General features: G+C 63.7%; 59 protein-coding genes and 1 riboswitch (1 of these 60 only partly in view). Of the genes, 31 read left to right on the forward strand and 28 right to left on the reverse strand.

Annotated features, from left to right (window positions below):
* The first annotated feature begins 52 nt into the window (after positions 1-52).
* Positions 53-1432: a glutamate--cysteine ligase gene (locus LSG43_RS04935; protein WP_231801734.1), complete on the forward strand. Its 1380-nt coding sequence runs from the start codon at positions 53-55 to the stop codon at positions 1430-1432.
* Between the two features lie 3 nt (positions 1433-1435).
* Here LSG43_RS04935 and LSG43_RS04940 read toward each other — a convergent pair whose 3' ends face one another.
* Positions 1436-2197: an ABC transporter permease gene (locus LSG43_RS04940; protein WP_231801735.1), complete on the reverse strand. Its 762-nt coding sequence runs from the start codon at positions 2195-2197 to the stop codon at positions 1436-1438.
* A gap of 12 nt (positions 2198-2209) precedes the next feature.
* Positions 2210-3190 carry an ATP-binding cassette domain-containing protein gene (locus LSG43_RS04945; protein ID WP_231801736.1) on the reverse strand — a complete coding sequence of 327 codons (981 nt, stop codon included), beginning with the start codon at positions 3188-3190 and terminating at the stop codon, positions 2210-2212.
* Between the two features lie 49 nt (positions 3191-3239).
* On the opposite strand from LSG43_RS04945, the gene LSG43_RS04950 reads away from it, so the two are divergent.
* On the forward strand, positions 3240-3857 hold the full coding sequence (locus tag LSG43_RS04950) for a MarR family winged helix-turn-helix transcriptional regulator (protein WP_231801737.1): 618 nt from the start codon (positions 3240-3242) through the stop codon (positions 3855-3857).
* 3 nt (positions 3858-3860) lie between these two features.
* Here the strand turns inward: LSG43_RS04950 and LSG43_RS04955 are convergent, their stop codons facing one another.
* Positions 3861-4754, reverse strand: coding sequence for a LysR family transcriptional regulator (locus LSG43_RS04955; RefSeq protein WP_231801738.1), 894 nt, complete (start codon positions 4752-4754; stop codon positions 3861-3863).
* Between the two features lie 207 nt (positions 4755-4961).
* Between LSG43_RS04955 and LSG43_RS04960 the strand changes: the two genes are divergently transcribed.
* Positions 4962-5168 (forward strand): hypothetical protein, encoded by a 207-nt coding sequence (locus LSG43_RS04960; RefSeq protein WP_231801740.1) that lies wholly within the window; start codon positions 4962-4964, stop codon positions 5166-5168.
* Positions 5169-5353: 185 nt separating this feature from the next.
* On the opposite strand, the gene LSG43_RS04965 is transcribed toward LSG43_RS04960, so the two are convergent.
* Positions 5354-5860 (reverse strand): invasion associated locus B family protein, encoded by a 507-nt coding sequence (locus tag LSG43_RS04965; protein ID WP_231802799.1) that lies wholly within the window; start codon positions 5858-5860, stop codon positions 5354-5356.
* A gap of 334 nt (positions 5861-6194) precedes the next feature.
* Here LSG43_RS04965 and coxB point away from each other — a divergent pair, with 334 nt between their 5' ends.
* From coxB to LSG43_RS05025, 12 genes are all read left to right on the forward strand, one after another.
* Positions 6195-7094 (forward strand): cytochrome c oxidase subunit II, encoded by a 900-nt coding sequence (coxB, locus tag LSG43_RS04970; RefSeq protein ID WP_439651999.1) that lies wholly within the window; start codon positions 6195-6197, stop codon positions 7092-7094.
* A 23-nt stretch (positions 7095-7117) separates the two neighbouring features.
* Positions 7118-8773 carry a cytochrome c oxidase subunit I gene (gene ctaD, locus LSG43_RS04975; RefSeq protein WP_231801742.1) on the forward strand — a complete coding sequence of 552 codons (1656 nt, stop codon included), beginning with the start codon at positions 7118-7120 and terminating at the stop codon, positions 8771-8773.
* An 81-nt stretch (positions 8774-8854) separates the two neighbouring features.
* Complete coding sequence (locus tag LSG43_RS04980) at positions 8855-9784, forward strand: heme o synthase (RefSeq protein WP_255714003.1); 930 nt, start codon at positions 8855-8857, stop codon at positions 9782-9784.
* 20 nt (positions 9785-9804) lie between these two features.
* On the forward strand, positions 9805-9945 hold the full coding sequence (locus LSG43_RS04985; RefSeq protein ID WP_231801743.1) for a cytochrome c oxidase system small membrane protein: 141 nt from the start codon (positions 9805-9807) through the stop codon (positions 9943-9945).
* A gap of 10 nt (positions 9946-9955) precedes the next feature.
* Entirely contained in the window at positions 9956-10495 is a 540-nt protein-coding gene (locus LSG43_RS04990; RefSeq protein WP_231801744.1) for a cytochrome c oxidase assembly protein, read from the forward strand.
* A gap of 17 nt (positions 10496-10512) precedes the next feature.
* A complete protein-coding gene (locus LSG43_RS04995) occupies positions 10513-11343 on the forward strand; it encodes a cytochrome c oxidase subunit 3 (protein WP_231801745.1) in 831 nt (276 codons plus the stop codon).
* A 45-nt stretch (positions 11344-11388) separates the two neighbouring features.
* Positions 11389-11766 (forward strand): DUF983 domain-containing protein, encoded by a 378-nt coding sequence (locus LSG43_RS05000; protein ID WP_231801746.1) that lies wholly within the window; start codon positions 11389-11391, stop codon positions 11764-11766.
* Positions 11766-12557 carry an SURF1 family protein gene (locus LSG43_RS05005; protein ID WP_231801747.1) on the forward strand — a complete coding sequence of 264 codons (792 nt, stop codon included), beginning with the start codon at positions 11766-11768 and terminating at the stop codon, positions 12555-12557. Before LSG43_RS05000 ends, LSG43_RS05005 begins: the two co-directional genes overlap by 1 nt.
* A gap of 32 nt (positions 12558-12589) precedes the next feature.
* Positions 12590-13990: a threonine synthase gene (gene thrC, locus LSG43_RS05010; RefSeq protein ID WP_231801748.1), complete on the forward strand. Its 1401-nt coding sequence runs from the start codon at positions 12590-12592 to the stop codon at positions 13988-13990.
* Between the two features lie 4 nt (positions 13991-13994).
* Positions 13995-15254: a M16 family metallopeptidase gene (locus LSG43_RS05015; RefSeq protein WP_231801749.1), complete on the forward strand. Its 1260-nt coding sequence runs from the start codon at positions 13995-13997 to the stop codon at positions 15252-15254.
* Positions 15255-15285: 31 nt separating this feature from the next.
* Positions 15286-15864, forward strand: a complete 579-nt coding sequence (locus tag LSG43_RS05020; protein WP_231801750.1) for a GNAT family N-acetyltransferase — start codon at positions 15286-15288, stop codon at positions 15862-15864.
* Positions 15865-15939: 75 nt separating this feature from the next.
* Positions 15940-18828 (forward strand): EAL domain-containing protein, encoded by a 2889-nt coding sequence (locus LSG43_RS05025; RefSeq protein ID WP_231801751.1) that lies wholly within the window; start codon positions 15940-15942, stop codon positions 18826-18828.
* A 9-nt stretch (positions 18829-18837) separates the two neighbouring features.
* On the opposite strand, the gene LSG43_RS05030 is transcribed toward LSG43_RS05025, so the two are convergent.
* Complete coding sequence (locus LSG43_RS05030; protein WP_231801752.1) at positions 18838-19425, reverse strand: YqgE/AlgH family protein; 588 nt, start codon at positions 19423-19425, stop codon at positions 18838-18840.
* Positions 19426-19561: 136 nt separating this feature from the next.
* Between LSG43_RS05030 and LSG43_RS05035 the strand changes: the two genes are divergently transcribed.
* The 7 genes from LSG43_RS05035 (at position 19562) to gcvPB (ending at position 26306) form a co-directional block, all read left to right on the forward strand.
* Complete coding sequence (locus tag LSG43_RS05035) at positions 19562-20365, forward strand: protein-disulfide reductase DsbD domain-containing protein (RefSeq protein WP_231801754.1); 804 nt, start codon at positions 19562-19564, stop codon at positions 20363-20365.
* 104 nt (positions 20366-20469) lie between these two features.
* The gene (locus tag LSG43_RS05040; protein ID WP_231801755.1) at positions 20470-20964 is read left to right on the forward strand and encodes a peroxiredoxin; all 495 of its coding nucleotides are present in this window, start codon (positions 20470-20472) and stop codon (positions 20962-20964) included.
* Positions 20965-20982: 18 nt separating this feature from the next.
* Complete coding sequence (locus tag LSG43_RS05045) at positions 20983-21522, forward strand: hypothetical protein (protein WP_231801756.1); 540 nt, start codon at positions 20983-20985, stop codon at positions 21520-21522.
* Positions 21523-21599: 77 nt separating this feature from the next.
* Positions 21600-21695, forward strand: a riboswitch (glycine riboswitch).
* A gap of 171 nt (positions 21696-21866) precedes the next feature.
* The gene (gene gcvT, locus LSG43_RS05050) at positions 21867-23012 is read left to right on the forward strand and encodes a glycine cleavage system aminomethyltransferase GcvT (RefSeq protein WP_231801757.1); all 1146 of its coding nucleotides are present in this window, start codon (positions 21867-21869) and stop codon (positions 23010-23012) included.
* A gap of 20 nt (positions 23013-23032) precedes the next feature.
* The gene (gcvH, locus tag LSG43_RS05055; protein WP_231801758.1) at positions 23033-23398 is read left to right on the forward strand and encodes a glycine cleavage system protein GcvH; all 366 of its coding nucleotides are present in this window, start codon (positions 23033-23035) and stop codon (positions 23396-23398) included.
* Positions 23399-23415: 17 nt separating this feature from the next.
* A complete protein-coding gene (gene gcvPA, locus LSG43_RS05060) occupies positions 23416-24759 on the forward strand; it encodes an aminomethyl-transferring glycine dehydrogenase subunit GcvPA (protein WP_231801759.1) in 1344 nt (447 codons plus the stop codon).
* Positions 24756-26306, forward strand: a complete 1551-nt coding sequence (gene gcvPB, locus LSG43_RS05065; protein WP_231801760.1) for an aminomethyl-transferring glycine dehydrogenase subunit GcvPB — start codon at positions 24756-24758, stop codon at positions 26304-26306. Before gcvPA ends, gcvPB begins: the two co-directional genes overlap by 4 nt.
* Before the next feature lie 16 nt (positions 26307-26322).
* Here gcvPB and LSG43_RS05070 read toward each other — a convergent pair whose 3' ends face one another.
* On the reverse strand, positions 26323-27105 hold the full coding sequence (locus LSG43_RS05070; protein WP_231801761.1) for a class I SAM-dependent methyltransferase: 783 nt from the start codon (positions 27103-27105) through the stop codon (positions 26323-26325).
* Positions 27106-27442: 337 nt separating this feature from the next.
* Between LSG43_RS05070 and LSG43_RS05075 the strand changes: the two genes are divergently transcribed.
* Positions 27443-28492 carry a DUF2332 domain-containing protein gene (locus LSG43_RS05075; protein WP_231801762.1) on the forward strand — a complete coding sequence of 350 codons (1050 nt, stop codon included), beginning with the start codon at positions 27443-27445 and terminating at the stop codon, positions 28490-28492.
* A gap of 73 nt (positions 28493-28565) precedes the next feature.
* Here the strand turns inward: LSG43_RS05075 and LSG43_RS05080 are convergent, their stop codons facing one another.
* The 13 genes from LSG43_RS05080 to LSG43_RS05140 all read right to left on the reverse strand — a co-directional run bounded on the left by LSG43_RS05080 (position 28566) and on the right by LSG43_RS05140 (position 38565).
* Positions 28566-29048, reverse strand: a complete 483-nt coding sequence (locus LSG43_RS05080) for a F0F1 ATP synthase subunit B family protein (RefSeq protein ID WP_231801763.1) — start codon at positions 29046-29048, stop codon at positions 28566-28568.
* 4 nt (positions 29049-29052) lie between these two features.
* Positions 29053-29697 carry a F0F1 ATP synthase subunit B gene (locus tag LSG43_RS05085; RefSeq protein WP_231801765.1) on the reverse strand — a complete coding sequence of 215 codons (645 nt, stop codon included), beginning with the start codon at positions 29695-29697 and terminating at the stop codon, positions 29053-29055.
* A gap of 107 nt (positions 29698-29804) precedes the next feature.
* Complete coding sequence (locus LSG43_RS05090; protein ID WP_231801767.1) at positions 29805-30032, reverse strand: F0F1 ATP synthase subunit C; 228 nt, start codon at positions 30030-30032, stop codon at positions 29805-29807.
* A gap of 49 nt (positions 30033-30081) precedes the next feature.
* Positions 30082-30855 (reverse strand): F0F1 ATP synthase subunit A, encoded by a 774-nt coding sequence (locus tag LSG43_RS05095; RefSeq protein WP_231801769.1) that lies wholly within the window; start codon positions 30853-30855, stop codon positions 30082-30084.
* Between the two features lie 31 nt (positions 30856-30886).
* A complete protein-coding gene (locus LSG43_RS16585) occupies positions 30887-31261 on the reverse strand; it encodes an AtpZ/AtpI family protein (RefSeq protein ID WP_231801771.1) in 375 nt (124 codons plus the stop codon).
* 289 nt (positions 31262-31550) lie between these two features.
* Positions 31551-32693 carry a site-specific DNA-methyltransferase gene (locus LSG43_RS05105; protein ID WP_304622643.1) on the reverse strand — a complete coding sequence of 381 codons (1143 nt, stop codon included), beginning with the start codon at positions 32691-32693 and terminating at the stop codon, positions 31551-31553.
* A 131-nt stretch (positions 32694-32824) separates the two neighbouring features.
* Entirely contained in the window at positions 32825-33718 is an 894-nt protein-coding gene (locus LSG43_RS05110) for an alpha/beta fold hydrolase (protein WP_231801773.1), read from the reverse strand.
* Positions 33719-33921: 203 nt separating this feature from the next.
* Positions 33922-34560 carry a ribonuclease HII gene (gene rnhB / locus LSG43_RS05115; protein WP_231801775.1) on the reverse strand — a complete coding sequence of 213 codons (639 nt, stop codon included), beginning with the start codon at positions 34558-34560 and terminating at the stop codon, positions 33922-33924.
* Between the two features lie 44 nt (positions 34561-34604).
* On the reverse strand, positions 34605-34988 hold the full coding sequence (locus tag LSG43_RS05120) for a nuclear transport factor 2 family protein (protein ID WP_231801777.1): 384 nt from the start codon (positions 34986-34988) through the stop codon (positions 34605-34607).
* Between the two features lie 78 nt (positions 34989-35066).
* Positions 35067-35423, reverse strand: coding sequence for a hypothetical protein (locus LSG43_RS05125; RefSeq protein ID WP_231801779.1), 357 nt, complete (start codon positions 35421-35423; stop codon positions 35067-35069).
* A 38-nt stretch (positions 35424-35461) separates the two neighbouring features.
* Positions 35462-36613, reverse strand: a complete 1152-nt coding sequence (locus LSG43_RS05130) for a PA0069 family radical SAM protein (protein WP_231801780.1) — start codon at positions 36611-36613, stop codon at positions 35462-35464.
* Positions 36614-36727: 114 nt separating this feature from the next.
* Positions 36728-37261 (reverse strand): molybdenum cofactor biosynthesis protein B, encoded by a 534-nt coding sequence (moaB, locus tag LSG43_RS05135; protein WP_231801781.1) that lies wholly within the window; start codon positions 37259-37261, stop codon positions 36728-36730.
* A gap of 5 nt (positions 37262-37266) precedes the next feature.
* Complete coding sequence (locus LSG43_RS05140; protein ID WP_231801782.1) at positions 37267-38565, reverse strand: MFS transporter; 1299 nt, start codon at positions 38563-38565, stop codon at positions 37267-37269.
* A gap of 268 nt (positions 38566-38833) precedes the next feature.
* Here LSG43_RS05140 and LSG43_RS05145 point away from each other — a divergent pair, with 268 nt between their 5' ends.
* On the forward strand, positions 38834-39814 hold the full coding sequence (locus tag LSG43_RS05145) for a DMT family transporter (RefSeq protein ID WP_369412442.1): 981 nt from the start codon (positions 38834-38836) through the stop codon (positions 39812-39814).
* Here the strand turns inward: LSG43_RS05145 and LSG43_RS05150 are convergent.
* Positions 39811-40635, reverse strand: coding sequence for a uracil-DNA glycosylase (locus LSG43_RS05150; protein ID WP_231801783.1), 825 nt, complete (start codon positions 40633-40635; stop codon positions 39811-39813). The two genes, LSG43_RS05145 and LSG43_RS05150, sit on opposite strands and share 4 nt — an antisense overlap.
* An 84-nt stretch (positions 40636-40719) precedes the next feature.
* Between LSG43_RS05150 and LSG43_RS05155 the strand changes: the two genes are divergently transcribed.
* The 3 genes from LSG43_RS05155 to LSG43_RS05165 all read left to right on the forward strand — a co-directional run bounded on the left by LSG43_RS05155 (position 40720) and on the right by LSG43_RS05165 (position 45099).
* Complete coding sequence (locus LSG43_RS05155; protein WP_231801784.1) at positions 40720-42372, forward strand: electron transfer flavoprotein-ubiquinone oxidoreductase; 1653 nt, start codon at positions 40720-40722, stop codon at positions 42370-42372.
* Positions 42373-42506: 134 nt separating this feature from the next.
* Positions 42507-44243: a tetratricopeptide repeat protein gene (locus LSG43_RS16590; protein ID WP_231801785.1), complete on the forward strand. Its 1737-nt coding sequence runs from the start codon at positions 42507-42509 to the stop codon at positions 44241-44243.
* Complete coding sequence (locus tag LSG43_RS05165) at positions 44230-45099, forward strand: 4-(cytidine 5'-diphospho)-2-C-methyl-D-erythritol kinase (protein WP_231801786.1); 870 nt, start codon at positions 44230-44232, stop codon at positions 45097-45099. Before LSG43_RS16590 ends, LSG43_RS05165 begins: the two co-directional genes overlap by 14 nt.
* Positions 45100-45127: 28 nt before the next feature.
* On the opposite strand, the gene LSG43_RS05170 is transcribed toward LSG43_RS05165, so the two are convergent.
* The 6 genes from LSG43_RS05170 to LSG43_RS05200 all read right to left on the reverse strand — a co-directional run bounded on the left by LSG43_RS05170 (position 45128) and on the right by LSG43_RS05200 (position 50699).
* Positions 45128-47038, reverse strand: a complete 1911-nt coding sequence (locus LSG43_RS05170; protein WP_231801787.1) for a DUF2207 domain-containing protein — start codon at positions 47036-47038, stop codon at positions 45128-45130.
* A 53-nt stretch (positions 47039-47091) separates the two neighbouring features.
* The gene (locus LSG43_RS05175; RefSeq protein ID WP_231801788.1) at positions 47092-47652 is read right to left on the reverse strand and encodes a LemA family protein; all 561 of its coding nucleotides are present in this window, start codon (positions 47650-47652) and stop codon (positions 47092-47094) included.
* An 84-nt stretch (positions 47653-47736) separates the two neighbouring features.
* Positions 47737-48660, reverse strand: coding sequence for a glycine--tRNA ligase subunit alpha (locus tag LSG43_RS05180; RefSeq protein ID WP_231801790.1), 924 nt, complete (start codon positions 48658-48660; stop codon positions 47737-47739).
* A gap of 191 nt (positions 48661-48851) precedes the next feature.
* Positions 48852-49076, reverse strand: coding sequence for a hypothetical protein (locus LSG43_RS05190; RefSeq protein WP_231801794.1), 225 nt, complete (start codon positions 49074-49076; stop codon positions 48852-48854).
* A gap of 2 nt (positions 49077-49078) precedes the next feature.
* Positions 49079-49918, reverse strand: a complete 840-nt coding sequence (locus tag LSG43_RS05195) for a S49 family peptidase (RefSeq protein WP_439652012.1) — start codon at positions 49916-49918, stop codon at positions 49079-49081.
* 61 nt (positions 49919-49979) lie between these two features.
* A complete protein-coding gene (locus LSG43_RS05200) occupies positions 49980-50699 on the reverse strand; it encodes a tRNA1(Val) (adenine(37)-N6)-methyltransferase (protein WP_231801796.1) in 720 nt (239 codons plus the stop codon).
* A 178-nt stretch (positions 50700-50877) separates the two neighbouring features.
* On the opposite strand from LSG43_RS05200, the gene LSG43_RS05205 reads away from it, so the two are divergent.
* Complete coding sequence (locus LSG43_RS05205; RefSeq protein WP_231801797.1) at positions 50878-51897, forward strand: polyprenyl synthetase family protein; 1020 nt, start codon at positions 50878-50880, stop codon at positions 51895-51897.
* 106 nt (positions 51898-52003) lie between these two features.
* Here LSG43_RS05205 and LSG43_RS05210 read toward each other — a convergent pair whose 3' ends face one another.
* The gene (locus LSG43_RS05210) at positions 52004-52489 is read right to left on the reverse strand and encodes a GFA family protein (RefSeq protein ID WP_231801798.1); all 486 of its coding nucleotides are present in this window, start codon (positions 52487-52489) and stop codon (positions 52004-52006) included.
* A 48-nt stretch (positions 52490-52537) separates the two neighbouring features.
* Positions 52538-53191 (reverse strand): TetR/AcrR family transcriptional regulator, encoded by a 654-nt coding sequence (locus LSG43_RS05215; RefSeq protein ID WP_231801799.1) that lies wholly within the window; start codon positions 53189-53191, stop codon positions 52538-52540.
* A gap of 114 nt (positions 53192-53305) precedes the next feature.
* On the opposite strand from LSG43_RS05215, the gene LSG43_RS05220 reads away from it, so the two are divergent.
* The 3 genes from LSG43_RS05220 to glyS form a co-directional block, all read left to right on the forward strand.
* Entirely contained in the window at positions 53306-54241 is a 936-nt protein-coding gene (locus tag LSG43_RS05220; protein ID WP_231801800.1) for an alpha/beta fold hydrolase, read from the forward strand.
* A gap of 12 nt (positions 54242-54253) precedes the next feature.
* Positions 54254-54619, forward strand: a complete 366-nt coding sequence (locus LSG43_RS05225; protein WP_231801801.1) for a VOC family protein — start codon at positions 54254-54256, stop codon at positions 54617-54619.
* Between the two features lie 100 nt (positions 54620-54719).
* Positions 54720-55941, forward strand: partial view of a glycine--tRNA ligase subunit beta gene (gene glyS / locus LSG43_RS05230; protein ID WP_231801802.1) — the 5' portion only. The gene runs 815 nt beyond the window's last position; only the first 1222 of its 2037 coding nucleotides appear in the window; it begins with the start codon at positions 54720-54722; the stop codon falls past the right edge of the window.

The raw sequence follows: 55941 nt of genomic DNA on the forward strand, positions 1-55941 counted from the left end.
CCGGCACGTAACCAGTCAGCAAAGACCGCCGGCCCGACCACCGAGGTAGTTCATGGCCAATACGCCGTCCCCGCATATCGAATCGCGGCATCAGCTCGTCGAAACCCTTTCGCGCGGCTGTAAACCCAAGTCCGACTGGCGTATCGGCACCGAACACGAGAAGTTCACCTACTATTCGGACACGTTTAAACCCGTTCCCTATTTCGGCGAACGCGGCATCGGCGCGCTGCTCGACAAGGCGCAGCGCGAAACCGCATGGACGCCCTACTATGACGGGGAGAACGTCATCGGCCTCAATAACCCCCTCGGCGGCGGCGCGATCTCGCTTGAACCCGGCGGGCAGTTCGAATTGTCGGGCGCGCCGCTCGAAACGATCCACGAGACGTGTGTGGAGGCCAACGACCACCTGCGCATGTTGCGCAAGTTCACGGGCCCCATGGGCATCGAATTCCTCGGCATGGGGGTCACCCCCACCTGGACCCTTGCCGAAATCCCGCAAATGCCGAAATCGCGCTACGGGATCATGGCGCCTTATATGGAAAAGGTCGGCACGCTGGGCACGTCGATGATGTTTCGTTCGGCCACCGTGCAGGTCAATCTCGACTTTGCCGATGAGGCCGACATGGTCAGAAAGCTGCGCGTCGGGCTGGCGCTGCAGCCGGTCGCGACGGCGCTGTTCGCCAATTCGCCTTTCCTCGAGGGCAAGCCCAACGGCTTCCTCTCGTTCCGCTCGCATATCTGGCGCAACGCCGATGCCGCGCGCACCGGCATGCTGCCCTTCGTCTTCGAGGAGGGCATGAGCTTCGAGCGCTATGTCGAGTACGCACTCGACGTGCCTATGTATTTCGTCATCCGCGACGGCAAGTACGTTAATTGCGCCGGTGAGAGCTTCCGTGCCTTCCTCGATGGCAAGCTGCCGCAACTGCCCGGAGAAATTCCGACTCTCAAGGACTGGGAAGACCATCTCTCGACGCTCTTCCCCGAAGTGCGCATGAAGCAGTTCCTCGAGATGCGCGGCGCCGACGGCGGGCCTTGGCAGGGGATCTGCGCGCTGCCGGCCTTCTGGGTCGGGCTCCTGTACGACGGCGTGGCCCTCGACGCCGCATGGGACCTTGTCAAGGACTGGACTGCCGAGGAGCGGGAAACCCTGCGTGCCGAAGTGCCGCGCACGGCCCTCAAGACCCCGTTTCGCTCCGGAACCGTTTACGACATCGCCAAAGAGGCCGTGGCGATTGCGCGCGCAGGCCTCAAGGCGCGCGGCAATCGCAATTGGGAAGGCGCGGACGAAACCATCTTCCTCAAACCGCTCGACCGCACGCTCGAAACCGGCAAGACGCCCGCTGAGCGACTGCTCGACTGCTACCATGGCGACTGGCATGGCGACGTGACGCGTATCTATACCGATCACGCGATGGCGCGCGGCGCGGCATAAGCGCTACTTCGTCTGTGCCTTGAACACCCGGACGCCGAGCCATGCGCCCAGGAGCAGGAACCCCAGGGCGACCACAACGCCGATGGCCGTTTCGGGCGAGGCAATCTCACCCCGGAAAACCGCGCGCAGCCCTTCGACCACGTGCTTGATCGGGTTGGCGTCCGACACGATCCGCAGCCAGAAAGGCGCCAGGCTCATGGGCAGCAGAATGCCCGAAAGCAAAAGGATCGGCAGCGCGAACATGTTGACCAGCGGCGCGAACGCGTTTTCGCTCTTCAGGCTCAGCGCGGCCGCGTAGGAGAGGGCGGAAAAGGCTGCGCCCAGAAGCCCCACGACGAACAATCCGACCACAACGACGCTCCATGGTACGCGCAGGCCCATGACATAGGCCGCGCCCAAAAGGATGAGGCCCTGGACGATAACGAGCAGCGTGTCGTGCAGAACCCGCCCGCCGATCAGCGCCCAGCGGCTCGCGGGCGTGACCAGCATCCGGTCGATAACGCCCGAGCGCCACTCGGCGATAATGCCGAATCCGACGAACGCCGTGCCGAAAATCCCCAGTTGAACAAGCAGCCCCGGCACGAAAACCTGCCAGGCGTCGCCCGCAGGAAACCCGGGCGTCTTCGCCACCTCAAGCAGCAGCGGACCGAACAGGGTCAGATAGAGGATCGGCTGCATGATCGAGATGAACATCCAGGTGGGGTTCGTCAGCGAGAGCCGCAGTGCCCGCAGGAAAACGACATAGGTGTCGGATAGAAATCGCATGGCTTTGTTCCCTCAGGCGGCTTCGTCGCGCAGCGAGCGGCCGGTCAGGGTGAGAAACACATCGTCGAGCGTCGGGCGCTTGACCGCGACGCCCGCGATCTCGATGGCGTTGCGGTCCAGGAGCCGCAGGATCGCGGGCAGGGCCGCTCCGCCGTCCGGCACATGCAGGTGAACAACCGCGTCCTCGATGATCGGCGCGTCCGCGCCCGGCAGTTCCCCGAGCAATCCGGCGGCCACCTCGGCTTTTTCCGCGTCCGCCAGCGTCAGCGTCACCGCATCGCCCGAGACGCGTTTCTTGAGCTCTTCCTGAGTCCCGGTCGCGACGATTTCGCCGTGGTCGATAATGAGGATGCGGTCCGCGAGCTGGTCGGCCTCGTCCATATAATGCGTTGTGATGAACACTGTCGTCCCCAGATCGTCCCGCAGCTTACGGATATGATCCCAGAGATTGGCACGGCTCTGCGGATCGAGCCCCGTCGAGGGTTCATCGAGAAAGACGAGCTCGGGCTCATGAATAAGCCCCATCACGATGTCGAGCCGCCGCCGCTGTCCGCCCGAAAGCGCGTTGCACTTGCGATCCCATATGCCCTCGAGGTCGAGCGCGGCCAACAGCGCCTTTCCCCGTTCGATGGCCGTCCTTTTGGGGATGCCGTAAAGGCGCGCATGATCGACGACCTCATTGCCGGCAAGCGCGTCGCCCAGGGTGCCGCCGCTTTGGGAGACATAGCCGATCCGCCGGCGCACACCCTCCGGATCGGTCAGAAGATCGCAACCGGCGACCTGAGCCTCCCCGCCCGTGGGTTCGAGCAGCGTGCAGAGCATCTTGAGCGTCGTCGTCTTGCCCGCGCCGTTGGGCCCGAGAAAGCCGACGATCTCCCCGCGCCGGACGTCGATGTCGATCCCGCGTACGGCCTCGATGAGCGCCTTGCGGGACTTGTAGACGCGCTTGAGGCCGCGCGCGCGAACAATAAGGTCTGGCGATGGGGTGGGCATGGCTGGAAATCTCTGGACGGCGTTAGTTATCTTGAGATATAAATATCTTATGGAACAAGATAATTCAAATGGCAAGCCCGCCGACAGGGCCGCGGCGCTCAAGTCCGCCATCCGGCACGATCAGGTCGCGACCTCGCTGTTTGACGAGACTTTCGCCGCGTTTCTCGGCATCGATCCCAATGGCGGACGGTGTCTTGAGATCATGAGCCTCGCTGGCCGCGTCACCGCCGGGCAACTCGCCGAGGAGGCGCGGCTGACCACGGGTGCCGTGACCGGCGTCGTCGACCGCCTCGAGCGCGCCGGCTACGCGCGCCGCGTCCGCGACCAGGCGGACCGCCGCAAGGTGTGGATCGAACCCACGGAGCTTGCGGGACGGATAGCGGCGCGCCTGTTCAGCCAGTTTGCGGATATAGGCGTCCTCATCACCGAATATTTCACCGAGGAGGAGATCGGTGCGATCACGCGCTTCATCGAAATGAACACCGCCATCAACAAGGAACGCACGCGCCTGTTGATGCAACATATGGTGCCCCCCGAGGGCACAAGCGAGGATCGGATCGTGGAAGCCCGCGCGTTCGAGCGCGACACGCAGATCATGACGCGTAAGGCGCAGGCCGCCTGCAAGGCTGGAAAACCCATCAGCGACGAGACGTTTGAGGAGCAGTAGGGGCTACTCCGCCGCCTCGGTCTCCTTGCGCTCCGAGCCCGGCAAATTGCCCATCGATTCCGCGATGTGCGTCACGAGCGCATCGTAAATCCCGCCATAGGCATGCGAGGCGCGCAGAAGCGCGATTTGCGCATCCTGAAGCCGCGGGAGGTTTTGCTCCTCGCCCACCACCCGCATGCCCGGCTGCAGCGCGCTTTCCGGCAGGAAGCCGACCGCAAGGTCGGAAAGCACCGCGCTGGTGATCGCCATGGCGTTGGACGAGGTATAGGCGATGCGGAAGTCGCGGTTGATCCGCGAGAGCGCATCGACCGCGTCGGCACGCCAGATGCAGAAATTAGGGCCGCATGCGAGCGGCAGGGGATCGGTCGCGAGCGCGCGTCCGCCATGGCTGGCCACCCAGAACATCTTTTCGGTGCGGAAAAGCTCGCCGAACTCGTGCATCGTACCCTGCGTGAAGACGATGATGTCGAACCGCCCCTCGCGCATGCCCTTGAGCAATACCTCCGAGGGCTGGCAACTCACGTCCACGGTGATCTTGGGATGCGTGCGCTGGAAGCTTGAAAGCAGGATGGGCAGGAGTTTGACCGCATAATCGTCAGGCACGCCGAACCGGATGTTGCCTGAAAGGTCGCCTTCCGAGAACATGTCGATGATCTCGGCATTGATCTTGAGCATGCGCCGCGCGCGGGCGTAAAGCCCTTCGCCCTCGGTGGTGAGGGCAACCCGCCGCCCGTCGCGCGCGAAAAGCGGCTGCCCCAGCCGCTCCTCAAGCCTTTTGATCTGCATCGAGACCGCCGACTGGGTCTTGTAAACACGCTTTGCCGCCTCGGTGAAACTCCCGCAATCGGCGATCGCGCAGAAGGTCTGAAGCTGGTCGAGATCGAGTGGCGCTGCCATCGCGCAATTCCATCACATTTTTTGATTAGAAAGATGAAATCTATTTGTTTGAATTATGTGGCGCAAGTGCCTATCTCCCACCTTGCATGATGATCCGGACGTAGCGCCCCTATTAAAGACGACTAGTCCGATCGGTTGAGTAACAGTGCCCGGCCACGCCGGGCGCGCGGTGTCTTGCGCCCGCGCGGTGCCAGATGGAGTTGATCGATGGCCTGGTTTTTTGGTAAATCCCGCAAGGGTTCCGGCATGCGGCGGTCCACCCTTGCTTCCCTGATGCGTATGGATGCGGCTCAGCTCAGCGATATGGGCCTGACCCATCACGATGTTGCAGAGGCTCTGCGCCACCCCGGCATTGCCGCTGGTGCATTCCTCGATGCGCGCCGCAACGCGCGCGCAGCCGAATGGCTTCGGTGACCCCTTGCCGATAGCCTGATGGCGGGCCTTTCGTCCGTTCGCGTTTTTGCCGGCGCGGCAGGCACCTCCAACAAGAGGCCCCCACCCCAACAAGGTTGAATTTGCCTTTGGCCTTGTTTTCTAGCCCCGAAGCCGGACCTTTTGGTCCGGCTTTTTGTTTTTCGCGCGTGGTCGATGCGCCCGCTTTACGGCAGCGCGGCAAAACCCTCTTCAAAGCCGCTGAGCGACACGGGGATACCGATGCCTTCCTCGGGGGTACGGAAGATGATGAAAATGCCCGTCTCGCCGTTCGAGAGCCTTTCGATCAGCGCATCGTCCATCACAACTTCGGCGACGCACCCGTTGGGCAGGCAGCGAACAAATGCGACGCGGCCCTGGTCCTCGCCGTCGATATTGAGGCCCAGCCCGTTGGGCAGCAATACCCCCAGCGGCGCGAGCACGCGCAACAGGCGCGCTTCTCCGTCGGCGGTTTTCATGACGATGACCGACAGCGCGACATTGGGCTGATCCTCGGCGGTGACGTTCTGGATGAGCGCGCATTGCTCCTCGCTCGCCCCGGGCAGCATGTCGCAGCTCATCTGCCAGTCCCCGTGCTGGGCGCGCACCGTGCCTTGCGCCTGCGCGGGCTGGGCAAAAAGCGCCGCGGCGATGAGGCCGATCCCGATGAGAAGCGCCGAAAGCGGAATGGTCATACGCGTCACGAATTCTCTCCTGCCGAACGGTCCGACTATATGCCGAGTCGGCCCCCATGGTTTCGCCTTTGTGTCCAAGGCGCAACCGCCTTTGTCAATCCGGTCCCAGCGCTTGGGGCACAACTGCGGCGTGCATGAGGCGGAAACGGCGCAATATGACGCACGAACGATGGCTCATGCTCAATTGCCTTCATTCCCCGGATGTGGTTTAGCTGGCCCACGAGAAAACCCTGCACCCTGCATCTGAGTCGGGCGCGTGCGGCTTTTTGCTATGCGTGGGACGGTTCGGGTGCTGGGGGCAAATAAAAACATTGAAGGTTCAGGAGAGATCCAGGTGACAGGATTTTCTTTCCGTCTCGCTAAGGCCTCGCTCGCGGCACTCGCCGCATTCTCCCCCGCTGCCGCCATGGCGCAGGATGGATTTGCGGCCCCGGGACAGATTGGCTTGCAGACGTCGGTTACCCCCATCATGGACTCCATCACGGTGTTCCATGACAACCTGTTGATGTGGATCATCACGGCGATCACGCTCTTCGTTCTGGCGCTCCTGATCTGGGTCATCGTGCGGTACAACCATCGTGCCAACCCCACACCCTCCAAGACGACCCACAACACGCTTGTCGAGATCGTCTGGACGGTGGTGCCCATCCTGATCCTCATCGTCATCGCGATCCCGTCCTTCGGCGTTCTGGCCGATCAGGAAACCATCCCCGATGGTGAGCGCGGTTATCTGGGTGCCAATATCTTCTCGAGTGGCGAAGTTGCCGTGCCTGCGCCGGAGCTGACCATCAAGGCGACCGGGTATCAGTGGTACTGGGGCTACGAGTACATGGACGACGGCGTCAATTTCGCCTCGATCATGCTCAACGACGAAGAGCGCGCCTCAGAAAAGCCCGACGAACCCCGTCTCCTGGCGGTCGATCAGGAACTCGTCGTTCCGGTCGACACGACCGTGCGTGTCCTCGTGACCGCGGGTGACGTTATTCACGCCTTCGCAGTGCCCTCCTTCGGCATCAAGGTCGACGCGGTGCCCGGGCGGAACAACGAAACCTGGTTCTACGCCCGCGAAACCGGGATGTATTATGGCCAGTGTTCGGAATTGTGCGGCAAGGACCACGCTTTCATGCCGATCGCCGTGCGCGTCGTCACCCAGGAGCAGTACGATGCCTGGATCGCGCAGGCGGGCGAGGGCGACCTGGCCGGGGCCAACGCGCTTCTTGCGCAGGCCGAGTGAAGATTGAGTGAGGAAAAAGAACAATGGCTGACGTGACTCACGACGCTCACGCCGAACACCACGGTGTTCCGACCGGTTGGAAGCGGTACGTCTATTCGACCAACCACAAGGATATCGGCATGCTGTATCTGATCTTCGCCATCGTGGCGGGGATCATCGGCGGCGCGCTTTCGGGCTTCATGCGCTGGGAGCTGGCCGAGCCGGGCATTCAGATCTTCCACGGCCTCGCCGCCATGGCCTACGGTGCCGAGGGCAACGCCGCGATCGACGCCGGCAAGCACATGTTCAATGTGTTCACCACCGCGCACGCGCTCATCATGATCTTTTTCATGGTCATGCCCGCGATGATCGGCGGCTTCGCCAATTACATGGTACCCATCATGATCGGTGCGCCGGATATGGCGTTCCCGCGCATGAACAACATCTCGTTCTGGCTCCTGCCGCCGGCGTTCATCCTCCTGCTGATGTCGATGTTCTTCGAAGGCCCTCCGGGCGCCTTCGGGGTCGGCGGCGGCTGGACGATCTACCCGCCGCTCTCGACTTCCGGCCAGCCCGGGCCCGCGATGGATTTCGCGATCCTCGCGCTGCATATCGCGGGTGCCTCTTCGATCCTCGGCGCGATCAACTTCATCACGACGATCTTCAACATGCGTGCCCCCGGCATGACCATGTTCAAGATGCCGCTCTTCCCCTGGGCCGTGCTGATCACCGCGTTCCTGCTGCTGCTCTCGCTGCCGGTCCTTGCGGGTGCCATCACCATGCTCCTGACCGACCGCAATTTCGGAACGACGTTTTTCGATCCGGCCGGCGGCGGTGACCCGATCCTGTTCCAGCACCTCTTCTGGTTCTTCGGGCATCCGGAAGTGTACATCCTGATCCTGCCGGGTTTCGGCATCGTCAGTCACATCGTCTCGACCTTCTCGCGCAAGCCGATCTTCGGCTATCTGGGCATGGTCTACGCGATGATCGCCATCGGTGCTGTCGGCTTTGTCGTGTGGGCGCACCACATGTACACCACCGGCGTTTCGCTCGACACCCAGCGCTATTTCGTCGCTGCGACGATGATCATCGCGGTGCCCACGGGTGTTAAGATCTTCTCGTGGATCGCAACGATGTGGGGCGGTTCGATCCGGTTCACCACGCCCATGCTGTGGGCCGTCGGGTTCATCTTCCTGTTTACGGTCGGCGGTGTGACGGGCGTCGTGCTTGCCAACGCCGGTGCGGACCGGGCGCTGCACGATACCTACTATGTCGTGGCGCACTTCCACTACGTGCTCTCGCTGGGCGCCGTCTTCGCCATCTTTGCGGGCTGGTACTACTGGTTCCCGAAGATGTTCGGGGTGATGTACTCCGAGGCCCTCGGCAAGGCGCACTTCTGGATCATGTTCGTTGGCGTGAACCTGATCTTCTTCCCGCAGCACTTCCTCGGCCTCGCCGGTATGCCGCGCCGTTACGTCGACTATCCCGACAGCTACGCGCTGTGGAACATGGTGTCCTCGATCGGCTATGTGATTACCCTCGTGGCGGTCGGCGTGTTCCTGTGGTCGCTGGTCGATGCATTTGCCAAAAAGCGCAAGGCAGCCGACAATCCGTGGGGTGAAGGGGCGACCACGCTCGAGTGGACGCTGTCCTCGCCACCGCCGTACCACCAGTTCGAAAACCTGCCGCGCTTCACCTGAACCGGCGCTTCGGACGAAACGAACCTTGTGCAACCCGGCCCGCCGGGTTGCACTTTTAGAAAAGCACCGGGACCCTCACTCTTGGCTTTCGTGGAGCACAACGCAAAAACGGCATCGACATCCGCCGGGGGGCGGGTGGAGGATTACGTCGCGCTTTTGAAGCCGCGCGTGATGTCGCTTGTCGTGTTCACGGCCTTCGTGGGCATGCTGGTTGCTCCCGGGGATATTCATCCCTTCATCGGCTTCGTCGCCATCTTGTGCATCGCGGTGGGGGCAGGGGCCTCCGGCGCGCTCAACATGTGGTACGACGCCGATATCGACGCCATTATGAGCCGTACGCTCAACCGGCCGATCCCCTCGGGCCGCGTATCCCGCGACGATGCCCTGGGCTTCGGCCTGACGCTGTCGGCGTTCTCCGTCGGCACGCTGGGACTGGTGACAAACTGGCTTGCTGCCGGTCTTCTGGCGTTTACGATCTTCTTTTACGTCGTCATCTATACGATGTGGCTCAAGCGCTCGACGCCGCAGAACATCGTGATCGGCGGCGCCGCCGGGGCCTTCCCGCCGATGATCGGCTGGGCGGCCGTGACCGGCACCGTCTCCATGGACGCGCTCATCCTCTTCATGATCATCTTCTTGTGGACACCGCCGCACTTCTGGGCGCTGGCGCTCTATAAGAAGGGTGACTACGAGGCTGCCGGCATCCCGATGCTGCCGAACGTCGCTGGCGAGCGCGCGACGCAGAACCAGATCGTCATTTATACCGTACTGCTTACAATCACCGGCTTCGGCCCGGTCCTGACCGGACTCGTGGGCTGGTTCTACGCGATCCCCGCCGCTGTGCTCGGCGCCATTTTCTCGGTTCTGGCCGTCCGCGTGCGCATGGCGAGCGGCGTTGAAATGAAGCGCCGCGCCCGCGTCCTTTTCGCCTATTCCTTGAGCTATCTGTTTGTGCTTTTTGTCGCGCTGCTGGCCGATGTCGGCCTGATCAGGTGGTTCGGGACGGTCTGATGGCGGATGAGGAAAAGAACATGACCCAGGCTGAGATATTCCAGAGACGTCGCCGCCGCCGCTCGATCGCGATCGGGCTGGCGCTGGGCGCGCTGGTTCTCATTTTTTACGCCGTAACCGTCATCAAGCTCGGTCCGGGCGTCTTCGACAGGCCGCTGTGAGGGGACGACGATGACCGCCGCGCACCCTATGCACCGCAAGGTTTCCAATCGGTCCATCGTCCTGATGGCGTCGGGCTTTGTCGCGTTTATGGTGGGCATGTCGTTCGCCGCAGTGCCGCTCTACAACATCTTCTGCGCGGTTACCGGGTATGGCGGCACGACGCAGGCTGCCGAATCCAACCCAAAGGGCGTGATCGACCGGGAAATGGGCGTACGTTTCGATGCCAATATCGACGCCGGACTGCCGCTGCGTGTCGAACCCGCTTCGGTGACGACGAGCAGGATGGGCGAAGTCGAAACGATCGTCTACCGCGCCACGAACCTTTCGAGCGAACCGCTCTCGACGACCGCGAGCTTCAACGTGACGCCGCCGACCACAGGCATCTATTTCAACAAGATCGAATGCTTCTGCTTTACCGAGCAGACGATTCCACCCCATACCACGGTGGAGATGCCCGTAACCTATTTCGTCGATCCCGACCTTGATTCCGACGACGGTCTGCGCACGATCCAGCAGATCACGCTCTCTTACACCTTTCACAAAAATTGATGGGGAACATCTAAATCATGGCAGCTACCAAGAACCATGACTACCATCTGGTCGATCTGAGCCCCTGGCCCTTCTTCGGGTCGGTCGCGGCGCTCGTGATGGCCATCGGCGGTATTTTCTTCATGCACGGCTCGCCCCCCTGGATGTTTTTGGCCGGGCTTGCGGGCGTTCTTTATGTCATGTTCGCCTGGTGGTCGGACGTGGTGAGGGAAGCCGAAACCGGCTACCACACGCCGGTCGTCCAGCTGCACCACCGCTACGGCATGATCCTTTTCATCGCCTCGGAAGTGATGTTCTTCGTGGCGTGGTTCTGGGCCTATTTCGATGCCTCCTGGTACCCTGGTGAAGCCGTTCAGTATGCACGTACGGAGTTCACGGGCGGTCACTGGCCTCCCGAAGGTATCGAGGTCTTCAACCCCTGGCATCTGCCGCTCTTCAATACCCTCGTGCTGCTGCTTTCCGGCACCACGGTGACATGGGCCCACCACGCGTTGCTCGAAGGCGACCGGGATGGGCTCAAATGGGGGCTTCTGCTCACGGTCTTGCTCGGGGTCCTGTTCTCCGGCGTGCAGCTCCTCGAATACTCCGAGGCGCCGTTCTCCTTCTCGGGCAATATTTACGGCGCGACCTTCTTCATGGCGACGGGTTTCCACGGCTTCCACGTCTTCATCGGGACGATCTTCCTGCTCGTCTGTCTCCTGCGCGCGATGGCGGGGCAGTTCACGACCAAGCAGCATCTCGGTTTTGAGTTCGCCGCCTGGTACTGGCACTTCGTTGACGTTGTGTGGCTGTTCCTTTTCGCGTCGATCTACGTATTCGGTTCCATTGGTGCCGTGGGCATCCATTAAACCAACGCGAAAGGCCGGGGGCCTGCGGGCTCCCGGCGCACCTCAATGAGCGATACGCAGCTTTCCCCCATCGCAACCGGTCTCGCGGGGCGCTGCCCCAGATGCGGTGAGGGGCGCCTGTTCTCCGGCTTCCTCGGCGTCGCCGACAAATGCGATAGCTGCGGGCTCGATTATTCGTTCGCCGACAGCGGCGACGGCCCGGCCGTCCTCATCATGTTCCCCGTGGGGACCATCGTGGTCCTCCTCTGGCTCATCACCGACGCGTTGTTCGGCTTCCCGTTCATAGTGCACATCGCTCTGTGGTCGCTAACGACCATCGCGCTTTCGATCGCGCTCTTGCGCCCCTTCAAGGGCGTGATGATCAACCTGCAGTATAAAGCCGGCGCCCGCCCCGGCGGCGGACCGGGGGATATGGAAGGCTGATGGCCGCCTCTACCGCGCCGGCTCGCAGGTTCGGCTCGCTGGGCCAGTGGACGTTCGTCGTCTTCATGGTGCTTCTGATGGCCCTGTTCGTGACGCTGGGCACCTGGCAGGTTCAGCGCCTCGCGGAAAAAGAAGCGCTCATCGCGCGCGTCGAGGCGCGTTTCAACGAGACGCCGGCCGCTTTTCCGCCCGCCGACACGTGGTCCTCGCTCGACCCTGAAGCCCTCGACTATCGTCCTTTCGGCGCCTCGGGCACGTTCAGGCACGATCTCACGGTTCTTGTCTTCGATAACCTCACCGATGCAAACGGTCAGTTCTCCGGGCCGGGCTACTGGGTCATGGCGCCGCTCGAGACCCGCGACGGCGGCGTCCTGTGGGTCAATCGCGGGTTCGTGCCCGAAAGCCAGGCCGCCGCATTCGCGAACGGCGGGCTCGCCACCGAGGGCGAAATCACCATTCAGGGGATTGCCAGGCGTCCCCAGCAGGCCAACCCCTTCACGCCGGGCCCCGAGGTCGCGAAACGTCGCGAATGGGTGCGTGATCCCGAGCGGCTTGACCTGTTCCTGCCCGAGGGGATGGGACCAGCAGCGCCGGTGACACTCGATCAGGTCGCGGGCGCGCCCGGTAGCCTGCCGCAGGGCGGGGAAACGCAGATTGTGTTCCCAAACCGGCACCTCGAATACGCCGGCACCTGGTTCGGCTTCGCGCTCGTTACCCTCGTCATGCTCGGCTACTGGATCTGGCGCCAGCGCCACCCGGGAAATCTTGCCGAACGGGACAATGGCAATTAGGGTGCGCCGAAAACAATAAGGGTTCCTCTTTCATGCGGTATGTCAGCACGCGCGGTCAGGCGCCGGCCTTGGGGTTTTGTGACGCTGTTCTGGCCGGCCTCGCCCGCGACGGCGGTCTTTATGTCCCCGAAAGCTGGCCGCAATTCACCGCCGAGGAGATGCACAATTTCGCCAACCGGCATTATGAGGACGTCGCGCTCGCGGTGATTTCGCGCTTTGTCGGCGACGAAATCCCCGCCCAGATCCTCAAGACGATGGTCAAGGAAGCCTATCAGAGCTTCAACCATCCCTCGATCACCCCGCTCGTCGAACTCGAGCCCGGCCATTTCGTGCTCGAGCTCTGGCACGGCCCGACGCTCGCGTTCAAGGACGTGGCGATGCAGTTCCTCGCCCGCGTGATGGACTATATCCTCGGCGAACGCGGCCAGCGCGCGACGATTATCGGCGCGACCTCGGGCGACACGGGTTCGGCCGCCATAGAGGCCTTCAAGGGCCGCGCGAATACCGACATCTTCATTCTTCACCCCAAGGGCAGGACCTCCGCCGTCCAGCGCCGGCAGATGACGACCGTGTCGGATGCCAACGTTCATAACATTGCCCTCGAAGGCACGTTCGACGATTGCCAGGCCATCGTCAAAGACCTCTTCGCCGACCACGCCTTCACGGACGCAGCCAAGCTTTCGGGCGTCAATTCCATCAACTGGGGCCGCATCGTCGCCCAGATCGTCTACTACTTTACGTCGGCCATTGCGCTGGGTGCCCCGCACCGCCCGGTCACTTTCTGCGTGCCGACGGGCAATTTCGGCGACATTTTCGCCGGCTATTGCGCGAAGAAAATGGGCCTGCCGATCGAAAAGCTGATCGTTGCGACCAATTCCAACGACATCCTGCGCCGCGCCATCAAGGTCGGCCGCTACGACAAGCGTGGCGTTATCCCCACGGCCAGCCCGTCGATGGATATCGAGGTCTCGTCCAATTTCGAGCGGCTGCTGTTCGAAGCGCTCGACAGGGACGGCGAAAAGACCGCCGCGCTCTTTTCCGGGCTCAAGCAGTCCGGCGGTTTCGCCATCCCCGGCGTCGCGCTGGAGACCATCCGCAGCGACTTCGGCGCCGGCATGGCCGACGAGACCGCGACGTCCAACATCATTCGCGACGTTTACGCGCATTCGTCATATCTGATCGACCCGCACACGGCGGTCGGCGTCGCGGTCGGGCGCGGGTTCAATTTCGGTCACACGCCCATCATCACGCTGTCCACGGCGCACCCGGCCAAGTTCCCGGAAGCCGTCGAGGCGGCCACCGGCGTCCATCCGGCCTTGCCCTCACGCCTTGGCGACCTAAATAATCGCGAGGAGCGCTTTACGGTGCTGGCCAACGACGCATCCGCCGTGGAAGATTTCATTCGCGCAAAGACACGCGCCTGGGAGGACTAGAATTTTGACAGTAGCAAGCACGACCCTCGACAACGGCATGACTGTGATCACCGACACCATGCCGCACCTGGAAAGCGCCGCGATGGGCGTCTGGGTGAAGTCCGGGTCGCGCAGCGAGAGGCACGACCAGCACGGCATTTCGCATCTTCTCGAGCACATGGCCTTCAAGGGCACCAAGAAACGCTCGGCCCGGGAGATCGCGGAGGCCATCGAGTCTGTGGGCGGGGATATCAACGCGGCGACGTCGATCGAGCACACGGGCTATTTCGCGCGTATCCTCAAGGACGACGTGCCCCTTGCCGCCGACATCCTCTCGGACATCTTGCAGAATTCGGTTTTCGACGAGAAGGAACTTGCGCGCGAACAGCACGTCATCGTCCAGGAAATCGGCGCCTCCCAGGACGATCCCGACGACCACGTCTTCGACCTTTTCCAAAGCGCCGCTTACCCCGAACAGCCGATCGGCCGCACGATTCTGGGTACCGCCGATACGGTGCGCAGCTTCGATACGGGTTCGGTGCGGGCCTATATGGACAGCCACTACGTCGGCGATCATATGGTGGTCTCGGCCGCCGGCAATGTGAACCACGACCAACTCGTCGACATCGTCAGCGACCGCTTCCACAACCTCAAACCCACCGGTGCGCCCGAGCCCGACCGCGCGAGCTACAAAGGCGGCGACAAGCGCGAGGATTCCGATCACGAGCAGGCCCATATCGTGCTCGGGCTCGAAGGCCGCGCTTACAACACCGACGGCTTTTATGCCGCGCAGGTCCTTGCAACCATCCTCGGCGGCGGCATGAGCTCGCGGCTGTTCCAGGAGGTCCGCGAGCGCCGCGGCCTGTGCTATTCGGTCTATGCCTTTCATTGGGCCTTCGCCGATAGCGGCGTCTTCGGCCTTGCCGCGTCGACCGGCGGCGACGAGGTCGGCGACCTGATGCCCGTGCTGCTCGAAGAGTTGCAAAAGGCCGCGTTGGACATCACCGAGGAAGAAGTGATGCGCGTGCGTGCGCAAATCCGGGCGGGGCTCCTGATGTCGCTCGAAAGCCCGTCCTCCCGCGCCGGCCAGCTCGCGCGCCAGCAGATATTGTGGGGCCGCCCGATCCCGCTGCAGGAAACGGTCGACCGCATCAACCGGATCGACGCGGAGCGCGTCAAGCACGTGGCCGGGCAGATCCTCTCGGCGGCCAACCCCTCGGTTGCGAGCATCGGGCCGGTCCACAAGATGCCCGACTATGCAGCTATCGCTTCGAACTTCAAATAGCGGCGGCCGGCGGGTGTTCGGTTTTGCCGTCATGCGCCAGCCAACGCCCGTTATCGAAGGCGATGGCCTGCTTCTGCGCTGCCCCCATCAGTCCGACCATATCGAATGGCGCGCGCTGCGCGTAAAGAGTCGCAAATTCCTCACACCCTACGAGCCGCGCTGGTCCGACGCCGAGCTGTCCGCGCGCAATTTTGCAGCCCGCGTCCGCCGCAATCGGCGCGATGCGATGTTGGGGACCGAGTACGCATTCTTCATCTTCACCCACATTGGCAAGCGTCTGACCCTCGTTGGCGGCCTGACGCTGTCCAACGTCCGCCGCCGCGCCGCCCAGAATGTGACGCTCGGCTATTGGATGGGTGCCGATTACGCGGGAAAAGGCATTATGACGCGCTCGGTTGCCCTGATCTTGCCTTTTGTGTTCGACACCTTGGCCCTCCACCGCATCGAAGCGGCCTGCCTGCCGGACAACGATGCCTCGCGGCGGGTTCTCAAAGCGAACGGATTTAAGGAAATCGGCATAGCCGAGCATTACTTGCAGATAAACGGCGCCTGGCGTGATCATATGCTGTTTGCGCTCACGCGAGAGCATTACGACGCTCTTGCCGGTTAAGAACGCTTCGCCCGCGGTTGCCAAGCCGGGCGAAACGCCGTTACCAAAGAGTAAATTTCAGGATTTATGAGTTTAATGCGCACAACCCTTTCCCGCCTGCTGATCACGATTGCCGTCATGGTCGTGACGCTGGCTGGAATGGTGAGCCAGGCGGCTGCGTTCGAGGTCATCGCGGTGCCCGAGGGAATCAACGCGCTGAACCTTGCCGCTGGCGTCGATATTCTCGAAGGCGAGGACGGGCGCGTGCAATTGAGCACGGCGCCGGGTGACGATGGGATTATCCGACGCATTGAAGTCGTCGCCGTCGACCCTGAAGCCGATCCCAACTTCGCGGCCTTCGCTCTGCGCAACGAGGGCGACGCGCAGATCGAACGCCTGCTTGTTGCGCCCTTCTTCCGCCTGCCCGGGTCGGGGGTCTTCCTGCCCGATCTCGGCGGCGCGCGGGTCAATGCGCTCACCCCGTCCCAGGGGCTGCGCCCGGCACGCGTGCCGGACCGCGAGGCCGATGTCTTCGAAATCGTGCTCGACCCCGGCGCCACGGTAACGCTCGTTGCGGAACTCGCGGGCGACGACCTGCCCGAGCTTTACCTCTGGGAGCCGGACGCCTATCGCGACTACGTCAACTCCTTCACGCTGTTCCGGGGCACGGTGCTGGGCATTTCCTCGCTTGCCGCCGTGTTCCTCACCATCATGTTCGTCGTCAAGGGCAGGGGCGTATTCCCGGCCACCGCAGCGCTTGCCTGGGCCGTGCTCGCCTACCTCCTCGTCGACTTCGGCATTCTCGGACAGCTGCTCGGCACCGGAAACCAGGCCGTCCAGACCTGGCGCGCCGCCGCTGAGGCAGGGCTTGCAATCACGCTGTTCGCGTTCTTGTTCATCTATCTCAACCTGCACCGGTGGCACATCCGGTTCACCCATCTTGCGCTCGGCCTTTCGGCCATCTTCCTGGCGTTGCTGGGCTACGCCTTCATAGACCCGGTCATCGCCGCCGGCATTGCCCGCACCTCGCTGGCGCTTATCGGGCTTTTAGGCCTGTTTCTCATCGCGCTTCTATCCATCCGCGGCTACGACCGTGCGATCCTGCTCGTGCCGACCTGGGTCATCTACCTTGCCTGGCTCGCCTATGCCTGGATGGTTGTCACCGGCCAGGTCTCCAACGACGTTGCGCAATCGGCCGTTGCCGGCGGGCTGGTACTCATCGTCATGCTCCTGGGCTTTACGGCGATCCAGCACGCCTTTTCCGACGGCCAGGTGTCGATCGGCGCGCTATCGGAAGTCGAACGCCGCGCGCTCGCGCTCACCGGCTCCGGCGATTTCGTCTTCGACTGGAATATCGACCGCGACAGGGTCAACGTCTCCGACGAGCTCGCAACGCGCCTGGGCGAGCGCAAGGGGGCGCTGCGCGGTGCGATCAAGCGTTGGCTCGACCGCATTCATCCCGAGGACCGCGACCGCTTCCGCACCGCGCTCGATACCCTGGTCGAGCTCAAACGCGGCAAGGTCAATTCCGACATCCGCGTCGCCGGTTTCGACGGCAATTACCGGACGTTCAAGATGCGGGTAAAACCGGTCCTTGGCAGCGACAGCCAGGTGATCCGCATCGTCGGCACGCTCCACGACGTCACCGACGAGCGGGCGGCGCGCGAACGGCTTCTGCACGACGCCGTCCACGACAGCCTCACCGGGCTGCCCAACCGGCAGCTGCTCCTCGACCGCCTCGAACGCGCCCTCATGCGCTCGCGTGAGTTCGACGAGGTGAAGCCCGCAGTCTTTCTCATCGACATCGACAAGTTCACCGATATCGACGAACGCATTGGCCATATGGCAGCCGATTCCGTCGTCCTTGGCATTTCGCGCCGGCTGTCGCGCCTTCTGCGTCCGCTCGACACGCTTGCCCGCGTCAGCGGCGACCAGTTCGCCGTCATCCTCTTGTCGGAGCAATCCGCCAGCCAGATCGCCGAGGTCGCCGAACAGCTGCGCAAGGCACTCCGCACGCCCTTCAATTTCGGCGACCGCGACCTGTCCCTTACCGCATCGATCGGCATCACGATCTACGACAACCGCCCCGTTTCCGCCGAAGACGTCCTGCGTGACGCCGAACTCGCCATGCACTACGCCAAGCGTCATGGGGGTGACCGCATAGAGGCGTTCCGCGCGGCCACGCGCTCGATAGCGGTTTATGCGCAGGCGATGGAGGACGATCTCGAACAGGCGCTCGACAATGGCGACCTGCAGCTCCTTTACCAACCCATCGTCGACATGCATAACGAGGCGGTCGTCGGCGCCGAGGCGCTGATGCGCTGGAATCATCCCGAGCGCGGACCGGTGAGCCCCAGCGCGTTCATCCCGCTTGCCGAACGCACCGGTCAGATCGAGAAGCTCGGCCGTCTCGCCTTCGAGCAGGCCGCCGAGCAGACCCGGACCTGGATGAACGAACCGGGTCTTGGCGAGCGTTTCTTCGTTTCGGTCAATCTCTCGGCAGGCCAACTGACCAGCGAAAGCCTGCTCGCGGACATTCGCGGGCTCATGCGCGAATATCGCGGCGTTGCCAGGCACATGAAGCTCGAGGTGACCGAAAGCCAGATCATGAGCAATCCCGAGCACGCGGTTTATATGCTCAAGGCTTTCAAGGAATTGGGCCTTGGCCTGGCGCTCGACGATTTCGGCACCGGCTATTCGTCCCTGGCCTATCTGCACCGCTTCCCCTTCGACACGCTCAAGCTGCCCTCCGCCTTCGTGCAGATCCACGACGACGCCAGCATGTCGCACACCCAGGTGCCGATCATTTCCTCGGTGGTGGCGCTGGCGCGCGATCTCGATATCGGATTGATCGCCGAAGGCGTGGAAACGGCCGAAGAGGCGGAGCGCCTCAAATCGCTGAACTGCCGGTACGCGCAGGGTTATATTTACGGCGCTCCCATGCCCGCGGACGAATTGCGGCGCAAGCTCAACGGCAAAGGCTAGACCGGCGGGCTAGTTGGGCAGGCTGCTGCCCGGCTGGGGGCTAAGCGTCGCCCGCGTTACACCGATCTTCTTGAGCGCGGCGTCGTAACGTTTGTTAAGAGGGACGGTGAAGAGGAGCTCGTCGGAAAATTCCGCCGTCAGCCAGCCATTCTGCTTGAGTTCGGATTCGAGCTGCCCCGCACCCCAGCCGCAATAGCCCAGCGCCAGAAGGCTCTGCTCGGGCCCGTGCCCTTGCGCGATCGCGCGCAGAACGTCGAGGGTGGCGGTCAGGCACACATTGTCGTCGACGATATAGGAATTGCCATCGCGGAAATAATCCGCCGTATGCAACACGAAGCCGCGGCTCGAATCCACCGGCCCTCCGCGCAGGACGTCCTTGTCGAGCAAGGCATCCGAGACGCGGATTTCCTCCCCGTCGGTGCCCAGGTCGATCTCGTCGAGAATGTCGGAAAAGTGCATATCGGGCAGGGCCTGGTTGATCACCAGGCCCATGGCGCCGTCCTCCCCGTGCGCGACGACGTATATCAGGGTCCCGGCAAACCGTTCGTCGGCCATGTCGGGCGTTGCAATGAGAAACTGACCTTTGAGCGTGTCCATCCTGCCAATCTCTTTCTGCCCGCCGCAGTCTCGATTCTACAGCTAACGAGGCATAAACACAAAGTGTCTAACGATCACGAACCCCTGATCGTTTCGCCCTTGGCGAAATCACTGCCGCCAAGCTATCAAATCCGCCATGAAAATACCGACCGTCATTCTTCTGCTTTTTGCGGTGGCCAGCGGCGCCCATGCAGGCGAGACCGCCTGGCAGCAGGTCGACGAAAACGCCAGATTACGGCTCGTCTTTTCGGACACCCGCGAACCTGACGGCAGCACATGGGCTGCCATCGAAATCGACATGCCGTCCAATACGAAGACCTATTGGCGCGTCCCCGGGGAAACCGGCATTCCCCTCCAGCTGGATGTCGGCGGCTCGGACGGCATCGACGGGTTCGACATCGTCTGGCCATTCCCCGTTCGCGAAACCGACAAGGGCTATCTCGACCACGTTTATTACGGCCATGTCGTCCTGCCCGTCCGGCTTCAAGCCACAAGCGATACGCCGTTTCTCGAGATCGAGATGACGCTCGGGGTGTGCTCGGACGTCTGCGTTCCGGTCGTTGCGGGCTTTTCCCACCAGCTTTCGTTTCGCCGGGCTGATGCCGGGCATGCCCTGCGTATCCGTCAGGCACTTGCCGAGGCGCCGTTGCCGTACCCGGGAGAGCTCGAGCCGTTCGGCGAGGCCCATTTCGATCCACAAACGCGCCGCCTTGCCGTTGCGCTGGCCGCCCCGGACTTTCCCCACGAGACGACGATCGCCGACATCCGGGGCGAGTTGACGCTGCTAGGGCCCGGCGAGCCAAGCGGCGACGGCGCTCACCTGCTGTTTCCCGTCTTTGCCAACGGCGGCGCACCCGAACTGGCCGGCAAGAGCGTCACGCTGACATTCATGACCCCGGACGGCCCTTACGAACTCACCCGCCAGATCGGCACGCCCTGATCGGATTTCCCCTCCCGGCGCTCGACGGCGCAGAACAACTGCAATAAGAAAGAGCCGGCAGGGCGCTATGCCCGGCCCGGACCACAATACTAAAGGACCAAAGCATGGCGATTGCACCCGGCCAGCCCATTCCCGCTATTTCTGTCAAACACGTTACCGAGGCTGGGGTCGCTGATGCGAGCACCACGGATATCCTTGGGACCGGCACGGTTGTGATGTTCACCGTCCCGGGCGCCTTCACCCCCACCTGCCATGCCAACCATCTGCCCGGCTATCTGCTCACGGCGGAAGACTTCAAGGCCGCCGGCGTCGACAAGATCGTCTGCGCGACGGCCAACGATCACCACGTCGTCAGGGCCTGGGCCGAAGCCACCGAATCCCTGGGCAGGATCGACTTCATCGCCGACGGGCTGGCCGAGTTCGCCAAGGCGACCGGGCTCGATCGCGATCTCACTGCCGGTGGGCTGGGTACCCGGTTCGGGCGCCACGCGCTGATCATCGTCGATGGCGTCGTTCACACGGTGAACACTGAATCTGCGCCGGGGGAGGTTGTCGAGTCCGGTGCCCCTGCTATGCTCGACGCGCTCAAAGCCCTGTAAGACAAAGGAGCACCGGCCATGACGTTGTCCCTGATCCCGCGCATTCTGACCCCGGTTCTCGCGCTGGCACTTGCCGGATGCTCGATGGGTTCGATGTTCGGCGGCGGCGATCCCGCCCTTGCCGGTGTCACCCCGAGCCAGAGCCAGATCGATTCGGCTGTCGCGGGCGCCATGCCGGCCATCGCCACCGAATGCCCTGAAATCCGGGTGCGCGACGGCGCGGGCTCGTACCGCGTGACGTCGGGCAACGCAGTGCGCTATCAGGCCGTGCTCGACCGGATATCGCGCAACTGCGTGGTCTCGAACGGGCAGATCACCGTAACCATGGGCGCCGTGGGTCGCGTTATCCCGGGGCCCGCATTCAACCAGTCTGCGGTCAATGTGCCCCTGCGTTTCGTCGTCGAGCGTGACGGCATGGCCACCTTCTCCGAGCTTTACAGCATCCCCGTTACCGTCGCGACCAACGCGGCCAACGAGTTCTCCTATACGGTCGAGAATGTCGCGGTGCCCTATGTCGGCGGCGAGGACATCGTTTTCTGGGTCGGCTTCGACAACTAGGCCTGCAAAACACTCTCCGGCGCGGCCCAATCCGCGCCGGAGAGATTGACTCGTGGCCGCCTTTCCTTAAAGGTCGGCCACAAGCAGCGGGAGAGTTCCCGGTTCGAAGGACCGGGACGCCGAAGGAGCAACCGCCCCGGAAACTCTCAGGCACAAGGGACCGCTGCCCGAAATAGAACTCTGGAAAGCGGAAGCGGCATCGCTTCCCACCGAAGGGCGTAGCCGGAACGTTTTAAGCAAGCCGTTCCGGGAAATCTCTCAGGTTGACCGACAGAGGGGGCACCGCGCAGGATACGACTTCGTGTCGGCACGGTGTTTCTCGCGTTGCAACCAGGGAGATCGGCATGGCCGAAGCGCTTACGGGCGAAGCCAACAAGACACCGCTCTATGACCGTCACGTCGCCGCCGGCGGCCGCATGGTCGAATTCGGCGGCTATATGCTACCCGTCCAATACCCCGGCGGTATCGTCGCCGAGCATAACCACACCCGGTCTTCGGCGTCGCTTTTCGACGTCTCCCATATGGGCCAGATCGTCCTCACCGCGCACGACCACGCCGCGGCGGTGAAGGCGCTCGAAACCATCACCCCCGCCGATATCGCCTCGCTCGCGCCCGGCGAAATGCGCTACACCGTGCTGCTCAACGCCAAGGGCGGGATCGAGGACGACCTGATCATCGCCCGCCCGGTCGAGGGCCAGGCCGAGGACGGCGTGATGTATTTGGTGGTCAACGCCGCCCGCAAGCACCACGATTTGCGCTACATGCAGGAAACGTTCGAAGGCGAGGCACGCTTCGAGATGCGGCCCGACCTCGCGCTCATCGCGATCCAGGGCCCCAAGGCTGCCGAAGTGCTCGGCCGGCATACCGATATCGTCGAAAGCCTCGCGTTCATGCAGGCAGCACCCGCGACCGTTGGCGGTATCGAAGCGATGGTCTCGCGCTCGGGCTATACCGGCGAGGACGGCTTTGAGCTTTCGATCGAGCACACCGACGCCGAGGCGCTGTTCGATCTTCTCATTGCCGACGAGCGCGTCAAACCCGCCGGCCTCGGCGCCCGCGACAGCCTGCGGCTCGAAGCCGGGCTCTGCCTCTATGGCCATGACATGAACGAATTCACCGATCCCGTCTCGGCAAGCCTCCTTTTCGCCATCGGCAGGAACCGCCGCACCAAGGGCGGCTTTTTCGGCGACGAGCGCATTCTCAAGAAAATCGCCTACGGCGCGGACGACAAGCGCGTCGGCATCAGGTTCGACGGCCGTCAGCCCGTGCGCGAAGGCGCCGAACTCGTCGACAAGCACGGCAACGTCATAGGCGAAGTGACCTCAGGCACCTTCGGTCCCACCGTCCAGGCCCCCATCGCCATGGGCTACGTCCCCGCCGACGCCGCCGAAATCGGCTCCCCCGTCACCGCACTTGTGCGCGGCAAGCCGATCGCCGGCACCGTCGTCAAAATGCCGTTCGTCCCGCACCGTTACGTGCGCAAACCATAACAACCCGAGGGAACCTCACCATGACCACGCGCTACACTGAAGACCACGAATACGTCCGCGTCGAAGGCAAGACAGGCATTATCGGCATTTCCAACTACGCCCAGGAACAACTCGGTGACATCGTCTTCGTCGAGCTGCCGACCGTCGGCACCAGTTTTAAGAAGGGCGACGAGGCCGCTGTGGTCGAATCCGTCAAGGCCGCGTCCGAGATCTATGCGCCGGTCTCCGGCACGGTCACCGAGGTCAACCAGGCGCTGGGCGACGAACCCGGTCTTATCAACTCCGATCCGTCCAATGGCGGCTGGATCTTCAAGATCGAGCTGTCCGACGAAGCCGAACTCGAAGGTCTCATGGACGAGGCCGCCTATGCCGATCACACCGCCTAAAACGAAAAGGCTGTAAATTGCGCTATCTGCCCCATTCCGCGGCCGACAGGGCCGACATGCTTGCCGCCATCGGCGCGGGCGGGATCGACGATCTCTTCGCCGCCGTCCCCAAATCGGTGCTCGGCACCTTCGCGCCCGATCTGCCCGATCATCAGCCCGAATTCGCCGTCGAGGCCCATATGCGCGCGCTGGCGAAAAAGAACCACGCCGGCGCCGATGGGCCGTTTTTCGTCGGGGCGGGGGCGTATCGGCACCATGTTCCCGCGACGGTGGACCATCTGATCCAGCGCTCGGAATGGCTCACGGCCTATACGCCCTACCAGCCTGAGATTTCGCAGGGCACCTTGCAGATGCTCTTCGAGTTCCAGACCCAGGTCGCGCATTTGATGGGCATGGATATCGCCAACGCCTCAATGTATGACGGCTCGACCGCGACCGCCGAAGCGGTCCTGATGGCCCGGCGGGTCACGAAAAAGAACAAGGTCGTCCTTTCGGGCGGTCTCCACCCGCAATACCGTGACACGGTCGTCACCTATCTGTCCGGAGAAGAGGGCCTCGAGTGCCTGCCCGCCTCACCGGAAGGGCAGGGCGACATTGTCGATCACATCGACGACGACACCGCCGCCATCGTCATCCAGACCCCCGATTTCTACGGCCACCTGCGTAATGTCTCCGCGCTCGCGGACGCCGCGCACGAAAAAGGCGCGCTGCTGATCGTGGTCGTTACCGAAATCGTTTCGCTCGGGCTTCTCGAAGCCCCCGGCGCGCTGGGCGCCGATATCGTCGTGGCAGAGGGCCAGTCCATCGGCAATCCCCTGACCTTCGGCGGCCCCTATGTCGGGCTCATGGCCTGCCGCGAAAAATTCGTACGCCAAATGCCCGGGCGGCTTTGCGGTGAAACGGTCGACGCGGACGGCAAGCGCGGCTTCGTCCTCACGCTCTCGACCCGCGAGCAGCACATCCGGCGCGAAAAGGCGACGTCCAATATCTGCACCAATTCCGGGCTCTGCGCGCTGGCATTTTCGATCCATCTGTCGCTTCTGGGCGAAGTGGGACTCTCGCGCCTCGCGCGCCTCAATCACGCCCGCGCCATCGCGCTCGCCGATGCGCTGGCGGCCGTGCCGGGCGTCGAGGTGCTCAACAAGACCTTCTTCAACGAAATGACCATCCGGCTCCCCAAACCCGCCGCCCCCCTTGTCGAGGCGCTTGCCGCGAAAGGCATTCTCTGCGGCGTCCCGGTATCGAGGCTCGAGCCGGGGCGGCCGGAGGTCGAAGGTCTCGTCGTCCTCGCGGCCACCGAATTGACCACCGACGAAGACATCGCTGCACTTGCAGCGGCGCTCAAGGGAGAACTGGCATGAGCATGAACGCACAGGGCCGCCCTTCGGCCCCCGTCGCTGACGCCGGCGCGCCCGCTACCGGGGCCGCCGCTCTGCTGCCGGCAGAACCGCTGCTCTTCGAAATCGGCGACCGCGACCATTCCGGCGTCGACCTGCCCGATATCGAGGTGGGCAACGACCGGCTCGGCGGCCTCCGCCGCAAGACGGCACTCGACCTGCCCGGGCTCACCGAACCCGAGGCGATGCGCCACTATGTGCGCCTCTCGCGCCAGAATTACGCCATCGACTCGGGCATGTATCCGCTCGGTTCGTGCACCATGAAGCACAACCCGCGCCTCAACGAGAAGACCGCACGGCTGCCCGGCTTCGCCGACGTCCACCCGCTCCAACCCGTCTCGACGGTTCAGGGGGCACTCGGCGTCATCGAAGAGCTCAGCCACTGGCTGATGGAACTGACCAACACGACCGCGGTCGCCATGTCCCCCAAGGCCGGCGCTCACGGCGAGTTGTGCGGCATGATGGCCATCAAGGCCGCACACGAGGCAAACGGGCAGGGGCACCGCAAGATCGTGCTCGTCCCCGAAAGCGCGCACGGTACCAACCCCGCAACCGCCGCCTTCCTTGGCTACACGGTCAAATCCATCGACGCCAATGAACACGGCACCGTCGATGTCGATGCGGTCAAGGCCGCGCTCTCCGACGACGTCGCGGCGATCATGCTCACCAACCCCAACACCTGCGGCCTGTTCGAGCCCCAGGTGATCGAGATCGCGCAAGCGGTTCACGACGCGGGCGCCTATTTCTACTGCGACGGCGCCAACTTCAACGCCATCATGGGCGTCGTCCGGCCGGGCGATCTCGGCATCGATGCGATGCACATCAACCTCCACAAAACCTTCTCCACCCCCCACGGTGGCGGTGGTCCGGGAGCCGGCCCGGTTGTGCTCTCGGCGGCTCTGGCACCGTTCGCGCCCGTGCCCTTCGTGCGGCGCGACGGCGACGCCCTTGAACTCGTCGAGCACACCGAAGGGCAGCACTTCGGCCGCCTCACCGCATTCCATGGCCAGATGGGCATGTTCGTGCGCGCGCTCACCTACATGCTCAGCCACGGTGCCGACGGGCTGGCGCAGGCCGCGCGCGACGCGGTATTGAACGCCAACTACATCAAGGCCCGGCTCGCGGACCTCTTCTCGGCGCCCTACAACCACCGGCCCGTGATGCACGAGGTGCTTTTCGACGATACGTTCCTCAAGGGCACCGGCGTTTCCACCCTGGATTTCGCCAAGGCGATGATCGACGAGGGCGTGCATCCGATGACGATGTATTTCCCACTCGTCGTGCACGGCGCGATGCTGATCGAGCCCACCGAATCCGAATCGCTCCAGACGCTCGACGCCTTCATCGCAACCATGCGCGACCTCGCTGAGGACGCGAAGTCCGGCAATTCCGAGCGATTTACCGCCGCCCCGGTTCGCGCCCCGCTGCGTCGGCTCGACGAAACCCGCGCGGCGCGCCAGCCAAGGCTCAAATGGACCCCGTCCGACGCGCCGCGCGCGGCGGCACAATAGCGGCTTCAGGCTGCGGTCAACCCGACCGCAGCCGGTCCGCCCGCAGTCCCAGGAGCATCGGGATTTCCCCCGCAGCGCGCCGCTCTGCAGGCGGCGCGCCGGACTTTTCAATGTCCCGCACCTCCCGCAACGCGGTAACGGCGAAGCCGTGACTTGAAAGCGCGGCGATATAGGCGCCGAGCGGCCTGTGATAGCTCCGCGTCACGCCCTTGCCCGAATGGTGAGGCTGCATGGGCACCTCAAGATCGGACAGATAGCTGTCGACCCTCCGGTATCGAAGTTTCCGGCCCTCGTCCCAACCCCAACCGCTCTGCCGCGGCACACGGAAGCACGGATGCAGCATCACGATGACGACGCGCCCGGAGCCGTGCACCAGCCGCGCCGCCGAAGCCAGCGCTTCCGTGAGCGGGTCGATGTCCTGAATGGAAAGCAGGAAACTCGCCGCATCGAAAGTACCCTGCCGCAAGCCGGGCACGGCGGCAGCGCGGGTGGCGTCGCCCACGACGAATCGTCCGGCGCGCCCGTTGTGCCGCCGCGCGATGGAGATGAGGCTCGGCGAGAGGTCGAGCCCGGTATAGGCCATGCCCGTTGCCGCGACGGGCGGGGCGAGAACGCCCGGGCCGCAGCCCAGGTCGATCAGCGCCTCTCCGGCGCCAGGCTGTAGAAGATCGAGCAACAGGGGTACAGCGAGGGTGCGGTGGTACCGGCTCCCCTTGGGGCCGGCCCAGCCGGCGTACCAGTCGGCGACGCCCTCCCAGCTTTGGGAGCGCCTTGTGCGCCGGGGTGTATTGGTGGTCATGAAATGTCTCGTATGAACGCAAGAAAATCGTTGCGTCGGCAGAGACGGTATCGATTTCGGAAAGACGTGGACCTGCAACAGACAGCCACGCGCCGCTTCCATGGCGAAACAACCCACGACCGCGCTAGGCGCGGCGCGAACGGGCACCGGGAAGAACGGATACCGCCCCTAGAGGGTGCGGATGCGGATGTATGCAGGCCGTGAAATCAACATGGGCAGATCTCTAGCGTTTCGTCCCGGTACGCGCAAGTCCCCATTCGGGTCCGGAACGAAAACTAGTCGTTGATCAAAACGACAGGAACCCTAAACTCCCCCGGCATTAAGTCGGAGGGCAAATATGTCGAACATGACCCCCCATGTGCTTGAGAACTTCCGGTTCCAGGCAGAGGCCTGCCGAAGTCTGGGCTCCCCCTTCACCGCGCAACTTTGCGAGCTTCTCGCCAAGCATCTCGACGCATCCTCGCGCTTTGGCGCGCGGATCATCGACTGGCCCGAATCGGCCAAGGACGATGCGCTGGCGCTTCGCGCCGTCGGCGCGCTCCACAGCCTCGTGCGTTCGGGCAAGGCGCGCGAACTCGCCGCGCTTTATCCGCCCCTCGAAACCAGGCCCGATGTGCTTTGGGAAGCCATAGCGGCGGCCATCTTTCGGCACGACGAAGTGCTGCACGACTTCCTCGACAGCCCCCCGCAGACCAACGAGGTCATGCGCTCCTCGGCCATCCTGGGCATGATGCTCAAGGTCGCCGAGCGGTTCGAGATGCCCCTGGCCGTCTACGAGATCGGCGCCAGCGCGGGTATCAATCTGGCTTTCGACAGCTTCCATTATGTCCTCGGCGAAAGGCGCGAATGGGGCTCGTCCGACGCGGTCGTGCATATCGAGAGCGAATGGCGCGGCGACGCCCCTGATCTCGAGACCAGGCTCGAAATCAAAAGCCGCGCCGGTTGCGACCGCAATCCTCTCGACGCCGGCGATCCCGAAGCCGTCGAGCACTTGCTTGCCTACATCTGGGCCGACCAGCACGAGCGGATCGGACGGATTTCCGCCGCGCTCGAAGCCGCCGCCAAATCGTCGCTGCGCGTGGAGAAGGCCGACGCTGCCGACTGGGTCGACCGCATACTGGCCGAGCCCGCAGAACCCGGCGTCGTCCGGGTCTTCTTCCACACCATTGTCTGGCAATACCTGCCACTCGACACCCGCATGCACATCACCAAGGCCTTCGCGGCTGCCGGCGCGCAAGCCACCGGCGAAACCCCACTCGTCTGGATGTATATGGAGGCCGAGGATCACCCTGGCGGCGCCGTCCTCAAGCAGACGGTCTGGCCCGGCGGCGAAAAGGAAACCCTCGGCCTCGCCGACTATCACGGCCGTTGGGTCGACTGGGCATAGCGTCTGTTCGAAGAACCGCAAACAAAAACGGGCCCCTAAGGGCCCGCTTTAACGTCAATGCTTTGCCGGTGTCTCAGTTGAGCTTCGCCCCGACTTCCCGGATCGATTCGTCGACGAGTTCGCTGCCCTGCTCCTTGACCTGATCGACAAGCAGGACGCGTGCGGCCTCGACCGCGACGTCCGCCGAGCGTGCGCGCACTTCCGCGAGTGCCTGCGCTTCAGCCTGGGCGATCTTGTCTTCCACCGCCTTGGTGCGGCGGGCAACCAGATCTTCGAGGGCTTCCTGGGCTTCCGTGGTCATCCGTTCGGCGTCTTCACGCGCGGCGGCGACGATTTCGTCGGCCTCGGTCTCGGCAGCCTTCCGCTTGCGCTCGTACTCGGCGAGCAGCGCCTGCGCATCCTCGCGAAGCCGTTTGGCTTCATCGAGGTCCTCCTCGATCTTCTTGATGCGGCTGTCGAGGTGCCCGGCGATCATGCCGGGCACCTTGAGGTAGATGATGACGGCAAAGAACAGGATGAGCGCGATGAAGGCCCAGAAGGTGGCATCCAATTCCATCGAACTACTCCTTGGTCACTTTGGCGACAGCGTCGCGGGCGGCCTTGACCGGCACCTTGCCAACCAGTTGGCCAACAAGCGCCTGCGCTGTTTCGGCGGCAATCGCATCGACATGCCCGAGCGCCTCGGTCTTGGTCTCGGCGATACGCGCCTCGGCCGCCGACATCTTCTTGGAGAGATCGGCCTCGACCTTCGCACGCTTGGCGTCGAGATCGGCCTTGATTTCCGAACGGGTCTTTTCGGCAATTTCGTGCGCCTTGGACCGCGCATCCGAAAGCGCCTCTTCATAGGACGCGATCGCCTGGTCGGTCTTCTGACGCAGCCTGTCGGCTTCCGCCAGATCCCCCTCGATACGGTCGCGCCGCACTTCGAGGATTTCGCCGATCCGGGGCAGGGCGATCCGGCTCATGATGAAGTAGAGCGCGGCAAAGCTGATCGCGAGCCAGAGAATCTGCGAGGGAAAGGTCGACGCGTCGAAAGGCGGGAAGACATCCGTATGCCCACCGCCATGCGCCTCGGTCCCCTCGATCACATGTCCCTCGGGCTGGGAATGATCGCCGCCGACCTCGTCGAACTGGATCTGGTCCTCGGCAGGAACGTGGAGTTCCGCCTCCGAGCCGTCGGCCTGGGCAATGAGAATGCGTGCCATGTCGTTTCACTCGCCGGTGCGTATGTCCGGATCGGGTCCGGATAAGAACCGGCAGCCAGGGAACAGCCCCGGCTGCCGAAACCGTTAGTCTGCTCGCCTAAGGGATCTTAGACCGCGAACAGCAGCAAAAGGGCAACGAGGAACGAGAAGATGCCCAGAGCTTCGGTCACGGCGAAGCCGAAGATGAGGTTACCGGACTGCGAAGGCGCAGCCGACGGGTTGCGAAGGGCACCCGAGAGGAAGTTGCCGAAGATGTTGGCCACACCGATGGCAGCACCGGCCATACCGAAACAAGCCAGACCGGCACCGATGAACTTTGCGGCTTCAGCTTCCATTTTTAGATCCTTTCAAAGCCTTGGAACGTTGGTTTTTCGTTTTTGGGGATCAATGCGACGGATGGATCGCATCGTTGAGGTACATGGAGGTCAGGACAGCGAAAACGTAAGCCTGAACCGCGGCCACCATGAATTCGAGGGCCGTGAGCGCGACGCCCATCAGAAGCGGGAGCGCGGCGCCCAGAATGCCCAAAAAGCCCAGCGACCCCATCGTAACAACGAAGCCCGTGAACACTTTGAGCGTGATGTGACCCGCCAGCATATTGCCGAACAGTCGCACCGAAAGGGAGATCGGACGCGAGAGGAAGGAAATGATCTCGATCGGCGTCACGAGAATGAGGAGATAGCTGGGCACGCCGGCGGGGACGAAAAGCTTGAGGAATTTCGGTCCGTTCCGGATGAAGCCGTAAGCGACCACCACGGTCATGACTGTCATCGCCATTGCGAAGGTGACGATGATGTGGCTCGTGATGGTGAAGAAGTACGGTATCATGCCCAGCATGTTACCGACGAAAATGAAGATGAAGATCGAGAAGACGAACGGGAAAAACCGCATCCCCTCGGTGCCTGCGCTACTTCGCACCATATTGGCGACGAATTCGTACATCAGCTCGCTGGTCAATTGCCAACGGGTCGGCACAAGCCCACGGCCACGGGTCGAAAGGATGAGATAGGCCGCAACGATGCCGGTGGTCAGCACCATAAAGAGCGCGGAATTGGTGAAGGCGAGCGAAATGCCCGATCCTTCGTGGCCATCGCCGCCGATTGTCCCGAAGGTGAAGATGTCCTGGATGACAAACTGGTGAATCGGATCGTTCGCCAAGGTCTTCTTGCCCCTATCTCGCCTACCGGGTCTAGTCTTCTGCGTCCGGTTTCCCGGCCGCGTTCTTTGCATTCAGTTCCGCCACTACACGAGTGACGTTCAAAACACCAGCAGCAAAGCCCACCATGAACATGATGAGCAATGCCCAAGGCGTCGTCCCCGCAAACTGGTCGATCAGGTAACCGATACCCGAACCCACCAGAATGGCCGCGACAAATTCGGCGCCGATCCGCAAGCCGCGGGCCAGCCCCGTCATGTCGTCCTGCCGGCTGCCGTTCTGCGCTTCGGTCTGAGCGCGTCTGGCGGCCTGCGCCTTGGCGATGCGTGCAGCCAGTTCGGAAGTGTCCGAAGGCCGCGCGCCCGCTTTTGGCTTATGTCCGTTGGGGGTATCTTCGGAATTGGTCACGCGACTTACCTGCCCACTCCACCCCACCGGACACCCGGCAAGAGGGTGCCTCGAAAAGTCGCGCGCACCATAGTGTTGGCTCGGGGGGAAGTCAAGGCGATGTGGCGGCTTAAAAAATAAGGAAAATCAACAAGTTACGGGCAATGCGACGGGGTGCGGCATTGCGTCAAGGCGCCAAATTGTGGTTGCACGATGGCGGGCGGTGGATTCTCGCGCCGGGGCGCTGGACAAAAAAGTGCCCCCGGTTTGTCGCCGGGGGCCACAATGCCTGACTGATTGGAGGTCGAAATCAGGCAGAAAGCTTATCCATCGTCGCCCGCACCTGGGCCCTTAACTCATCGATCGGCCGCAGCGCGCCGTCCTGTTCGTAGTGCCAGAACGTCCAGCCGTTGCAGGCATCGAACCCTTGCACCAGAGCGCCAACCCTGTGGATCGAACCACTATGGGCGCCACTGACAAGCGAGCCATCCACGCGTACCGTAGCACTATAACGCATTTTTGCGTCGAACAGTTGCGTACCCGGGGTCACAAGTCCTTGTTCGACGAGTGCTCCGAAAGCGACGCGCGGCGCGGCGCGTTTTGGCGTTATGGTGGCGATAGCAGCCTTTTCGTGCGGTTTTATGGCCGCAATGCGCTTCAAAGCTGCGTTGATGTAGGCATTTTCGCGTTCGATGCCGATGAAATGCCGCCCCAGCTTCTTGGCAACCGCGCCCGTGGTCCCCGTGCCGAAGAACGGGTCGAGCACCACGTGACCGGGCTTCGTTGTCGCAAGCATGATGCGATAGAGCAGCGCTTCCGGCTTCTGCGTGGGGTGCACTTTCTCGTCATTGGCGTCCTTGAGACGCTCGGCACCCGTGCAAATGGGAAACAGCCAGTCCGAGCGCATCTGCGTATCGTCATTGGCGAGCTTGAGCGCTTCGTAGTTAAAGACAGGCCGGCTCTTTTTGTCCCGCGAGGCCCAGATCAGCGTCTCGTGCGCGTTGGTAAAGCGGGTGCCGCGGAAGTTCGGCATCGGGTTGGCCTTGCGCCATACAACGTCGTTGAGCATCCAGAACCCCAGATCCTGCAGCGCCGTCCCGAGCCGGAAGATGTTGTGATACGACCCGATCACCCAGATCGCGCCATCGGGCTTCAAAATCCGTCGCGCCGCCGTGAGCCACGCGCGGGTGAAAGCGTCGTAGGCGGCAAAGCTCTCGAACTTGTCCCAATCGTCGTCGACGGCATCGACCCGGCTCTGGTCGGGCCGCGTCAGTCCGTCTTCGAGCTGCAGGTTGTAGGGCGGGTCGGCAAAGATCAGGTCGACCGAATTGGCGGGCAGGGCCTCCATATGCGCGATACAGTCGCCGACGAGGATGGTATCGAGGGGAAGGGACTCGTGGCCTGAATGGCCGTCCTGCGGGCGCTTGAGCGCCGCCGCACCGGTACGCAACATATCTGTAACCCTAACGCAAAACTAACGATCCCGTTTGTACCCCGTTAGGGTTAAGCCGGGGCTAAGCTTTAGGGTTAACAAGGCGTTAGCCGCGCGAACCGGCCCGAATTGCGGCCCGCGCGGCCTTGGACCTACTCTTTCGCGTCCAGGAACCTGATGACCGTTTCCCCAAGGCGGGGGTCGGCGCCGATGGTATAGTGGGTCGCATCCGGGATGACGGCAAACCGGTTCGGGGTCATCCCCGCTCCGTCCCAGCCGCCATCGGCCTGTCCGCCGCCCAGAAGTTCGAAGAACGCGGTCGCGTGCGAGATCCTGACACTGTCATGGTCGGCAACGACCAGGAGCGTCGGCGCCTCGATGCCATCGATGTCCGCGGACCAATCGTAGTCCTCACCGATAAATTCGCCCATCTGTTCAAGCAGGCGCGGAAAGTTCTCCGGATCGGGCGCCGCCTGAACATAAGCCTGATGCAGCGGCGTTCCGACCATTCCCTCGGCGAGCTCGGGGCCCATGGCCCGCATGCCTTGGCGGTTAAAGTCGTGCCAGCCCGAGAAGGCATAGGGGGCCGAGACGACGACGAGCTGGTCAACGACATCCGGGTGATCGATCGCCGTGCGCAACGCGACGCCGCCGCCGAGCGAATATCCCATCACGTCCGCGTCTTCGTGACCGAGATACCGGATTACCTCGGCGACGTCGGTCGCAAGCGCGTCCCAGCTCATCGGCCGGTCGAACGGCAGCGTATGTCCGTGGGCCTGCAGCTCGATCCCGATCACCTGCCGGCCTTCGGCCAGCGCGGTGAGCACAGGCCCGAACATTTCGGTTGTCATCAACCCGCCATGAAGCAGAACGAGCGGTTCGCCGGTCCCGTAAACGGAATAGTAGACCTCTACACCATTGACCGGCGCATAGCCCGATTCGCTGGGGGGCGGGAGCATCGTCCCGGGGTCCTGAGCAGCCGTTGGCGCGAGCGGCGCAAGCGTGAGGCTGGCAATGGCGAGCACGCGAGTGGTGTATTTGAACATTGGAGTCTCCTGTCGCGTTCAGTTCCGAGACCCGCTGCGTGCGCGTCTCAAGCCTCTAGGACGCGTTCGGTGCCGCCAATCCGACATTGGGAACGAGGCGGTTAATGAACGGGAGACCCCAAAGGCGCGGACAGGATAGGGACTGGGGGATAGACTTGTGGATTTGGCCTCGCGCGAGCCCGGCAATCGGCCGCGGCGAACCGCTACCGCCGCGCCGCCATCACCGGCGCGAAACTCTGCCGGTGCAGCTCGGTGGGCCCGTGCGCGATGAGCGCTTCGAGATGCGCGGCGGTGCCATAGCCCTTGTGCTGCGCGAAATCGAAATGCGGGTGCCCGCGATCCATCGTGGGACACATGGAATCGCGCACCACCTTGGCAACGATCGACGCCGCCGCGATCGAAAGACTCTTGCCGTCCCCTCCGATCACCGGTTCGCCCGCGCAGGAAAGCCCTTCGGGTACGTCGCGTCCGTCCACGAGCGCAAGATCGGGCCGCACGGCCAGTGCCTCGAGCGCGCCGCACATTGCCCACAGCGTCGCGCCACGAATGTTGAGCCGGTCGATGACCTCGACCGGAGCGGCACAGAGCCCCACCGCGGCGCTCGCGAGAATCTCCGTAAAGACCGCGCGCCGCCGTGCCTCGGTCATCTTCTTGGAATCGTTGAGCCCCTCGGGGATCCGGTTCGGGTCCAGAACGACCGCCGCGGCAACGACCGGCCCCGCCAGCGGGCCACGCCCGGCCTCGTCGATGCCGGCGACACAATTGAGCCCGCGCGCACGCGCGGCCGCTTCGAGCGCGTAGCTGGGTACGTCGGAAACGATGGGCGAATCGGTCTTGGCCATGAGAGCCAACCTGCCTCAACCGCACCCGGAGGAAAAGGCAGTTCTCAGTCGGCCATCGTTTCGACCCAACGCGACCGCCATTCGGGCGCGGGGAAGGGGTCGGGCCAGTATTCGGTTATCCGGCTGATCTTGTCGTCGGCGCATTCGAAAAACGAGACCGCCACCGCTTCTACCGACCCGTCGCTGACGAGCGTTTCACTCACCGCCTGCCGGCCCGAGCCGATCAGGCGATGAACGGTGAAGGCCCAGGCGCCCTTGGCCGGACAATTCTCGTTGATGGCGACGAAATTGCCCAGCGTCGAGATCACTTCGCCCGACTGCGGCCAGATCAGTTCGAATTGCGGTGCAAAGAGTTCACCTGCCAGCGCCCACCGGTTGGTATTCATCCGGCGCCAGTATTCGGACGCCAGTATTGCCCCGTCTGTCATCGAGTCCTCCCGCCCTGGCCTTGTCCCTTCTGCCCAACGCGTCGTCCGGGTTGCTGTTCCGGACGGACCTACCGGAAATTACACGCCGATCCCGTCGAGCGTCGTCATGTCCGGCGCATTTGCCGACCAGCCGACGAGGACGCCGTCCTGGAAATGGAGCGCCAGTCCGTTGGCATAAGCGGCGAAATCGATCGGCCCCGCTCCGCACTCGCGGTTGGTGAATGTTTCCGGGTCCCCATAGAGCCGATCGGCGACCTCGCGCATCTTGCCTTCGCCGCTGCCGAACGGCACATGCCGCACCCATCCCCCGGCGCCGACATGGGCGATCCCGTTGTAGCCGAGATAAGCGCCCGGTTCGGCGCTCTGTCCGGCAACCGGGGTTGCGCCCGCGGCAACGACCGCCACGGCGACCCAAAATCTGATGGTCCCCATCATTCCGCCGCGTCCCCTGATACCGCGATGGAAAAAGCCTATCAGAAGAGGCTCAGCTGCGCATCGTCCTTTTGCGGATGGACGAAGAGATCGGTCCGCAGCGGCGTCCCGTCATGTTCGAGACCATACCGCGCACAGGCCTTGTCGAAACGCTGCTGCATCATCACCGCATACGGGCCCTCGCCGGTGAACCGAGAACCGAAGCGCGGGTCGTTCTCCTTCCCGCCGCGCAGGTCGCGCACGAGGTTCATCACGTGTTTGACCTTGTCGGGGTAGGTGGTGAGCAGCCACTCGCGGAAAATATCGCGCACTTCCCCGGGCAGCCGCAGGACGATCATCGACGCCATGCTCGCCCCCTGGGCCTTGCCCGCATCGAGGATGCGTTCGAGCTCGTGGTCGTTGACTGCGGGGATCATCGGCGAGGCCATGATCCGCGTGGGGATGCCCGCTTCCGACAGGAGCCGCAGCGCTTCGAGCCGCCGCGAAGGCGTCGAGGCGCGCGGTTCCATGAACCGCGAGAGCTTGTGGTCCATCGACGTGACCGAGAGCGCAACCGTCACAAGACCGTGCTTGTTGAGCTTGGTCAGAAGGTCGAGGTCGCGCACCACGAGCGCCGATTTCGTCGTGATCATCACCGGATGCCGCGCATCGAGGAGCACTTTGAGGATGCCGCGCATCAGCTTGTACTTGCGCTCGAGCGGCTGGTAGGGGTCGGTGTTGGTCCCGATCGCGATCGGCTTGGCCTTGTAGCGCGGATTGGCAAGTTCATTGCGCAACAACTCGGCGGCATTGACCTTGATATAAACGTCGCGCTCGAAATCGATCCCCGGCGAATGTCCAAGATAGGCATGGCTCGGCCGCGCAAAGCAATAAGAGCAGCCATGTTCGCATCCGCGATAGGGATTGATCGACCGGTCGAACCCGATATCGGGAGAAACGTTGCGGGTGATGATCGATTTGGCGCGCTCGATATGCTCGCGCGTTTCGAAGTTCTCCTCGTGCTCGGTCTCCCAGCCGTCCTCGACGAACTCGCGCCGCAGCCGTTCGAACCGTCCGCTCTCGTTCGAGCGCGCCCCGCGCCCCCGCAGCGTGTCGCTTTGAACGATCGGCCGGCTCAAAAGGTCGACGTCGCGCGTGCCGAAAAGCCGCCCCCGTGCTTCGCTCGTATGTCCCGATGCCGCGTATTGCGCCATGTCCGGTCTCCGTCCGTTTCGCGTCGAACAAGGCGAATCGCACCCTGTCCGTTCCCGTTAACTCTAGCGAAACGAACGGAACATAACAAGAACATTTGCGTAGGAAGCGCCAGCTCACTCGTTGAGCCGCGGCATCACCTCGATGAAGTTGCACGGCATGTGCCGGCTGTCGAACTGGTGCGTGAGGATCGCCTCCCAGGCGTCCCGGCACGCCCCGCGTGAGCCCGGAAGGCAGAAGACGAAGGTCGACCCGATAAGCCCGGCCGTCGCCCGCGACTGAATCGTGGAGGTGCCGATCTTGGTCGCCGAATACTGATGGAAGAGCACCGAGAACCCCTCCATCCGCTTGTCGAACATCGGCTCGATGGCGTCGGGCGTCACGTCACGGCCCGAAAACCCTGTGCCCCCGGTGGTCAGCACCACGTCGATATCGGGCGCGTCCACCCATTTGCGGACCTGGTCCGCGATCGCCTCGCGGTCGTCCTTCACCACCTGGCGGTCGAAGCAGCGGTGCCCGTCGCCCTCGATCAGCTCCTTGAGCAGCGCCCCCGACGTATCGGTTTCCAGCGTGCGCGTGTCGCTCACCGCCAGCACGGCAAAGGTGACGGGCACGAAAGCAATGCTTTCGTCTGTCTTGAAAGGGAACATGCACTCTATCCTGTCTGCGCCTGCGGTTCCTGGTCGTGCACATCGTCCTCGTCGTCAGGCAGAACGATATCCTCGGGGTCCGAACGCGGATCGAGCGCGACGGTTTCCGACGTGACGATGTGCTCGGAGGGCACGACCTGATAGGGCGCCCGTTCGTCCGCCGGCGCCGCCTCGCGTGCCTGCATTCGCAGATACGCCGCACCGGCAAGCCCGCCATGAAAGGCGATGCCGACCACGAACAGCGAAACGGGCCCGAAGAAACTCATGACGATCGAAGACGCGATGGGCCCGACCATCGATCCCGCACCGAGGATCAGCAGCATGCCCGAGGCGACCTTCGAAAAATCGCCGTCGAGCGCGAAGTCGTTGGCGTGCGCCACCGCGATCCCGTAGATCGAATAGGCGGCCAGACCATAGGCGGCGAAGAGCGCGTAAAGCATCACGTCTTCCCCCGGATTGACGAGGATCATCGCGATCCCGGCCGCGGCGCCGACGAGCGAGGTGCCCATGATCACCTTGCGGCGATCGATCCGGTCCGAAATCCGCCCCAGTGGAATCTGTGAGAGCGCCCCCGCAACGATGGCAAGGCTCATGATGTAGGCAACCGTGGCGGTCGAAAAGCCGCGCTCGATGCCATAGACAGGCGCAAGCGTGCCGAACGACCCGTTCGCCATCCCCACCGAAAACGCGGCGAGAACCGCGATAGGGGAGGTCCGCACCAGATAGCGCAGGTCGAGCGTTGCCGATTGCAGCGGCGCGGGCTGTGGCGTGCGCGTCACCGCCGTGGGCAACACCGCACAGGTATAGGCGAGTGCGGCCAAAACGAATGGGATGTAGCCCGCCACGCCGGTGACCGATATCGCCATCTGTCCTGCGGTCGACGCGAACAGCGTTACCGAGACATAGATCGAAAAGGTCGTGCCCCGGCTTTCGTTGTCCGAAACCTCATTGAGCCAGCTTTCGACCACCATGGCCGCGCCGGCAAAACAGAAGCCGGAGAAAACCCGCAGAAATATCCACGCCCAGTCATTGATGACGAGCAGGTTGAAAAGGATCGTCATCGAGGCGATCGCCGCCATCACCGCATAGGCACGGATATGGCCCACCGCCTTCACGAGCTTGGGCACCGCGATCGATCCGGCAATGAACCCGACCGACCAGCCCGTACCGATAAGCCCGAGCGCGAGCAGCGAAAAGCCCTCCTCTTCGCCACGCACCGGCAGAATCAGCCCGTGCATGCCACCCGCGAACATCAGCAGCGCCGAACTGAAAAGAAGGGCGGAAATCTTGACGACTTGCGACATGCAAAGGCCTTGGACGATAGAAATTTCGCGCAATGGTAGCGGCTTGAAATGCCCGTGCCTACCCGGCGCGTGATGCTTTGGCGAAAGCGGTGTGCATTGGCGTTCGGGGGCTCGGGAACGATGCCCCGGGCCGGGAACGGCACAGCCTCTATTTCGGTTCCTGCCAGACCAAAGCGCCCCGCGCCCTCTTGACCGCGGCCCCCGCACCCGCGACTAATATTTTACCTTGAGGCCCTGCGGTCCTCTCCCCAGTCCGGAATAAACACAAGTGCCAGATACCCAGCCCGCCGCCCCGCCGCAACCGACCGACCGCCATTGGGGTGTCAGAAGCAGCGTCATGCTGGGGATCGCCCTCAAGGTCGCCTCGGTGTTCGTATTCGTCGGCATGAGCGCGATTATCAAGTCCGCTGAAGGTGTGCCCGTGGGCCAGCTTGTCTTTTTCCGCTCGGCCTTCGCGCTCGTTCCTGTTGCGATCTTCCTCGCCTGGCGCCGCGAACTGGTCGACGGGTTCAAGACAAGCCGGCTGGGCGGCCACATCCTGCGCGGGGTTTTGGGCACATCGGCCATGTTTCTCATCTTCTTCGGGCTGACGCGGCTACCCTTGCCCGAGGCGACGACGATTCACTACGCGACGCCGCTCTTCGTCGTCATTTTCTCGGCCCTGTTCCTGCATGAAACCATCAGGGTCTTCCGCTGGACGGCGGTTCTGGTCGGACTTTTGGGCGTATTGATCATCATGTGGCCGCGTCTGACCGTTTTTTCGGGCGGCACGGCGGTGATGGGCCCCGAAACCCTCGGCGCGCTTGCCGCGTTCACTGCCTGCGCCGTATCGGCCTCTGCGCAGCTCACCGTGCGCACGCTCGTTAAAACCGAGCGCAGCGCCACGATCGTCATCTACTTTTCCATCACAAGTGCGGTCATCGGCCTGTTGACCATCCCCTTCGGCTGGGTCCCCCTAAGCCCTGCCGAATTCGCCATTCTCGCGGGCGCCGGCATTGCGGGCGGGTTCGGGCAGATCCTCCTCACCGAAAGCTATCGGCACGCCGAAATCTCCACCATCGCGCCGTTCGAATATTCCTCGATGGTCCTCTCGATCCTCGTCGGGCTCATCGTCTTCGGCGAAATCCCGACCCCCGAAATGCTCGTCGGCGGCACGATCGTCGTCCTCGCCGGCATCTTCATCATCTACCGCGAGCACATGCTCGGCCTCGACCGCACGAAATCGCGCAAGGTTTCAAGCCCGGCTTAGGGGCTGGACGCTTCCAACTCAGCCTGAACCGCCAGCAAATCCTGCCAAGCCAGCTTTTTCGCCGCCGGCTGGCGCAACAGATAGGCCGGGTGCAGCGTCGCCACCGCGCGCATCGTGTGCCCGTTGATGGTCAGATCCCGCCATTGCCCGCGTAACCGGGTAATCCCGGTATTGGTCTCGAACAGCGTCGACGCCGAGGCGCCCCCCAGTGCCACCAGCACCTTGGGCGCGACAAGCTCGATCTGCCGGTAAAGGAACGGCAGGCACACGGCGACCTCGGACGGGGCAGGGGTACGGTTGCCCGGCGGGCGCCAGGGCACGGTATTGGCGATATAGACTGTCGTCCGGTCGAGCCCGATCGCGCCCAGCATCCGGTCGAGCAACTGGCCCGAACGCCCCACGAACGGCTTGCCCTGCAAATCCTCGTCGCGCCCGGGCGCCTCACCCACAAGCATGATATCCGCTTGCGGGTTGCCGTCGGCGAAAACGAGATTGGTGGCCCGCAGCTTCAGCCCGCACCCCTCGAACGCCTCGAGCGTATCGCGCAGCGCGTCGAGCGTTTGCGCCTTGGCTGCAAGTTCACGCGCGGTTTCAGGATCGGCATCGGAGGTCGTAACCACTGGCGCCGCGGGCGGCGGGCTGGCTGGCACCTGTTGCGGCAAGCCCGGCGGCGGCACGGTGCGCTGTGTGCGCGCCGGCGCGATGGCCGAGGCCGCGAACCGGTCGACCGGCTCCTCCCTCACCGCGATATCCACCCCTACGGCGCGATACCAGTCCAGCGCCGCGAGCATCTCGTCGCGATTGAGGTCTCGATTTGCCATTTTCTACCCTGTATGCAAGACGCTTATTGCATATCGGCGCGTTGAGGGCATACCCCTTTTGCCAGCAAGTACGGACGGCCTCACATGAATGATTCGCTCGAACGCGAGACAATGGAAACCGATGTTGTGATCGTCGGCGCCGGCCCGGCTGGCCTCTCCGCCGCCATCGCGCTCAAGCAGCAATCGCCCGGCCTCGAGGTCATCGTCGTGGAAAAGTCCGCCGAGATCGGCGGCCATATCATGTCCGGCGCGGTGATGGACCCCGTCGGCCTCGACGACCTCATTCCCGGCTGGCGGGAAAAAGGCGCGCCCGTCGGTCCCGCCGTTACAGAGGACCATTTCGTCTATCTTACCGAAACCGGGTCCTACACCTTCCCCGATCCGCTCATCCCGCCGATCATGCGCACGAAGGGAGGGGTCATCACCTCGCTGGGCAATCTCTGCCGCTGGCTTGCCGGCGAGGCCGAGGCGCTGGGGGTCGATGTCTTCCCCGGCACCGCCGCGATGGACCTGATCTTTGGCAAGGAAGGGGAAATCCTCGGCATCGTCACCGGCGATCTCGGCGTCGCGCGCGACGGCAGCCACAAATCCACCTTCGCCGCGGGCATCGAGCTGCGGGCGAAATACACTCTCATAGGGGAGGGCGCGCGCGGATCGCTCGCCAAGCGCCTCATCCGCAATTTCCACCTCGACGAAGGCCGTGCACCGCAGAAATACGGCCTCGGGCTCAAGGAAATCTGGGAGATCGACGCGGCAAAGCACGTCCCGGGCAAGGTCACCCACTATATGGGCTATCCCCTGGGCAACGCGACCTCGGGCGGCGGCTTCTGCTACCACGCGGAAGACAACAAGGTCTATCTCGGCCTCGTCCCGCACCTCGACTACGAAAACCCCACCTTCTCACCCTTCGGCGAATTCCAGCGCTTCAAGCTCCACCCCGAGATCAGGGAACTCATCGAAGGCGGCACCATGATTTCCTACGGCGCCCGCGCGGTCACCTCGGGCGGCTGGCAGGCGATCCCCAAACTTGCCTTCCCCGGCGGCGCGCTCGTCGGCTGCGCGGCGGGCTTCATGAATGTTCCGAGGCTCAAGGCGATCCACAACGCCATCCGCTCGGGCAAGGCCGCCGCCATCGAGATCGCCGCCGCCATCGGTGCAGGCCGCGCCAATGACGAGATCGAAACCCTCGACGAGTCCGTTCTTGCAAGCGGCATCCGCGACGATCTTTACCCCATCCGCTCGGTCAAGCCGCTCTGGTCGCGCCTCGGGCTTTACGCCGGGGTGATGCTGGCCGGTGTCGATATGTGGGTCTCGAGCCTCGTAAAGCAGTCGCCCTTTGGCGGGCTCTCCCCCAGTAAGCCCGATTTCGCGAGCCTCAAGCCGATCGCCCGGGCCAAGCCATTCAACTACCCCAAGCCCGACGGCAAGCTCACCTTCTCGCGCAACGAAGCGGTCTACCGCGCCAACATCGCCCACGACGAGGATCAGCCGGTCCACCTGCGTCTCACCGACCCGGCCGTGCCCGTGGAGGAAAATCTGCCGCAATACGGCGAACCCGCACCGCTTTATTGTCCCGCCGGTGTTTATGAGATGGCGGAAGAAAACGGAGAGCCGGTCTTCCGCATCCACGCCCAGAACTGCGTGCACTGCAAGACCTGCGACATCAAGGACCCGGCCCAGAATGTCACCTGGGTGCCGCCCGAGGGCGGCAGCGGGCCCAACTATTCGGGGATGTGACGCCCGCGTGAACGCGGCGGGCTTGCGGGCGGTTCGGGAATGATAAAGACTTCAACGCCTAATATCGTCTCAAATTCGACATGCTTGCCTAGTTTGGGTATCGACAAGCACAAGAGGGAACCAAAGGGAAACGCGTGCACATCATTCTCCGCAAACTGACCGGCCTGGGTCTCGCCATCGCCGCTTCCGCGACGGCTCCGTTTGCGGCGGCTGCGCAGACGGACATGCTCTCGCTGCGCGAGCCGTCGATCACCGGGTCCTATCTCGCGGGCATCGCGGCCCAGGACGACCTGCACCCCGAGGTCGCGGCGGATTATTTCATGCGCGCGGCCGAGGCCGACTGGGATAACCCGATCCTCACCGGCCGGGCCTTCCTCGCCTATCTCGGCGCCGGCAAGATTTCCGAGGCGGCGACAATCGCCCAGCATGTGCTCGATCTCGATCCCGCCGACGAACTCGCCCGGCTGACCCTCGGCACAGTCGCCCTCAAGCAGCGCCGCTACACCTCGGCTGACCAGATGTTCGCGCGCATCCCCACACTCTCGCTGGTGGGGATCACCGCCGGGATCACCCGCGCCTGGGCACAACTGGGCGATGGCAACCTGCGCGGCGCCTATGCGACGCTCGATACGGTCGGGCAGGGCGGATTTGAGGAATTCCTCGTCTTCCACCGCGCCATCATGGCCGATCTGGGCGGCAGCCGCGATCAGGCCATCGATCTCTCGCGCCAGGCTTACGAAACCGACCCCTTCGTCACCCGCATCGCGGAAGCCTACATCCGCATCCTCGGGAACGCCGGACGGTTCGAGGAGGCGCAGGCCGTGCTTGACAGGTTCACCGAACAGGGCATCGCCCATCCGGTCATCGATGCACTGCGCGCGCCCATCGCCGAGAAACGCAAGCCGGGGCTGTTCGCCGCCAACGTCCAGGCCGGCGCCGCCGAAGTCTTCCACGGCCTGGGCGCCGCGCTGGCCCGCGACGGGTCGTCCGAACTTGCCGTCATTTTCCTCAGGCTCTCGCTTTATCTCGATCCCGACGCCGCCATCGTCTCGATGAGCCTGGGCGATATCCTCTCGGGCGCGGGGCGCTACGACGCGGCCAACGACATCTACGCGGGCATTCCCGAGGACTCGCCGTTGCGCACCAGTGCGCTCATTTCCATCGCCGAGAATTTCGACGCGCAGGACCGCCACGAGGAGGCGATTTCGCGTCTGCGCAACATCATCAATGGCGATCCGGACAATATCGAAGCGCTCGGCGCGCTCGGCGACATCCTGCGCTATGACGAGCAGTGGGAAGGCGCCGCTGAAGCCTATTCGCAGCTTCTCGAGGCCATCGACGGCGAGCGTCCGCGCGACTGGCGGTTCTACTATGTGCGCGGCATCGCCTATGAACGTTCGGGCAATTGGGACGCGGCGGAGACGGATTTCCTCCACGCTCTCCAGCTCAATCCCGACCAGCCCCAGGTCCTCAACTATCTGGGCTACACCTGGGTCGACAAGGGCATGAACCTCGATGCCGCACTCGAGATGATCCAGCGCGCCGTCGAGATGCAGCCGCGCGACGGCTATATTATCGATAGTCTTGGCTGGGCCTATTACAAGCTCGGCCGCATCGAGGACGCGGTCGCCGAGCTCGAACGCGCGGTTTCCCTCCTGCCCAACGACCCGGAATTGAACGACCATCTGGGCGACGCCTACTGGATGGCAGGGCGCCGGCGCGAGGCCTTGTTCCAGTGGCGCATCGCCATCGATGTCGACGAGGAAGGCACGGTGACCACGCGGGCGCGGCCCAAACTCGTCAACGGGCTCGACGGCGAAGCCACTGTCGCCAACGGCAACCACGTCCAAACCGACATTGAGGCTCACTGAGACCGCACCGGCCAAGGTCAACCTCGCGCTGCATGTGACCGGGCGGCGCGAGGACGGGTTTCATACGCTCCATTCCCTGTGCGTCTTCACCGAACTCGCCGATCTCGTCTCCGCCGAATCGGCCCGGAACGATGCCTTGTCGATCTCCGGCCCCTTCGGCGGCGACCTGCCGAACGGCCGCTCCAATCTCGTCGTCCGCACGGTCGAAAAATTCCGGGCGCGCTTCCCCGACGCGCTTCAGTCCGGCATCGCGCTTCACCTCGAAAAACACGTCCCCGTCGCCGCCGGCCTCGGTGGAGGTTCGGCCGACGCTGCCGCCGTGATCCGGCTCCTCGCCCAAATGACGGACGAGGACATACCCGACGCCGACCTCTTCGCACTCGCCGCGACGCTCGGCGCCGACGTGCCGATGTGCCTGTTTTCGCGGCCCTGCGAGGTGCTGGGCATCGGCGAGACGCTGAAACCGGTGAGTGCCTTCCCCGCGCTCCACCTGGTGCTGGTCAACCCGCGCGAGGCGGTCGCTACCCCAGACGTCTTCCGCCGCCTCAAATCGCGCAGCAACCCGCCCATGCCGCAGCTGCCCAGGAGCATCGACCGCGCGGCGATGCTCTCGCTCTGGCTCGCCGATACACGCAACGACCTCGAACCCCCGGCACGCGAAATCGTCCCGGCAATCGCGGAAATCACGGAGGCGATCGCCGCAACGCAGAACTGTGTGCTCGCACGCATGTCCGGCTCGGGCGCGACCTGCTTCGGGCTTTACGGCAGCGCCGCGGCGGCCCACCAGGCCGCCCACGACCTGCGCGAAAAACTGCAGGGCTATTGGGTCGCGGCGACCCCCATCCTGGTGGAATAGGGCAGCGCGTCCCCGGCCGCGAGACCGGCTACCAGCCGCCCCCGCCGCCTCCGCCACCGCCGCCGCCCGACGAGCCGCCGCCGGAAAATCCGGACCCCGAGGACGACGACGGTTGCGCCGAAACCATCGCAGCCGCCATTCCGGTCGCGACGCCGCTCATCGTTGCAGCGAACCGGCCGCTCGAAAAGTCTCCTCCATGATACCAGCGCGGCGAATAGCTACTATCCGCATCGCGGACCGCGTTGCGCTGCAGATCGTTCTCGAAGCGCTCCGACCAGGGTTTCTCAACCCCCAGCGCCATCGCATAGGGCAGGATCGTTTCGAACCGCGAAACCGTCATATCCGGCTCGTCGCGAAAATTGAGCCGCTCCTTCTCGGCGGTTTCCAGATACATCTTGAACCCCTCGATTTCGTCCATGACGCGCCGTCCGTGCACGGTCGGCGCGCGCATCAGGATGCCGAAAACGATCGTCGTCGCCGCGATCGAAACCGCCGCAATAACGGGGAAATTGACATTGGCCATCTCGAACAGATCGAGGGCCAGCCCCCCGAAATTGAAAAGAAAGACCCCGCCGATCAATCCGGCGATGAACCGTCCGAACATCGGTCCCTCCCAGACCGATCGCAGCCCGAAGATAAAGAGCGAGAGAAAGACCGACGCGAACAGGCCGAAAAACAGGAAAAGAGGATCGAGAATGCCGGTGAGCACCATCACGCCCAACGAGGCGATGCCGATGGCGATGCCGCAAAGCGTATAGAGGATGTTGTTTCGGAAATAGACCGAGCGGTTCTCGTTCTGCAGCGCCGAGACGAATTTCGAACGCGTCGAATTGAGCGACTTGCCGTGCTTTTTGTTGATTTTGACGGTTTGCCGGCCCGAGAGATACTCGAAAATGATCTCTTCGCCCGGCGGCAGTTCCGCTTCGGGCGTCTTGCCGGTTGTCTTGAGCGTGATCGTCTTTTTGCCTTCCCGGCCGATCTCGATCAGTTCTTTTGTCGCCAGCGACACGAGCGCCGCCGAAAACGCCGTCCACCCGTTCTTCTGCCATCCCATGCGGTGCACATAGTGCGTAAGCGCTGGGGAAAATCCCGCGGGCGGATAGAAGCGGGGGATGATGACGCCCTTGGAAGGGTCGCGCCCCACCGATGCCCAAGCGTAGCCGTTATAGGCAAGAACGATCAAAAGCAGGATCGCGGGCACGATCAACCCGCGATTGTCCCAGAACCAGTACCACGCCGCCGTCCCGCCGCTCGGCGCCACCAGGACCCCCTTTTCGAACGCCACGGCCACGGTCATGCCTTCGTAGGGATCGAGGGGTTCGGTCGTGGCGAAGCTGGCGACAGTGTTCGATACCCGCTCCGCCCGAGCGGCGCTTCCCGTCGCGCCCTGAGCGCCGGTAAAGACGTTGAGATCGATGATATCCGCGCCTTCGGGCAGGGTGACCGTCGTCTTTGCCGCGAGGATCGGGAATTGCCAGAAATTCCCCGTCGCGTTCCAGTACAATTCGTCGTGGTCCGCGAACATCCGCGCCGCGCGGTCCATCGTATAGGTGATCTCGTATGTATGAAGCCCGCGGGCGATGAAGACGTCTGCGTCCCCGATCCGGATGCGCTGCCCGTCGCGGATCGATTCGACGTCATAGGGTTCGGTCGCGCCGTTCCGCGTCACCGAGAGAACGTCGAGATCGGAGGTGATCGGCGCCCCCTGCGGTCCCTCAAGGACCGTTGGGATATCGCGGAAGATCCCGCGCCGGATCGCGCTGCCTTCTGCATTGACCGTGATCGTCTCGGTTATCGTGACCGACATGTCGGGATGAACGGCGATATCGGTATTGAACCGCTCGATGACCTCGGCGCCGAACGCCCCGCCCGCCGGCGCCATGAGCGCCAGAACGGCAATGATCGCCCGGCACAGCACGATGACTGCGGTCTTCGTCATGGTATGTCCTCTGTTGCGTCCCCGGAGCGTACTGATGCCTGAACGGCAGGGCGTCACCGTGCGAAGCTCACCTCCGGCACGGCGCGGTCGGTCTCGTTTTCGAGCTCGAAGTACTCCGCCTTGGTGAACCCGAAGCTGTTTGCGACGATGTTGGACGGGAACGATTCCACCGACACATTGAGATTGCGCACCGCACCGTTGTAATACCGCCGCGACAGCTGGATCTCATGCTCGACGGTCTGCAACGCCTCCTGAAATTCCAGATAGGTCGTATTGGCTTTCAAGTCCGGATAGGCCTCCGCCACCGCAAACAGCCGTCCCAGCGCGCCCGACAACAGCCCCTCGGCCTGCCCGCGCTCGCCCGGCGTGCCGTTCTGCGCCGCCTGCACCGCCGCGCGCGCATCCGTCACCGCCTGCAGCGTCTCGCGCTCATGGCCCATATAGCCTTTGACGGTTTCCATCATATTGGGAATAAGGTCCGCCCGCCGCTTCAACTGCACGTCGATCCCCGACCAGCCCTCCTCGGTCAGCTGCCGGTTTTTGACGAGGCTGTTGTAAAGAACGATGGCGTACCCAACGACCGCCACCACGAGCACCAAGATAACCCAACCCATATCCGCATCCCTCCTGGCGATTGCCTCCGCGAGACTTTCGCACCGGGGTGCCGCAATATCAATGGGTTATGCATGGAAGCGGCGCTACGCCCCGCCGCCCTCGGTCTTGAGCCAGGCGGCCCCGCACTGTTTGGCAAGCTCGCGGATGCGTAGGATGTAGCTCTGGCGCTCGGTCACCGAGATCACGCCGCGCGCATCGAGAAGGTTGAACGTGTGGCTCGCCTTGATCACCTGCTCATAGGCGGGCACGGCCAGCGTATGCCTGTCGCCCTCGTCCCCGGCCGCGAGCAGCGCCAGGCACTCCTTTTCCGCGTCCGCGAAATGCGCGAACAGCATCTTGGTGTCGGCGGCCTCGAAATTGTACTTGGAGAACTCCCGTTCGTTCTGCAGGAACACATCGCCATAGGTGACCTTGGAATTGCCCCCGCCGCCGTTGAAGTTGAGATCGTAGACGTTCTCGACCCCCTGCACATACATCGCCAGCCGCTCGAGCCCGTAGGTGATCTCCCCGGGCACCGGCGAACATTCGAACCCCGCGACCTGCTGGAAATAGGTGAACTGGGAAACCTCCATCCCGTCGCACCAGCACTCCCATCCGAGCCCCCACGCGCCCAGCGTCGGGCTTTCCCAGTCGTCCTCGACGAAGCGGATGTCGTGGACCTTCGAATCCAGCCCGATCGCCGCCAGCGATTGCAAATAGAGGTCCTGGATATTGGCCGGCGAAGGTTTGAGGATCACCTGAAACTGGTAGTAATGCTGCAGCCGGTTTGGGTTCTCCCCATACCGCCCGTCGGTCGGCCGCCGCGAGGGCTGCACATAGGCAGCGTTCCACGGCTTGGGCCCGAGCGCGCGCAGCGTCGTCGCCGTGTGAAACGTCCCGGCACCCATCTGCATGTCGTAAGGCTGCAGGATCACACAGCCCTGCTCGGCCCAGAAATGCTGCAACGTCAGGATGAGCCCCTGAAAGGAGTTCCGGGGGTCCATGTGAGGCGAGGGCGTAGCGGGCATTATGGTCTCGGCGGTTCAAGCAAAAGCCGCGCGAACCTAGTTTGGGCGCATGACAAGGTCAAGCGGCCCTCCGCGGCGCCATCCGCCGTGTGACGCGCGAGCACCGCCTTGTCTATCGTATTTCGGGAACAAGAAGCGATCAGAGGCTGGAAATCGCACAACTGCGCTTCCACCACTGATTGCGACGCATCTCAGTCCTTCCGGCCCGGCCGGTACACCCCGTCCTCGCCGCGTTCGAGTGTCACCACATCGGGGCGTTTTGCCTCTTGGCGGTTGCGCTCCTGCTGCGCTTTCTTGCGCACCTCGGCGGCTTTGTCGTCTTCCTCGAACTTCTTGCGCCAATCGCGTGCGATCGAGCGCAGGCCCAGGCCGATAAGGATCGCAACCGCGATGCCGACAAGTGTCGAAAGTCCCATGCTTAAAGCCCCAGCCGCGACCAGGCCAGCCGGTCTTCGATCCGCGCGATCGCCTCGGCGGCAGCATCGGCGCCCAGCCCGAACCGGGGCAGGGCAAACCAGCCGCGCCTGGGCGCAATGGTCTTGAGTTTGACGGTCTTCCCGAACCGCTCGCGCAGCGTCGAATAGACGTCCCCCAGCGCGTCGATCAGCCCCATCTCGAGCCCGCGCCTGGCGGTCCAGAACTCGCCGGTATAGAGCACGTCCTCTCCGACCTTGAACCTCTCGCCCCGCCGGTCCCTGACGTAGTCGATGAAGACCTCGTGAATATCCGATCCCAGCTGCTTCACCCGCGCGATATCCTCTTCCTTTTCCGGCTGGAACGGATCGAGCAGCGACTTGTTCCTGCCCGCCGTATAGAGCCGCCGCGTCACCCCCAGCTTGTCGATGGCTTCGACAAGCCCGAAGCTCGAAAAGATCACCCCGATCGACCCCACGAGCGAGGAGGGGTCTGCGATGATTTCGTCCCCCGCGGTGGCGATGAAATACCCGCCCGACGCCGCCGCGTCCTCGACGAAAACGAGCACCTTCTTGTTCTTCTCGTCGGCCAGCTGCCGGATGCGCTGCGCGATCAGCCGCGATTGCACCGCCGAGCCGCCTGGCGAATTGACGACGATCGCCACCACCGGCGCGGCCTTGAACGCGAACGCCTTCTCGAGGAGCGGATTGACGCTCGCGATATTGAGCCGGCCCGGCCGCTGCTCGGCGCTGATGACCCCCTGCAGCCGCACGACGGGGATGACGGGCCCGCCCCGTGCGATCATGCGCCTGTACCAGGGCAGCGGCGCGGTGGCGGTCGGCATGGCGGCGGCGGTTTCGGTCATGGGGGCTCCACTCCTCGTTACTAGCCGAGCATTTAGGCATTTAGCCCGCGTTTCGCCAGTCCAGCGCCGTATTTCCGCGGAAGACCGCGTCCACATGGGGCAAAAAAGCGTTCCCGGTAGCGCCATGCAGCACGAGCGGTGGCAGCAGCGTCAGCGGCGCGCGCGAGCCCTTGCGCCCTGAAATCAATACCCGGCTGGCGGGCGTTTCCGGTCGGGCCGCTATGGGCAAAACGGTAACCGCGCCCATGCGCGCGGTGAATGCCGCGAGCAGGTGGGGCAGGGCGGAAACCGTATGGATGAAGATCACTTCTGCGTGCGCATGTCCCGAAGAAACGGCAGTCTTCACCCACGCTTCGATCGCGGCCCCGTTCATGTGCCGCGCACGGGCCCGCGCGCCGTCCGGCGCGAGCGTCCCGTTGCCAAAATAAGGCGGGTTGGCGATGATGACGTCGTAGATGTCGGTCTCCAGCCCCGCCGCCGTTCGCGCCGCACCGGGCGCGGTAACATCGACGACCAGTGTGTCCACATGCCCCCCAAACCCGTTGCCGTCGGCATTGGTCCGGGCAAGCGCGGCCATGTCCGCGTCGATCTCGGCGAGATGCACCCGCATGTCCGGCCCATGCGCCAGTGCCACCAGTCCGGCGACACCGGCGCCTGCGCCCATATCGAGCAGTTTGCCCGTGCCCGGCGGCACGCTGGCGCCGAGAAGCACCGAATCGAGCCCGGCCCGAAACCCCCCTTTGGGCTGGCAAATGGACAATTTGCCGCCCAGAAAGGCATCGATTGTGGTGTCTTGATGTTTTACAAAACCGGGCGTCTGGTTTACCGACATATTCTGCTGTGCGCGCGCCGCCTCCGGGTGACGAGAAGACAACAATAGACGTTTGCAACGCGATGGCCTAGGGACGGGGCCGTCTTCGCGAAAAGAGATCTGACTTATGCCGGTTGAGAGCTTGGCGAAACAGTACGAGGCCGAAAGTTCCGGCGTTATGGACCGCCTGATTGCGGCCACGCGCGCGGACATGGACGCGGTCAACCGACTGATCCTGTCCCGGTCCGATTCCCCCGTCGACATGGTCCCCGAAATCGCCAATCACCTGATAGATGCCGGTGGCAAGCGGTTGCGCCCCATGCTGACCCTCGGCGCGGCGGCGCTTTTTGGCACGGCCGAAGGCAACGGCGTCCGTTTCGCCGCTGCGGTCGAATTCATGCACAACGCCACGCTCCTGCACGACGACGTCGTCGACGAGAGCGACATGCGCCGCGGCCGTCCCGCCGCGCGCACCATCTGGGGCAACCAGGCCTCAGTTCTGGTGGGCGACTTCCTTCTGGGGCAGGCTTTCCTGATGATGGTGGAATCGGGCGATCTCGACGCGCTGGGCGTTCTCTCGCGTGCCGCTGCGGTGATTGCCGAGGGCGAGGTGTTCCAGCTCGCCAAGGCCGGCGATCTTGCGACCACCCCAGCCGACTACGAAAAGATCATCCACGCCAAGACCGCCACGCTCTTTGAAGCGGCGACCGAGGTGGGCGCCATGGCCGGCGGAGCCGACCCGGTGGCGCGCAAGGCCCTCGCCGCCTATGGCCGCGAACTGGGCATGGCATTCCAACTCGTCGACGACGTGCTCGACTACGGTGGCGCCAAGGGCGCGTTGGGCAAGAACACCGGCGACGACCTGCGCGAGGGCAAGATGACCTTGCCCGTCATCCTCGCGATCGAGGCGGCGACGTCCGAGGAACGTCGCGTCATCGAATCCGCCCTCGGCAGGACCGAAGCGGGCGAGGCAGAACTCGAGGCGGTTCTGGTCATCCTCAACCGTTACGGAACGCTCGCCCAGACCATGGCCAAGGCCGAGCGCCACGCCGAAGCCGCGCGCGCCGCGCTGGCCGGCATCCCGCCCTCGAAGTGCCACGACATCCTTTACGACGTCCCAGAATTCTGCACGGCGAGAGCCTATTAGGCCGCACCGGCGCTGCTGCCAACGCCGCTTCGGAACTCCCATCTGCGGGGGGACGTCGCGATCGTCTTCTTTCGGCTTCCAGCGCCGGGGTCGCACGCCGCCGGGACTATCGTCCAAACAGCATCGCCACGCGTGCCCCGAGCAATTGCAGCATGAACCGCGCCGGATAGCCCTCCGAAAGCGGCACGTCGCCCCCCAGAGCGGCGGGTTCGGGGGCGTATTTGACGCAGATCCGCCCCTCGAGCGGCGGGACGCTTTCCGCGAACCGCCCGCTATAAAGGGAAACCCAGTGCCGGGCGTCGGCGAAGTCCATAAAGATCGGCGTTCCGCAGCACGTCGCGACCATCCGGCGCGTCGCGGACCCGGCTTTGAGCTTGCGGGCCTCCAAAAGGTCCCCGCCTTTAGCCGTGGCGATTCGGTCCTCGCGATAGACCAGATAGTCCGTCCCGCCATCGGCAGCCAGAGCACCCACCGCAGAAGAGCCCGCCTGGCAATCGTCGCAATAGCACGCGATATGCGCGATCGGCTTGCCGCGCGCCTCGATCTCGACAGCGCCGCAATGGCACCGCGCCATGCGCTTTTCCTGTGTCACCGGTGCTCTCCTTTTGCGCCATAGGCGGCCAGAAACACGCGCACGCCCTCATGCGCCATAGGCGGCCAGAAACACGCGCACGCCCTCATGCGCCTCCTTGCGCAATTCCTCGAGCCCGGGGATCGCATCGTCGCCCAGAAGCATTGCGCGGTTGAGCGGCGTCGACATCACCAGCCAGTTGAAATGCGCCGCCGTTCTCTCCGCGTCCTCGAAGGCGAGCACGCCGCGCGCTTTGAGTGTTTCGAAAATCCGCGCCAGCGTCGCGATCGCCCGCATCGGCCCACGCTCGTAGAGCACCTTCGCCAGCTCGGGAAACCGCGGCACCTCGCCGATCACCAGCCGCCGCAATTGCATGATGCGCGGGGTCAAAACGATATAGAGCTGGCGAAAGGCATAGTCCTCAAGATAGGCCGCAACGTTCTCGCTATCGACAGCGGGCGCCTCCTCATGCACGAGGTCGCCGGCCATATCCGTCATCGAGGAGACGATCTCGACGAACAGCGCCTCCTTGCTCGTAAAGTGCTTGTAGACCGTCTGCTTGGACACGGCCGAGCGCGCCGCGATCTCGTCCATATTGGTCCCCAGATACCCGTTGACCAGAAAGATCTCGGTCGCGGCATCGAGGATCGCCTTGCGCTTTTTCTCCGAGCGCGACCCCCCTGGATCGTCCCGCCCGCGCCCGTCCGGCGCCGCCTTCGTCATCAAACCTTCAACCGTCCAAATCAGTTTGCTGTTGACTCGATAGTACTGAACAGTCTAGTTCTCCGCAAGCCATGCAGTACTGGACGGTCTAGTTCTAGTTGGAAAGGCCACGCCATGACGACGTCCGCATTCCTGCTCGCCGCACTTGCAGCGGGTCTGAGCCTTGTGCCGCAAGCCGGGCCGGCCCACGCTCAGCAAACCCCAATCCAGGGAGAAACCGCCATGACCCAGTCGCCGGAAACCGGCACCCTCAAAGTGCCCGGCGCAACGCTTTACTACGAACGCTGGGGGCAGGGGCCGATGCTGCTCGTTATCCCCGGCGGCCCGCAGGATGCAGGGGTCTTCGCCGGCCTCGCCAGCGCGCTTTCGGACCGCTACACCGTCGTCGCCTACGACCCGCGCGGCAATTCGCGCTCAAGTTTCGATGGCGCCGTCCAGCCGCTCGATCTCGACACCCAGGCCGATGACGCCGCCGCGCTCATCGACGCGCTGGGGCAGGGCAGTGCGTACGTCTTCGGCACCAGCGGCGGCGCCCAGATCGGGCTCAACCTCGCCGCCCGCTATCCCGGAAAGGTCAAGGCGCTCCTCGCGCACGAACCGCCCACGACCATGCTCCTCGACGACCCCGCCGAGGCCATCGCCTTCGATCAGAAGGTCTACGAAACCTACAAGACCGAGGGGGTGGACGCCGCCATGGCCATGTTCTTCGGCGCCGCCGACCTTTCAGCCGCCCCGCCCGAATTCGACATGCCCCCCGAGGCCGCCGAAACCTTCGCGCGCGTTGCAGGCAATTTCGAATATTGGCTCGCCCACGGCATGCTGCCCCTCTCGCTCTACCGCCCCGACGTCGAGACCCTCAAGACCTCAGAGGTGCCCGTCATCGTCGGCATCGGCGCGCAATCGGAGGGCATGCCCATCTCCGAAATGAGCCGCGCGCTCGCCAGCGCGCTCGATGTTGCTCCCGTCACCTTCCCCGGCGATCATACAGGGTTCGAACAGGACCCGCAGACCTTCGCCCAAACGCTGCACCAGAGCTTGAGCGCCAATTAGGGAGCCTTGAAAATGCACATCCAATTCGCCGAACTGCCCGTATTCGACCAGGACCGCGCCAAGGCCTTCTATACCGAAAACCTCAATTGCACCGTCGCCGCCGACGCCCCCATGGGTAAGGACGGCTGGCGCTGGATCGAACTCGGCTTCCCCGGCGCCCGGACCCACCTCCACTTCATCCGCCGCGAAAACGACGCACCCTCCGACATGCCCGTCCTCGTGCTCGTCGAGCGCGACGTCGCCGCCGCAATAGAAGGCCTCCGCGCCAAGGGCGTCGAGATTATCACCGAACCCCACGAGCCCGCCTGGCAACCCGGCCGCACCGTCGCCGAATTCCGCGACAGCGAGGGCAACCGCATGGTGATCGGGACGCCGTAGGATACCCTCGCTTCGCGCCGCCCCCACCCAATGGACTTTCGCTCCATCCCCTGCTACCGCTTCGCGCAACACGTTAGACCCGCCCAAGGCCATCGACATCATGCCCGAATTGTTGCTCGAGCTCTTTTCCGAGGAAATTCCCGCCCGCCTGCAGCGCCGCGCTGCCGAGGACTTGAAGAAAGCCGTCACCAACGCCCTCGTCGATAGCGGCCTTGTCTATGAAAGCGCCGGCGCCTTCGCCACCCCGCGCCGCCTCGCGCTGACCGTCACCGGCTTGCCTGCCGCATCCCCCGACACCCGCGAGGAGCGCAAGGGCCCCAAGGTCGGCGCTCCCGACAAGGCCGTCGAGGGCTTTTTGCGCGGCGCCGGGCTTGGTTCTATCGACGAGGCCAAGATCCAGTCCGACCCCAAAAAGGGCGATTTCTACGTCGCGGTGATCGAGAAAAAGGGCGCCCCGGCCATCGAGATCCTCAAGGACATCCTGCCCAAAACGGTGCAGTCCTTCCCCTGGGGCAAGCCCATGCGCTGGGGTTCGGGGCGGCTCGAATGGGTGCGCCCCCTGCGCGCCGTCACCGCCACCTTCGGCCCCGAGGGCGAGGAGCCCGAAATCGTGCCGTTCGAGATCGACGGCATCGCGACGGGCAACCAGACCTTCGGCCACCGCTTCCTCGCCCCCGACGCGATCAAGGTCCGCCGCTTCGACGACTACGTACAGGCGCTCGAAAAGGCGAAAGTCGTCCTCGATATCGACCGGCGCAAGGACATCATCCGCGCCGACGCCCGCCAGCTCGCCTTCGCCCAGGGGCTCGAGCTCATCGAGGACGAGGGGCTTCTCGAAGAAGTCGCCGGCCTCGTCGAGTGGCCCGTCGTCATGATGGGGAGCTTCGACGAAGCCTTCCTCTCGGTCCCCGAGGAAGCCATCATCGCCACCATCCGCGCCAACCAGAAATGCTTCTGCCTGCGCGACGCGGCCACCGGCAAACTCGCCAACCGGTTCATCCTCACCTCCAACCTCGTCGCCGAGGACGACGGCAAGACCATCGTTTCGGGCAATGAGCGCGTCATCCGCGCGCGGCTCTCGGACGCCAAGTTCTTCTACGACACCGACCTGGCAACGCCGCTCGCGGACAATCTTCCGAAGCTTGAAAACGTCGTCTTCCACGCCAAGCTCGGCACGCAGGCCGAGCGTGTCGCCCGCATCGAAAAACTCGCCGCCGAAATCGCACCGCTGGTCGGCGCCGACGTCACCGACGCCCGGCGTGCCGCGCAGCTCTCCAAGGCCGACCTCCCCACAGGCATGGTCGGCGAATTTCCCGAGCTGC

The organism is Pelagibacterium xiamenense (assembly GCF_021166475.1).
GTDB lineage: Bacteria > Pseudomonadota > Alphaproteobacteria > Rhizobiales > Devosiaceae > Pelagibacterium > Pelagibacterium xiamenense.

Excerpts from the sequence above, each read along its gene's own strand:
- LSG43_RS04935 (WP_231801734.1), top strand. The coding sequence starts at position 53 with ATGGCCAATACGCCGTCCCCGCATATCGAATCGCGGCATCAGCTCGTC.
- LSG43_RS04940 (WP_231801735.1), bottom strand. The coding sequence starts at position 2,197 with ATGCGATTTCTATCCGACACCTATGTCGTTTTCCTGCGGGCACTGCGG.
- LSG43_RS04945 (WP_231801736.1), bottom strand. The coding sequence starts at position 3,190 with ATGCCCACCCCATCGCCAGACCTTATTGTTCGCGCGCGCGGCCTCAAG.
- LSG43_RS04950 (WP_231801737.1), top strand. The coding sequence starts at position 3,240 with ATGGAACAAGATAATTCAAATGGCAAGCCCGCCGACAGGGCCGCGGCG.
- LSG43_RS04955 (WP_231801738.1), bottom strand. The coding sequence starts at position 4,754 with ATGGCAGCGCCACTCGATCTCGACCAGCTTCAGACCTTCTGCGCGATC.
- LSG43_RS04960 (WP_231801740.1), top strand. The coding sequence starts at position 4,962 with ATGGCCTGGTTTTTTGGTAAATCCCGCAAGGGTTCCGGCATGCGGCGG.
- LSG43_RS04965 (WP_231802799.1), bottom strand. The coding sequence starts at position 5,860 with ATGACCATTCCGCTTTCGGCGCTTCTCATCGGGATCGGCCTCATCGCC.
- ctaD (WP_231801742.1), top strand. The coding sequence starts at position 7,118 with ATGGCTGACGTGACTCACGACGCTCACGCCGAACACCACGGTGTTCCG.
- LSG43_RS04985 (WP_231801743.1), top strand. The coding sequence starts at position 9,805 with ATGACCCAGGCTGAGATATTCCAGAGACGTCGCCGCCGCCGCTCGATC.
- LSG43_RS04990 (WP_231801744.1), top strand. The coding sequence starts at position 9,956 with ATGACCGCCGCGCACCCTATGCACCGCAAGGTTTCCAATCGGTCCATC.
- LSG43_RS04995 (WP_231801745.1), top strand. The coding sequence starts at position 10,513 with ATGGCAGCTACCAAGAACCATGACTACCATCTGGTCGATCTGAGCCCC.
- LSG43_RS05000 (WP_231801746.1), top strand. The coding sequence starts at position 11,389 with ATGAGCGATACGCAGCTTTCCCCCATCGCAACCGGTCTCGCGGGGCGC.
- LSG43_RS05005 (WP_231801747.1), top strand. The coding sequence starts at position 11,766 with ATGGCCGCCTCTACCGCGCCGGCTCGCAGGTTCGGCTCGCTGGGCCAG.
- thrC (WP_231801748.1), top strand. The coding sequence starts at position 12,590 with ATGCGGTATGTCAGCACGCGCGGTCAGGCGCCGGCCTTGGGGTTTTGT.
- LSG43_RS05020 (WP_231801750.1), top strand. The coding sequence starts at position 15,286 with ATGCGCCAGCCAACGCCCGTTATCGAAGGCGATGGCCTGCTTCTGCGC.
- LSG43_RS05025 (WP_231801751.1), top strand. The coding sequence starts at position 15,940 with ATGCGCACAACCCTTTCCCGCCTGCTGATCACGATTGCCGTCATGGTC.
- LSG43_RS05030 (WP_231801752.1), bottom strand. The coding sequence starts at position 19,425 with ATGGACACGCTCAAAGGTCAGTTTCTCATTGCAACGCCCGACATGGCC.
- LSG43_RS05035 (WP_231801754.1), top strand. The coding sequence starts at position 19,562 with ATGAAAATACCGACCGTCATTCTTCTGCTTTTTGCGGTGGCCAGCGGC.
- LSG43_RS05040 (WP_231801755.1), top strand. The coding sequence starts at position 20,470 with ATGGCGATTGCACCCGGCCAGCCCATTCCCGCTATTTCTGTCAAACAC.
- LSG43_RS05045 (WP_231801756.1), top strand. The coding sequence starts at position 20,983 with ATGACGTTGTCCCTGATCCCGCGCATTCTGACCCCGGTTCTCGCGCTG.
- gcvT (WP_231801757.1), top strand. The coding sequence starts at position 21,867 with ATGGCCGAAGCGCTTACGGGCGAAGCCAACAAGACACCGCTCTATGAC.
- gcvH (WP_231801758.1), top strand. The coding sequence starts at position 23,033 with ATGACCACGCGCTACACTGAAGACCACGAATACGTCCGCGTCGAAGGC.
- gcvPB (WP_231801760.1), top strand. The coding sequence starts at position 24,756 with ATGAGCATGAACGCACAGGGCCGCCCTTCGGCCCCCGTCGCTGACGCC.
- LSG43_RS05070 (WP_231801761.1), bottom strand. The coding sequence starts at position 27,105 with ATGACCACCAATACACCCCGGCGCACAAGGCGCTCCCAAAGCTGGGAG.
- LSG43_RS05075 (WP_231801762.1), top strand. The coding sequence starts at position 27,443 with ATGTCGAACATGACCCCCCATGTGCTTGAGAACTTCCGGTTCCAGGCA.
- LSG43_RS05080 (WP_231801763.1), bottom strand. The coding sequence starts at position 29,048 with ATGGAATTGGATGCCACCTTCTGGGCCTTCATCGCGCTCATCCTGTTC.
- LSG43_RS05085 (WP_231801765.1), bottom strand. The coding sequence starts at position 29,697 with ATGGCACGCATTCTCATTGCCCAGGCCGACGGCTCGGAGGCGGAACTC.
- LSG43_RS05090 (WP_231801767.1), bottom strand. The coding sequence starts at position 30,032 with ATGGAAGCTGAAGCCGCAAAGTTCATCGGTGCCGGTCTGGCTTGTTTC.
- LSG43_RS05105 (WP_304622643.1), bottom strand. The coding sequence starts at position 32,693 with ATGTTGCGTACCGGTGCGGCGGCGCTCAAGCGCCCGCAGGACGGCCAT.
- LSG43_RS05110 (WP_231801773.1), bottom strand. The coding sequence starts at position 33,718 with ATGTTCAAATACACCACTCGCGTGCTCGCCATTGCCAGCCTCACGCTT.
- rnhB (WP_231801775.1), bottom strand. The coding sequence starts at position 34,560 with ATGGCCAAGACCGATTCGCCCATCGTTTCCGACGTACCCAGCTACGCG.
- LSG43_RS05120 (WP_231801777.1), bottom strand. The coding sequence starts at position 34,988 with ATGACAGACGGGGCAATACTGGCGTCCGAATACTGGCGCCGGATGAAT.
- LSG43_RS05125 (WP_231801779.1), bottom strand. The coding sequence starts at position 35,423 with ATGATGGGGACCATCAGATTTTGGGTCGCCGTGGCGGTCGTTGCCGCG.
- LSG43_RS05130 (WP_231801780.1), bottom strand. The coding sequence starts at position 36,613 with ATGGCGCAATACGCGGCATCGGGACATACGAGCGAAGCACGGGGGCGG.
- moaB (WP_231801781.1), bottom strand. The coding sequence starts at position 37,261 with ATGTTCCCTTTCAAGACAGACGAAAGCATTGCTTTCGTGCCCGTCACC.
- LSG43_RS05140 (WP_231801782.1), bottom strand. The coding sequence starts at position 38,565 with ATGTCGCAAGTCGTCAAGATTTCCGCCCTTCTTTTCAGTTCGGCGCTG.
- LSG43_RS05150 (WP_231801783.1), bottom strand. The coding sequence starts at position 40,635 with ATGGCAAATCGAGACCTCAATCGCGACGAGATGCTCGCGGCGCTGGAC.
- LSG43_RS05155 (WP_231801784.1), top strand. The coding sequence starts at position 40,720 with ATGAATGATTCGCTCGAACGCGAGACAATGGAAACCGATGTTGTGATC.
- LSG43_RS05170 (WP_231801787.1), bottom strand. The coding sequence starts at position 47,038 with ATGACGAAGACCGCAGTCATCGTGCTGTGCCGGGCGATCATTGCCGTT.
- LSG43_RS05175 (WP_231801788.1), bottom strand. The coding sequence starts at position 47,652 with ATGGGTTGGGTTATCTTGGTGCTCGTGGTGGCGGTCGTTGGGTACGCC.
- LSG43_RS05180 (WP_231801790.1), bottom strand. The coding sequence starts at position 48,660 with ATGCCCGCTACGCCCTCGCCTCACATGGACCCCCGGAACTCCTTTCAG.
- LSG43_RS05190 (WP_231801794.1), bottom strand. The coding sequence starts at position 49,076 with ATGGGACTTTCGACACTTGTCGGCATCGCGGTTGCGATCCTTATCGGC.
- LSG43_RS05195 (WP_439652012.1), bottom strand. The coding sequence starts at position 49,918 with ATGCCGACCGCCACCGCGCCGCTGCCCTGGTACAGGCGCATGATCGCA.
- LSG43_RS05205 (WP_231801797.1), top strand. The coding sequence starts at position 50,878 with ATGCCGGTTGAGAGCTTGGCGAAACAGTACGAGGCCGAAAGTTCCGGC.
- LSG43_RS05215 (WP_231801799.1), bottom strand. The coding sequence starts at position 53,191 with ATGACGAAGGCGGCGCCGGACGGGCGCGGGCGGGACGATCCAGGGGGG.
- LSG43_RS05220 (WP_231801800.1), top strand. The coding sequence starts at position 53,306 with ATGACGACGTCCGCATTCCTGCTCGCCGCACTTGCAGCGGGTCTGAGC.
- LSG43_RS05225 (WP_231801801.1), top strand. The coding sequence starts at position 54,254 with ATGCACATCCAATTCGCCGAACTGCCCGTATTCGACCAGGACCGCGCC.